The sequence below is a fragment of the Chryseobacterium sp. JK1 genome (assembly GCF_050632815.1).
Classification (GTDB): domain Bacteria; phylum Bacteroidota; class Bacteroidia; order Flavobacteriales; family Weeksellaceae; genus Chryseobacterium.
On record NZ_JBODRU010000001.1, the window covers coordinates 2391524 to 2449194 of the forward strand.

50 protein-coding genes and 1 pseudogene (2 of these 51 running past the window's edge) are annotated in these 57671 nt (G+C 35.9%); 22 read left to right on the top strand and 29 right to left on the bottom strand.

All coding sequences use genetic code 11. From position 1 onward, the window contains the following. From ACQ76T_RS10910 to ACQ76T_RS10920, 3 genes are all read right to left on the bottom strand, one after another. Positions 1–136: the beginning of a fibronectin type III domain-containing protein gene (locus ACQ76T_RS10910; RefSeq protein ID WP_431343319.1), read on the bottom strand. It extends 7046 nt beyond the left edge of the window; the window shows 136 of its 7182 coding nt (coding positions 1–136); the start codon lies at positions 134–136; the stop codon falls past the left edge of the window. A gap of 19 nt (positions 137–155) precedes the next feature. Then, entirely contained in the window at positions 156–1331 is a 1176-nt protein-coding gene (locus ACQ76T_RS10915; RefSeq protein ID WP_431343320.1) for a hypothetical protein, read from the bottom strand. Between the two features lie 696 nt (positions 1332–2027). Further along, complete coding sequence (locus ACQ76T_RS10920) at positions 2028–2885, bottom strand: LysR family transcriptional regulator (RefSeq protein WP_431343321.1); 858 nt, start codon at positions 2883–2885, stop codon at positions 2028–2030. A gap of 98 nt (positions 2886–2983) precedes the next feature. Here ACQ76T_RS10920 and ACQ76T_RS10925 point away from each other — a divergent pair, with 98 nt between their 5' ends. Further along, on the top strand, positions 2984–3955 hold the full coding sequence (locus ACQ76T_RS10925) for an alpha/beta fold hydrolase (RefSeq protein WP_431343322.1): 972 nt from the start codon (positions 2984–2986) through the stop codon (positions 3953–3955). Positions 3956–4310: 355 nt separating this feature from the next. After that, positions 4311–4796: a hypothetical protein gene (locus ACQ76T_RS10930; RefSeq protein ID WP_431343323.1), complete on the top strand. Its 486-nt coding sequence runs from the start codon at positions 4311–4313 to the stop codon at positions 4794–4796. A gap of 125 nt (positions 4797–4921) precedes the next feature. Here the strand turns inward: ACQ76T_RS10930 and ACQ76T_RS10935 are convergent, their stop codons facing one another. Next, on the bottom strand, positions 4922–6430 hold the full coding sequence (locus ACQ76T_RS10935) for an adenosine kinase (RefSeq protein ID WP_431343324.1): 1509 nt from the start codon (positions 6428–6430) through the stop codon (positions 4922–4924). A 419-nt stretch (positions 6431–6849) separates the two neighbouring features. On the opposite strand from ACQ76T_RS10935, the gene ACQ76T_RS10940 reads away from it, so the two are divergent. From ACQ76T_RS10940 to ACQ76T_RS10960, 5 genes and pseudogenes are all read left to right on the top strand, one after another. Next, on the top strand, positions 6850–7002 hold the full coding sequence (locus ACQ76T_RS10940) for a hypothetical protein (protein WP_431343325.1): 153 nt from the start codon (positions 6850–6852) through the stop codon (positions 7000–7002). A 199-nt stretch (positions 7003–7201) separates the two neighbouring features. Then, positions 7202–10156, top strand: coding sequence for a SusC/RagA family TonB-linked outer membrane protein (locus ACQ76T_RS10945; protein ID WP_431343326.1), 2955 nt, complete (start codon positions 7202–7204; stop codon positions 10154–10156). A 9-nt stretch (positions 10157–10165) separates the two neighbouring features. Continuing rightward, positions 10166–11629 (top strand): RagB/SusD family nutrient uptake outer membrane protein, encoded by a 1464-nt coding sequence (locus ACQ76T_RS10950; RefSeq protein WP_431343327.1) that lies wholly within the window; start codon positions 10166–10168, stop codon positions 11627–11629. A 253-nt stretch (positions 11630–11882) separates the two neighbouring features. Then, a pseudogene (bla, locus tag ACQ76T_RS10955) lies at positions 11883–12773 on the top strand (class A beta-lactamase). Positions 12774–12776: 3 nt separating this feature from the next. Further along, positions 12777–13814, top strand: coding sequence for a serine hydrolase domain-containing protein (locus ACQ76T_RS10960; protein ID WP_431343328.1), 1038 nt, complete (start codon positions 12777–12779; stop codon positions 13812–13814). Positions 13815–13892: 78 nt separating this feature from the next. Here ACQ76T_RS10960 and ACQ76T_RS10965 read toward each other — a convergent pair whose 3' ends face one another. Next, positions 13893–15005 (bottom strand): acyltransferase family protein, encoded by a 1113-nt coding sequence (locus ACQ76T_RS10965; RefSeq protein WP_431343329.1) that lies wholly within the window; start codon positions 15003–15005, stop codon positions 13893–13895. Positions 15006–15188: 183 nt separating this feature from the next. On the opposite strand from ACQ76T_RS10965, the gene ACQ76T_RS10970 reads away from it, so the two are divergent. The 5 genes from ACQ76T_RS10970 (at position 15189) to ACQ76T_RS10990 (ending at position 19431) form a co-directional block, all read left to right on the top strand. Continuing rightward, positions 15189–16253 carry a sensor histidine kinase gene (locus tag ACQ76T_RS10970; protein WP_431343330.1) on the top strand — a complete coding sequence of 355 codons (1065 nt, stop codon included), beginning with the start codon at positions 15189–15191 and terminating at the stop codon, positions 16251–16253. Further along, entirely contained in the window at positions 16246–16941 is a 696-nt protein-coding gene (locus tag ACQ76T_RS10975) for a LytR/AlgR family response regulator transcription factor (protein WP_431343331.1), read from the top strand. The genes ACQ76T_RS10970 and ACQ76T_RS10975 overlap by 8 nt, the downstream gene beginning before the upstream one ends. Before the next feature lie 372 nt (positions 16942–17313). Continuing rightward, positions 17314–17862 (top strand): hypothetical protein, encoded by a 549-nt coding sequence (locus ACQ76T_RS10980; protein WP_431343332.1) that lies wholly within the window; start codon positions 17314–17316, stop codon positions 17860–17862. An 80-nt stretch (positions 17863–17942) separates the two neighbouring features. Continuing rightward, complete coding sequence (locus ACQ76T_RS10985; protein WP_431343333.1) at positions 17943–18638, top strand: ABC transporter ATP-binding protein; 696 nt, start codon at positions 17943–17945, stop codon at positions 18636–18638. Between the two features lie 352 nt (positions 18639–18990). Next, positions 18991–19431: a hypothetical protein gene (locus ACQ76T_RS10990; protein ID WP_431343334.1), complete on the top strand. Its 441-nt coding sequence runs from the start codon at positions 18991–18993 to the stop codon at positions 19429–19431. A 135-nt stretch (positions 19432–19566) separates the two neighbouring features. Here ACQ76T_RS10990 and ACQ76T_RS10995 read toward each other — a convergent pair whose 3' ends face one another. The 3 genes from ACQ76T_RS10995 to ACQ76T_RS11005 form a co-directional block, all read right to left on the bottom strand. Then, positions 19567–20367 (bottom strand): patatin-like phospholipase family protein, encoded by an 801-nt coding sequence (locus tag ACQ76T_RS10995; RefSeq protein WP_431343335.1) that lies wholly within the window; start codon positions 20365–20367, stop codon positions 19567–19569. Positions 20368–20622: 255 nt separating this feature from the next. Continuing rightward, positions 20623–22011 carry a dihydrolipoyl dehydrogenase gene (lpdA, locus tag ACQ76T_RS11000; RefSeq protein WP_431343336.1) on the bottom strand — a complete coding sequence of 463 codons (1389 nt, stop codon included), beginning with the start codon at positions 22009–22011 and terminating at the stop codon, positions 20623–20625. Positions 22012–22239: 228 nt separating this feature from the next. Continuing rightward, the gene (locus ACQ76T_RS11005; protein WP_431343337.1) at positions 22240–22503 is read right to left on the bottom strand and encodes a hypothetical protein; all 264 of its coding nucleotides are present in this window, start codon (positions 22501–22503) and stop codon (positions 22240–22242) included. Between the two features lie 231 nt (positions 22504–22734). Here ACQ76T_RS11005 and ACQ76T_RS11010 point away from each other — a divergent pair, with 231 nt between their 5' ends. After that, a complete protein-coding gene (locus tag ACQ76T_RS11010; RefSeq protein ID WP_431343338.1) occupies positions 22735–23109 on the top strand; it encodes a hypothetical protein in 375 nt (124 codons plus the stop codon). A 53-nt stretch (positions 23110–23162) separates the two neighbouring features. Here ACQ76T_RS11010 and ACQ76T_RS11015 read toward each other — a convergent pair whose 3' ends face one another. The 13 genes from ACQ76T_RS11015 to ACQ76T_RS11075 form a co-directional block, all read right to left on the bottom strand. Further along, the gene (locus tag ACQ76T_RS11015) at positions 23163–25820 is read right to left on the bottom strand and encodes a glycoside hydrolase family 3 N-terminal domain-containing protein (protein ID WP_431343339.1); all 2658 of its coding nucleotides are present in this window, start codon (positions 25818–25820) and stop codon (positions 23163–23165) included. Beyond that, positions 25820–27262 (bottom strand): alpha-L-fucosidase, encoded by a 1443-nt coding sequence (locus ACQ76T_RS11020; RefSeq protein ID WP_431343340.1) that lies wholly within the window; start codon positions 27260–27262, stop codon positions 25820–25822. Before ACQ76T_RS11020 ends, ACQ76T_RS11015 begins: the two co-directional genes overlap by 1 nt. A 50-nt stretch (positions 27263–27312) precedes the next feature. After that, positions 27313–28212: a TIGR01777 family oxidoreductase gene (locus ACQ76T_RS11025; RefSeq protein ID WP_431343341.1), complete on the bottom strand. Its 900-nt coding sequence runs from the start codon at positions 28210–28212 to the stop codon at positions 27313–27315. An 81-nt stretch (positions 28213–28293) separates the two neighbouring features. Beyond that, a complete protein-coding gene (locus ACQ76T_RS11030) occupies positions 28294–28998 on the bottom strand; it encodes a YqjF family protein (RefSeq protein WP_431343342.1) in 705 nt (234 codons plus the stop codon). 49 nt (positions 28999–29047) lie between these two features. Beyond that, positions 29048–29521, bottom strand: coding sequence for an SRPBCC family protein (locus ACQ76T_RS11035; RefSeq protein WP_431343343.1), 474 nt, complete (start codon positions 29519–29521; stop codon positions 29048–29050). A gap of 104 nt (positions 29522–29625) precedes the next feature. Beyond that, complete coding sequence (locus tag ACQ76T_RS11040) at positions 29626–29997, bottom strand: hypothetical protein (protein WP_431343344.1); 372 nt, start codon at positions 29995–29997, stop codon at positions 29626–29628. Between the two features lie 130 nt (positions 29998–30127). Further along, the gene (locus tag ACQ76T_RS11045; RefSeq protein ID WP_431343345.1) at positions 30128–30538 is read right to left on the bottom strand and encodes a hypothetical protein; all 411 of its coding nucleotides are present in this window, start codon (positions 30536–30538) and stop codon (positions 30128–30130) included. A gap of 7 nt (positions 30539–30545) precedes the next feature. Beyond that, positions 30546–30890, bottom strand: a complete 345-nt coding sequence (locus ACQ76T_RS11050; RefSeq protein WP_431343346.1) for a hypothetical protein — start codon at positions 30888–30890, stop codon at positions 30546–30548. Between the two features lie 71 nt (positions 30891–30961). Next, complete coding sequence (locus ACQ76T_RS11055; RefSeq protein ID WP_431343347.1) at positions 30962–31465, bottom strand: GbsR/MarR family transcriptional regulator; 504 nt, start codon at positions 31463–31465, stop codon at positions 30962–30964. Positions 31466–31617: 152 nt separating this feature from the next. Next, positions 31618–36132, bottom strand: a complete 4515-nt coding sequence (locus ACQ76T_RS11060) for a TonB-dependent receptor plug domain-containing protein (RefSeq protein ID WP_431343348.1) — start codon at positions 36130–36132, stop codon at positions 31618–31620. A 3-nt stretch (positions 36133–36135) separates the two neighbouring features. Then, positions 36136–38910 carry a hypothetical protein gene (locus ACQ76T_RS11065; protein WP_431343349.1) on the bottom strand — a complete coding sequence of 925 codons (2775 nt, stop codon included), beginning with the start codon at positions 38908–38910 and terminating at the stop codon, positions 36136–36138. 64 nt (positions 38911–38974) lie between these two features. Further along, positions 38975–41371 (bottom strand): YfbK domain-containing protein, encoded by a 2397-nt coding sequence (locus ACQ76T_RS11070; protein WP_431343350.1) that lies wholly within the window; start codon positions 41369–41371, stop codon positions 38975–38977. Between the two features lie 12 nt (positions 41372–41383). Continuing rightward, positions 41384–41902, bottom strand: a complete 519-nt coding sequence (locus ACQ76T_RS11075) for an RNA polymerase sigma factor (protein ID WP_431343351.1) — start codon at positions 41900–41902, stop codon at positions 41384–41386. Between the two features lie 298 nt (positions 41903–42200). Here ACQ76T_RS11075 and ACQ76T_RS11080 point away from each other — a divergent pair, with 298 nt between their 5' ends. Together ACQ76T_RS11080 and ACQ76T_RS11085 are read left to right on the top strand one after the other, a co-directional pair. Then, positions 42201–43403, top strand: a complete 1203-nt coding sequence (locus ACQ76T_RS11080) for an aminopeptidase C (protein ID WP_431343352.1) — start codon at positions 42201–42203, stop codon at positions 43401–43403. Positions 43404–43589: 186 nt separating this feature from the next. Continuing rightward, positions 43590–43748: a bacteriocin-like protein gene (locus tag ACQ76T_RS11085; protein WP_431343353.1), complete on the top strand. Its 159-nt coding sequence runs from the start codon at positions 43590–43592 to the stop codon at positions 43746–43748. 386 nt (positions 43749–44134) lie between these two features. Here ACQ76T_RS11085 and ACQ76T_RS11090 read toward each other — a convergent pair whose 3' ends face one another. Next, the gene (locus ACQ76T_RS11090) at positions 44135–45196 is read right to left on the bottom strand and encodes an NADH:flavin oxidoreductase (protein ID WP_431343354.1); all 1062 of its coding nucleotides are present in this window, start codon (positions 45194–45196) and stop codon (positions 44135–44137) included. A gap of 165 nt (positions 45197–45361) precedes the next feature. Between ACQ76T_RS11090 and ACQ76T_RS11095 the strand changes: the two genes are divergently transcribed. Then, complete coding sequence (locus ACQ76T_RS11095) at positions 45362–45754, top strand: winged helix-turn-helix transcriptional regulator (protein ID WP_431343355.1); 393 nt, start codon at positions 45362–45364, stop codon at positions 45752–45754. A 42-nt stretch (positions 45755–45796) separates the two neighbouring features. Here ACQ76T_RS11095 and ACQ76T_RS11100 read toward each other — a convergent pair whose 3' ends face one another. Beyond that, the gene (locus ACQ76T_RS11100; protein WP_431343356.1) at positions 45797–46081 is read right to left on the bottom strand and encodes a hypothetical protein; all 285 of its coding nucleotides are present in this window, start codon (positions 46079–46081) and stop codon (positions 45797–45799) included. 111 nt (positions 46082–46192) lie between these two features. Here ACQ76T_RS11100 and ACQ76T_RS11105 point away from each other — a divergent pair, with 111 nt between their 5' ends. After that, positions 46193–46609: a carboxymuconolactone decarboxylase family protein gene (locus ACQ76T_RS11105; protein WP_431343357.1), complete on the top strand. Its 417-nt coding sequence runs from the start codon at positions 46193–46195 to the stop codon at positions 46607–46609. A 56-nt stretch (positions 46610–46665) separates the two neighbouring features. Here the strand turns inward: ACQ76T_RS11105 and ACQ76T_RS11110 are convergent, their stop codons facing one another. Beyond that, positions 46666–49098: an alpha-ketoacid dehydrogenase subunit alpha/beta gene (locus tag ACQ76T_RS11110; RefSeq protein WP_431343358.1), complete on the bottom strand. Its 2433-nt coding sequence runs from the start codon at positions 49096–49098 to the stop codon at positions 46666–46668. Between the two features lie 136 nt (positions 49099–49234). Between ACQ76T_RS11110 and ACQ76T_RS11115 the strand changes: the two genes are divergently transcribed. Then, on the top strand, positions 49235–49528 hold the full coding sequence (locus ACQ76T_RS11115; protein WP_431343359.1) for a hypothetical protein: 294 nt from the start codon (positions 49235–49237) through the stop codon (positions 49526–49528). 1 nt (position 49529) lies between these two features. On the opposite strand, the gene ACQ76T_RS11120 is transcribed toward ACQ76T_RS11115, so the two are convergent. The 5 genes from ACQ76T_RS11120 to queA all read right to left on the bottom strand — a co-directional run bounded on the left by ACQ76T_RS11120 (position 49530) and on the right by queA (position 54792). Then, the gene (locus tag ACQ76T_RS11120; RefSeq protein WP_431343360.1) at positions 49530–50507 is read right to left on the bottom strand and encodes a polyprenyl synthetase family protein; all 978 of its coding nucleotides are present in this window, start codon (positions 50505–50507) and stop codon (positions 49530–49532) included. A gap of 73 nt (positions 50508–50580) precedes the next feature. Beyond that, entirely contained in the window at positions 50581–51459 is an 879-nt protein-coding gene (locus ACQ76T_RS11125) for a hypothetical protein (RefSeq protein ID WP_431343361.1), read from the bottom strand. A 160-nt stretch (positions 51460–51619) separates the two neighbouring features. Beyond that, positions 51620–52570 (bottom strand): sterol desaturase family protein, encoded by a 951-nt coding sequence (locus tag ACQ76T_RS11130; protein WP_431343362.1) that lies wholly within the window; start codon positions 52568–52570, stop codon positions 51620–51622. A 62-nt stretch (positions 52571–52632) separates the two neighbouring features. Continuing rightward, positions 52633–53667: a 23S rRNA (adenine(2503)-C(2))-methyltransferase RlmN gene (gene rlmN / locus ACQ76T_RS11135; RefSeq protein WP_431343363.1), complete on the bottom strand. Its 1035-nt coding sequence runs from the start codon at positions 53665–53667 to the stop codon at positions 52633–52635. 75 nt (positions 53668–53742) lie between these two features. Further along, positions 53743–54792 (bottom strand): tRNA preQ1(34) S-adenosylmethionine ribosyltransferase-isomerase QueA, encoded by a 1050-nt coding sequence (gene queA, locus ACQ76T_RS11140; protein WP_431343364.1) that lies wholly within the window; start codon positions 54790–54792, stop codon positions 53743–53745. A gap of 175 nt (positions 54793–54967) precedes the next feature. On the opposite strand from queA, the gene ACQ76T_RS11145 reads away from it, so the two are divergent. From ACQ76T_RS11145 to ACQ76T_RS11160, 4 genes are all read left to right on the top strand, one after another. Then, positions 54968–55105 carry a hypothetical protein gene (locus ACQ76T_RS11145; protein ID WP_431343365.1) on the top strand — a complete coding sequence of 46 codons (138 nt, stop codon included), beginning with the start codon at positions 54968–54970 and terminating at the stop codon, positions 55103–55105. A gap of 151 nt (positions 55106–55256) precedes the next feature. After that, positions 55257–55949, top strand: a complete 693-nt coding sequence (locus ACQ76T_RS11150) for an AIM24 family protein (protein ID WP_431343366.1) — start codon at positions 55257–55259, stop codon at positions 55947–55949. Positions 55950–56004: 55 nt separating this feature from the next. Beyond that, a complete protein-coding gene (locus tag ACQ76T_RS11155; RefSeq protein WP_431343367.1) occupies positions 56005–57540 on the top strand; it encodes a hypothetical protein in 1536 nt (511 codons plus the stop codon). 68 nt (positions 57541–57608) lie between these two features. Further along, positions 57609–57671, top strand: partial view of a serine hydrolase domain-containing protein gene (locus ACQ76T_RS11160; protein WP_431343368.1) — the beginning only. The gene runs 1011 nt beyond the window's last position; the window shows 63 of its 1074 coding nt (coding positions 1–63); its start codon is at positions 57609–57611; its stop codon lies beyond the right edge, outside the window.

Consider the following 57671-nt stretch of genomic DNA (forward strand, 5'->3'; position numbering starts at 1 on the left):
CGGTAGCCAAAACAGCAGTTCCATTTCCTGCTCCCGGGTCAGTGTCCCAAAAATACTCGGCCTGGCTTACGTACGTTTGTGCCCAGCACAACGTGACCATAAACAAAGCGATTATACTATAAATATATTTATTCATCTTATTGTATGATTAAGAATTATTTAGAGAAACCCGATCCAATGACGTTCAAAGTACCATTATTGATGGTTCTCGGAGTTACCAGATAGTTGATCTGAGGTTTGGCTCCACTGTCTGCAGGCCAGTAATTCGCCCAGCTGTTGGAACCTCCATAATGTCCGGCATCATTTCTGGTTAAATCTAAATCTGTATACATTACATCAGGATTTCCTGCGTTTACATTCATCCCTGTTACGGTGTATGCTGTGTTATCAAAATTCATATTCACTGATCCGGAGTTGTTATTTTGGATAATTGTTCCTTCGGTTACAAACGGATTGGTAAATACATTGTAGTTTGCCGTTACGGTTGCGATATTATTGTTTTTAATACAGACATTCGTGGCTCCTACCACAAAAGAAGCTGCATTATTCATCATGGAAATATTTCCGGTGTTTCCGGTACTTAAGTTGATAAAAAATGGAGCGATATCTCCCCCATTCGGATCGTAGATGGTGTTATTAATGATCTCGTTATTACCTCCTGTTTTAATAGCATAAACAAATACTCCACGGCAAAAATTATTATAAAGTTTAAAATTATAATTGGATTGTGAATGAGTTATCCCGAAACTTGCTGCATTCCCATACACTTCTACATCCGAGGGAGCGAGACTGGTATCCGCAGTGGTAGAGTTGACAGAAATCGACTGTGCTTTATTTGCCGTAACTCTTCCGTGAGAAAAATTAATTTCCCCGGATACTACAGAACCAGAAATATTGGTAGTAGTGTTGGCCTGGTTGGTAATAACCTTATTTAAATAACAATTGTAAAGGTTTATCGTAGTTCTTCCCCCTGTTGTAGGCCCACTGGCCACTACGTTATAAATAGTAAAATTTCCTGAGCTCAGATTACTGATCGTTACTACCCTTCCGGCAGCCGGATTGATGGTAACTGTTCCCTGAATAAAATATTTATTATAACTGGTTTCAGAAACAAAAGTTAAAGATTTGTTGATGGTAATATTTTCTACATAAGCAGTCCCGTTCGTTTTGGGCTGAATAATAATCCGGTCTCCATCGGACGCTGCGGTAATCGCTGCACTTACTGTAGAATAAGCTCCACCTGCTCCGGCATTTCTCACATAAAGATCGGCTGCAAAAGCCATCGTGTTGAATAAACCTGTTAAGACAATGATAAGTAATTTTTTTGTCATAATAGTGTAAAAATTAAATGGTTTTAATACTGAGTATACTTTGATTTTTTGAGTTACTGTGCTTCAATTCAATAGTATCCGAGCTCCATCAAAAATGATCAGAATATGGAAATTCTGTTCAAAATCGATTGAGTTCGTGCAAAACAAGAGATATCATCAATGAATAAACATTGATGTTAAAAGTATTTTCATGAATCCTATAGTGTTGTAGCATGGTAACTGAGACAACAGCATATTTTCGTCTATATTGCTAAAGTATATTTTCTATATTCTTAATAAAGAGCCGAATACTTATCATTTCATTATTAGATATGTCTTCGCCTGATGACAGAAAATAATTCTAGAAGCCCTATTCGTTAATACGATATGGGGTTTTCAATAATTCTGAAAAGTTTACTATTGTAGATTAATTGTTGGAAACAATTAGTTTTGTTGAATGGACAAAGTGTTTTTTTTTCTCATGGTTGAATTAGTTTTCAATGTTAGTTTTTGGTTTTTAGTTTTTTGGTGAAAACAATATTATCATCAATAATGATTTTATATTGCAGAATGCAAAAGTATGTCTTTCTGATGGATTCATCAAATTGTTCATCAAAAAATAATATTATATTTATTTCTGATTCATCTGTTTTGTTTGCAATAAATCAGTCTGATACAGGTTTAAAAACCATTTGGGAACAATTATGAAATCAGCAATTACAGATACATATTAATAAAAGATTGTAAAGCTCTCGACCTTGGCCCGTCTTTTCTAAATACAAGTACGGTATTCATGGTTCCTAACTGCCTGTTGAGTCTGTAATTTTTAATTTTTCTTCCTGTATAATGTTCTTCGAGAATCTCTTCCGGCAACATACTGATTCCCCATCCTGCTTCAACAAAATTGATAATCCCTTCAATAGAATTCACCACCGTACTTTTGTAATTGAGAATGCCTTTATGACTCAGCCAGGATTCTAATCTTTCTCTAAAAATACAGCCTTCGTCAAAAACGACAATCTTTAATGGCTCTTTTTCAAGCAATGTCTGAAGCTGTGGTCCCTTTGATGATGTTAAAATAACAAGCTGCTCTTCTTTAATAGAGATCTTTTCAAGTCCATTGATGTTAATAGGAGCAGAAACAAAGGCTGCATCCAGACTATAATTTAAGACATCAAGTATAAGTGAGTTTCTGGTATCTGATTTAAATTCCAGTTCAACATCCGGGTATTTCTCTTCAAAAACACGATATATTTCCGGAGCTTTTAAAGCCATAGTTGTTTCTATACATCCAATTTTAAGAGAACCTCTGATATGTTCTGTACTTTGAATTGTACGTTTTGCTTCCTCCATCAAATGCTGGATCTGTTTACAGTATTCCATAAGAATCATGCCTTCAGCAGTAAGCTCTACTTTGCGGGAGGTACGTGAAAAAAGTTTTGTATTAAACTCTTCTTCAAGACTTTTTATCCGTGCAGTAACGTTGGACTGAACGGTAAACGTGACGGTAGCTGCTTTTGTAAAACTTCCCGTATCTGCAACGGCTTCAAAAATTTTCAAATCGTTTAGATTCATTTTCATTAATCATTAAAAGTGATTACAATGATTACAATTAATCGTTTTTAATAATCAAATATCCGTATTAATTTTGACATCACAAAAAATAAATAAAAATGATAATCAGACAAATCATTACCATGCTGTCAATTGGTTTACTATCCAACCAAATGATGCATGCACAACTTAATCAAAAATTAACTTTAAATCCTCATGTTATGGAAAACCAGACCATTCACTATCGCAACACAAAAGTAGAAGGGCTCAATGTATTTTATAGAGAAGCAGGTCCTAGTGATGCTCCTACCCTGCTTCTCCTGCATGGATATCCGACTTCGTCTCATATGTTCAGAAATCTCATTCCCTTATTAAGTAAAAAATACCATGTCATAGCTCCGGATCTTCCTGGTTTTGGCTATTCGGATGCACCTGACCACCAACAGTTTTCTTATACATTTGATCACCTCACCAATGTCGTTCAGGGTTTTATTGATCAGTTGGAAATAAAACGTTTCGCGGTCTATATATTTGATTACGGCGCACCAGTAGGATTACGTCTCGCTATGAATAATCCTGAAAAGATTACCGGCATTATCTCTCAAAATGGGAATGCCTATAAAGAAGGACTTAGCAATGAATGGGATCCTATACAAAAATATTGGAACGACACTTCAGAAGCAAACAGACTGGCATTAAAAGGTTTTGTTTCTAAGGAAGCTACAACTTTTCAGTATTATCATGGAGTTTCTGATCCTTCTTTAATTGCTCCCGAAACCTATACTCTTGATCAAAAATTTCTAGACAGACCCGGTAATATTGAAATACAGCTGGACCTGGTAAAAGACTACAGAACGAATGTAGCGCTATATCCTCAATTTCATACATATTTTAGAAAATATCAGCCCAAATTACTACTCGTATGGGGAAACAAAGATCCCTATTTTCTTCCTGAAGGAGCCAAAGCTTATCTGAAAGATCTTCCAAACGCCAAACTTAAGTTCTACGATACCGGTCATTTCGCACTGGAAACGCATGCCACAGAAATAGGAGCTGAAATATTTGAATTTATGGGAACCCTACCCAAGTAATTCTCATAAAAAACAAATGAATGTTTAATGTTGAAAGTAATGATCATATCTGGATAAAGAATCAACTTTATCAGGCAAAGTTATACTTTCCATGTATCATAGAATCCGGGCCACTATCAAAGATATTGGTCCGGATTCTAAATTCTAAATATATGATTATCATCACTCTACAAAATATTTTTTCTTTGAATCTTTCATTGCTGCAATTTTTATCCGTTCGATCCTTTTTTTTCGGTCATCATGATTCATTACCTGCAAAGGCCCTATATAATCATTGCTAAAAGATGAAATTACACAATAGCTTTCTGATCTGACCATTTTTAGTTATTTTTACCTCATAATATGTAAATAATATATGAAAAAAATCGTATTTGCAGGAATAATTACCCTAGGAGGATTTTTAACAGCAAAAGCACAGTGTACCACTATAACCAAACTTACAGAAAATTTTGATAGCTGGAAGGAGATTAATAAATGCTGGACTGCTCAGGCAGGGAAAGCAATGCTTTATGCAGGTGACAAAAAAATCATATTTTACTCGATGAATGATCCAAGAGAAAATATGTATTTGGTAACTCCAAAAGTGAAAGCGGGGAACTATACATTAACTCTTGATGCTTCAGACAACGGAGGAGAAACTACATTGGAGCTTTTCTCAGTAGATAACGCATCTGATACTAAATCTTATGCTTCTATTGCTAAAGCTTCGAAGATAACAGGTGCTAAAAAAACATATAACATATCTCTTAAAAAAGATACCCATCTAGGTTTCAAGGTTTTGTTGAATGGAGTTCATCAGGCCGTGTATCTGGATAACTTGTCTTTACAGCCTAAAAAATAATTCGTTTATCCTGAACCAGTTTAAACAGAATTATCAATAAATATAAAAGAGCATCATTAGTTTTAATGACGCTCTTTTTATATGATAAGGAAGTTAAAAACCTGTTCTAAAGGTAAAAATCTGAATTATTTTAATGTAGAATTCGTTTGTTGAACAAAATCATTCCATTCTTTATTCAGATGTATCAGAGCTTTTTTCTTTTCAGTTTCGCTTAGAGAAGAATAATTAACAGAGTTGAAAACAAGCTTCTTCAATGCTTTCACATCCAATTCCCAATATACAAAAGCCACCCAGAAATCATAGCTAAGGCCTTCGTATCCATATACTGATGGATCATCACTATTGATAGAACACTGTATTCCGTTGCTTAACAGAACTCTTGCAGGATGATTTCTCAAATCACTCACATATCCCAGAACCTGATTACTGATGGGGCTTACTTCCGCCAATTTGTTCTGCTTCCTGATCAGTTCCATTGTTTTTGGAAAGTAGATTAAATTCAGCCCGTGGCCAATTCTTTGGTTGTTTAATAATCCTATATCCAGAATATTTTTATTAAAAACAGAAGTACTTTCTCCGGCATGAAGAAAAAGAGGCATTCCTACTCCGTACTTTTTCGTCAGCTCATTTAAAGTTCCCCAGTTTTTCTGAAATGAATTGATTCTATTCCCTGCAGCCTCATCCGCAACAAGATCAAAACCTGAAATAACATCCGGAAACTCTTTCTTCAATTCAAAAGCTGTTATAAGCTGTTCTTCTATTTTTGGGGAATCTAAAAATTTAAAACTGGAATAAATCAGCTTCATCGTAAACTCCGGATATGACTGATGCATTTCTTTAACAACATCCTGCAAATCTGTAACAGAAGTTTTTAAAGGATATTTGCCATGCTGAAAATCATAAAGCTCTTCAAAAATAAATCGGATTTCCACGTTTTGCACCTTGTCTTTTGCCAGGTCCTGAAAACCTTTCAGGTAATATTGTTTAAAGAACGGACGGTAGGACAGCAAAAGGCTTATGCGTTTAAAACGTTTTTCAAATTCAATCCAATAATCCGAATAATCACAAAGCTGATCGCGTTTGAGAATCAGAAGTTCCTGCAGTTCTTTTTCAAATTCAGGATGGGAAGATAATTTGTCTTTCAGATTTACGAATCCTTTTGGAACTTCTCTCTCTTTGAAAAAGCCCAATTGTCCGAAAATAAAGTCCTTGTTATCCTCCTGATCATAAACATAACATTCTTTATATCCTTTCGCTGTAGAAATAACCCACTTTACATCGGTTATCCCTCCGCTATGAGTGTGAAGCAGACTTCCTTTGGGCATTGCCTGTATAACCTCAAATAACTTACTGCTTTCGATGAGTGATTTTAATTGGGTAAAAGAGTGATTATATAAAGGGATTTTCTGTTTTTCAGTTTCAGCAAGAAATTGCTTTCTTATCTGCTGTAATTTGTTATCCAATGTTTTTTCAGCATCAGACAGCTTAAGATCAGCATCAAAAGCAACGGCTTCATTTTCCTTTTCTGCCTGCAGCCAATTTTGCTGGTAGGTAGATTTTTCAACAGTTTTATTTTGAGCCCAAAACCAGGGAGATCCCAAAAGTAAAACATAAGTAAGGTATTTTTTCATCATATATGGGTTGTATTTGTATCAGCGATTAAGCATAATCGCTGTAAGAGTAGTTCACAGAAGCAAAAAATGTGCAAAAGAAAACTATTTCAAAAATAGATTATTTTTTTCGTGTAAAAGAACTTCGAATGATACAATCATTTTGCGCGGCAAAGTAATGAAAAAGTCTACAAAAACAATAGACTTTTAATGTTAATTTTTATTTATTGTTAAAATGATCATTAAAAAAATATTTCAAATATTTAATTTTAAAACAATAAACAACTGATTAATAAATAATTACACCATAAAACTTATCTTAAAATCAAATACCCTACTAAATTAGTAGACTTATATGATTTATCTCATATGTTATATTAATAGCGTTTTGTGAATTATTAAATACTTTTGACACAGTTAAAAAAAACATAAAATTTATTCTCATGAATAAGAACTACTTTGATTCTTACCTATGCATCATCATGGCTCCGGTATCTGCTCAGAAAGAAATTTCCGCAGACTGCGACCTTTCACTACACCACTCTATTTCTCAAAATATGTGTTTTGATATGATGTGCAGCATGATGATGTTCTAACCTTCGAAAGAAAGACATCCATTGCTGTAGGAATTAAAGCCAATAAGCTTACAACTTGTTGAATCCGGGAGAGTCTCCTGTACAATTTTAAACATTCCATCTTACGATAACCTCCCCGAAAAAGGAGGCAGAGATTTGCTATTCCTGTGCAGAAAGATCAGCAGTAATCCACCTTTAATTTTAAACCTAGATTAATATAATGAAAAAGAAACAATGCAAACTTGGTGTATTGGCCCTACTGCTATTTGCGGAATATGGGTTTGCACAGAGTAAAGACAGTCTTTCCAACGAAACCTCCATCAAAGAAGTGGTGGTGGTAGCTTTCGGAAAGCAGAAAAAAGAAGAAATAACAGGTTCTGTACAATCTTTAAAAGCCAAAGATCTGTCCAGCCTTCAAAACGGAAATGTACTGCAGGGAATTGGCGGTAAAGTAGCGGGAGTACAGGTAATCTCATCGGGTCAGCCGGGTTCACAGCCCACGATCAGAATGAGAGGAATTGGTTCCATTAATGCGTCCAGCGATCCGCTGATTGTATTGGATGGCATCCCTTACAGCGGAAACCTCAACAGTATTGCAGCGTCAGATATTGAAAGTATATCTTTCTTGGAAGATGCTTCCTCCAATGCTCTATATGGTTCCAGAGGAGCTAACGGAGTCATCATTGTGAATACTAAACGAGGTAAGAATAAAGGGTTAAGCATTGATGCTGATATCAGAACCGGAGTTAACTTCAGATCTATAGAAGATTATTCGGTTTATACGTCTCCACAAGATTATTATACCGCTTATTACAACAGAGCCAGAATTGGAGAAATAGCGCGACTAAAACAACCGGGGGCCGTTCCTTCAGGAGCCAGTCCTCATGATGTAGGTCTTACCGCTTTGAATAAACTGGGATATGATGCTTACAATGTTCCTTTCAGTAAGTTGATTGGAAAAGACGGTACTTTCAACAAGGACGCGCAATTATTGTATCAGGACGACTGGAAAAAATTGCTTTTCAGACCGGCTTTGAGACGGGAAGCCACCGTTGGGATCAATGCTAATAGTGATCAGGTAAAATCTTACACTTCCTTAAATTATCTGGATGATAAAGGGTATCTCATCTCTTCAGGATTTGAACGGTTTGGAATCAGGTCCAATGTAGACTACTCTATTACTTCAAAATTAAAATTAACAAGTGCCCTGTCCTATACTTACAGCAAGCAGGACTTCGGAGAAACAGGTGGCTTTTCCAATCCTTTTCAGTTTGCGAGAAATATAGCACCTTTCTATCCTGTGTTCTTAAGAGATAACAATTACCAAAGGCTTTACGATATTCATGGAGACGCATTATACGATTATGGAGACGGGCAAGGTCCTAACGGAAGCACAAGATCCTATGCCGTTTTTGAAAATCCTGTAGGAAATCTTCAGAAAAATAAATCTCAGACGGTTAATAACATCACCAATATCAATCTCGGATTAAATTATGAGATCATCAAAGGGCTGGATTTTACCTATAATTTTGGAGCGTATCTTGAAAATGTAAAAAATCTTCAATTTGGAAATACAGAGGGAGGAACATCCTCATCGGTAGGAGGTACAATATCGCAAGGTTCTACATTCAGATATACTTTGAATCACCAGCAATTGCTTACCTATCAGAAGAAACTGAACAAACATAATTTCAATATTCTTGTAGGACATGAACTCAATAAAATAAAGAATGAAGGCTTTTCCGGTTCAAAACAACAGCTTTTGCTGCCGAACTCAGCCTCTTTTGACAATGCTGTAAAAATAACAGAATTGTCAGGAAACGGTTATACCTATGCTGTGGAAGGCTACTTCTCAAGATTGCTTTATAATTATGACGGAAAATACTTTTTCAACGCCAATATAAGAAGAGATGGTTCTTCTGTTTTTTCTCCGGAAAGCAGATGGGGAAATTTTTATGGATTGGGACTGGCATGGAATGTTGCAAAAGAAAATTTTCTGAAGGATAACACAGTCATCAATTCTCTGAAATTAAAAGCTTCTTATGGGCAGCAAGGAAATGACAATATCCTTTTGGATGGGTCCAACAGAGATTACTATGCGTATCAGGACATCTACGGTATCAATAATTTCGGAGATGGAAAACCCGTTTTATCACTGAAAAAACAGGGAAATAAAGATCTTAAATGGGAAACCTCCAAAAATCTGAATGCAGGGTTTGAACTTTCTATTTTAAAGAACAGAATAACGCTGAATGCCGATTATTTTGAACGAAAAGTATCGGATATGATCTATGCTCTGCCATTACCTCCATCCAATGCCGGTTCCTACGTGAAATACGGAAATATAGGTGATATGACCAACCGCGGAGTACAGGCTAGTATTAACGTAGATATTTTCCGTACAGAAGATTTCCAGTGGAATGTGTACGCCAATGCTACTCATTATAAAAATACCATTACAAAATTACCCGCCGAACAAAGAAATACAGGACTTGTAACAGGACTATTTATTCTGACTGAAGGAGGAGACCGATACACTTACTATCTTAAAGAGTTTGCCGGTGTGAATCCTGAAAATGGGGATGCTTTATGGTATCGCACCACCATAAATCCTACAACCCAAAAGGAAGAGAAAACCATTACCAACAACTATAAGGAAGCGACAGATTATAATACCGGAAAATCCGCCATTCCAAAAGTATATGGAGGATTTGGAACTGACGTAACTTTTAAACGTTTTAACCTAGCTGTGAATTTCGCCTACCAGTTTGGTGGATATGGGTATGATGATATCTACAGAAGTCTGTTCCATTCAGATACCTACGGTTCCAATTATTCTACTGATCTGAGCAAAACCTGGACTCCGGAAAATCCGAATGCAGAACTGCCACGAGTAGATCTTACTTCCACCAATCAGAATGGAAATTCTACACTGTATCTTATAAAATCAGACTATATAAGCCTTCAGGATGTGAGTTTATCTTATCAACTGCCGGATGCATTTGCCAGACAAGCAGGGCTATCCGGATTAAAATTATATGTTACAGGAAACAACCTTTACTTATGGTCCAAAAGAAAAGGATACGACCCGAGAGCGTCTTTAACAGGAGTATCTGATCCTTACAGATATTCTCTGCTATCCAGCGTTTCTCTAGGTTTTAAACTAACATTTTAAAAGAAAACAATGAAAAAAATAAAATACTTTATAGCACTCGCCGGTATTAGCCTCCTAGCCCAAAGCTGTGCCAATGATCTGAATACTTTGCCGGAAGGAAATATATCCGGAGAACAGCTGAATGAAGACCAGTCTAAGCCAGAAAAAATTCTGGGTGGAATTTACCTTGATCTAAGAAGCAACGGAGCCGGAGGAACAACAGTACACTCTGATTTCGGGATTATGGGAATAAAGGCTGGAGCAGACCTGATGTCCAACGATGTTATACAATCTACCAATCAGCACCTGGGAATGTTTTATAACTATGAAGCGACCAATGCCAGTAACATTGCCTCAGAGATTGTATGGACTACTTTCTATGCAAGAATATTTGTGATCAATAAACTGCTTGACGATCTCAAAAATGACACAAGCACTAAAAACAGAGCGATCAAGGGGCAATTACTTGCTTTAAGAGCTTATTCGTACTTCCATCTGATCCGCTTTTATGCAAATGATTATAAAAATCATCAGTCAGATCCGGGTCTTCCATTGGTGCTTACGAGCAGTAATCCCAATCAGGGACTTCCAAGATCAACAGTAGCTGAAGTCTATGCTCAAATCACAAAGGATATTGAAGAATCTATAACTCTCCTTGACAGTTTTGCACGCCCGTCAAGAGCTCAGATTGATCAGCGAACGGCAAAAGCAATTGCAGCAGAGGTGTTTTTACAAACAGGAGATTATACAAAAGCAGGAAAATATGCTCAGGAAAGTAAACAGGGTATCGCTCTGATGACGGAAAATGATTACACAACAACCGGGTTTTCGAATATCAATAATCCTGAGGTCATCTGGGGATTCCATAATACGACTGCCACAATGACGATCGGAAATTATTATGCCTCATTCTTTTCTATGTTTGATAATACCAATGAAGGATATGCAGGTGCCGCTCAAATCCGTAAGCTGATAGATAAACGTCTTTATGAAGCCATTCCGGATACGGATTACCGTAAAAAAGTTTTCAATGGCAGCCAGAATGCTCAGTATACCTTCAACAGTAAAACAAAAAACTACCCAGCCTATGTAAGCTGGAAGTTTAAAGATCCAACGCTTTTTGAAGGAGACTATATCTATATCCGAGCTTCTTCACTGTATTATGTAGAAGCGGAGGCTCTTGCAAGACAGGGACGAGAAGCAGAAGCAAGACAGGTTCTGTTTGATATTACTTCTAAAAGGAATGCGGCTTATACCCTATCTACAAAATCTGGCAATGATCTGCTCAATGAGATTATCCTTCAGAAAAGAATAGAACTTTGGGGTGAAGGCTACGCCTGGTTTGATATGAAGAGATTAAATGTCCCGTTGGAAAGAGTGTATACAGGAACCAATCATACTTTTGGAAGGTTTAACCTGACGCCGGATAAATTCAAATTTCAGATCCCGAATAAAGAAATTAACAACAACCCGCAAATTAAACAAAATGAATAGATAAGTAAACACATTGCTGTAAAGCACAACAATTTTAATATATTCTGAAGATCGAGGCTGGCTCAAAATGAGCCAGCCTCGATTCTTTTATTAGAAGTAAGTTAATAGCATGGTGTTTTCAACCTTTACAGATTGAAAACGTGTTATAAAAACAGATCTCTGTCTTTTCAATAATTTTATACCTATCCGTTAAAAAAATATATCTTAAAAACTTATATTTGAAAACAATAAACGCACACCCACCAGACTCAAAATGAAAAATAATTTTATTTTCACACTATTTGCCTTATTATTAAGCTCACCTTTTTTCTCTCAAACCAAAAATCCAAAAGAACTAAGAGAAACAATAAACACTATCATTTCAACTAAGAAAGCAAATGTAGGAGTATCCATTGTTGACCTTTCCAAAAAAACCGCAGTACAGATAAATGGAGATCAACCTTATCCCATGCTGAGTACTGTAAAATTTCCCATTGCGTTAACTATTCTTCGCAAAATAGAAAAGGGGGAACTGTCTATGCAACAGAAATTATTCATTAAAAAGGAAGAACTTTTAGACAATACCTGGAGCCCTTTCAAAGAAAAATATCCCGACGGAAATATAGAGATCACTCTTGAAGATGCCATGAAGTGGATGGTTTCGCACAATGATAATAATTTAACAGATATTCTTCTGAGACTGATTGGCGGTACAGAACCTGTTCAAAAAATGCTTCAAAGTAAGAACTTCATTATTCAAAATAACTAAGAAGATATGCATAAAGACTGGGAAGCTCAGTTTATCAATACCATAACGCCCAACGAAGCCATCAGACAGCTTCAGAGCTTTTATACTGGTAAAATCCTGAACAAAGAACATACGCAATGGCTTTATACCGCAATGCTCAATAATGTTTCAGGAGCCAAAAGGTTAAAAGGCAAGCTTCCCCATACCGTAAAGATAGCCCATAGAACGGGAACATCTTTTACTAATAAAGCAGGAATGACAGGAGCCATCAATGATTTCGGAATCATTGAACTTCCCGGTAAAAAGAGAATATATATTGCTGTTTTTGTTCATGACACTTTCGAAAAATTTGAAAATGCGGAAGGAATTATCGCAGATATTGCCAAAGCCACATATGATTACTACAACAAAGAATAAACAATGATTTCTAAAAAAACATTTCTAACCTGCACACTTTCTGCTTTTCTATCTTTTACTGTAAACGCCCAGAAAACAAATAATTATACTCATGCTATAGACAGCATTATGGCTGCAACTTCCCCGCTTACATTCAATGGTGTTGTTTTGGTTTCTAAAAAAGGAAAAATACAATACCTGAAGGCAAAAGGATATAAAGATTTTGAAAAAAAGATCCTTTTGAAAACAGACGATCAGTTTGAAATAATGTCCAATTCTAAACAAATAACCGCGGTTTTGGTATTACAGGCTGCAGAACAGGGAAAGCTGGATCTTCATATTCCGATCAAAAAATATCTTCCCTCTCTTACACAGCCGTGGGCAGATTCTGTAACCATCCATCATCTTCTGAACCATACGCATGGTATTACGGATATCGAAAAACCAACACTTTTCAAAGTTGGATCACAGTTTAAGTATGGAAATCTGTCTTATGCACTTTTAGGAGATATTCTTAAAAGTGCAACCGGAAGAAGTTTTACAGAACTGGCTGAGGTACTTTTCAAAAAACTGAAGATGAACCGTACTTTTGTTTACAATCCTCAAAACAACCAGTCACTGGTATCGGGTTTCGAAAGTGAAAATAATCAGTTTGAAAAGGTAAAAGAATCTTTTATTACCGATAAAACAGTACCTTCTGCGGGGATTGTTTCAACGGTTGAAGATCTTGCAAAATGGGATCAGGCACTTTTTAAAGGAAATCTTCTTTCGCCACAGTTTAAGAAACAGATGCTCTTCCCTTCCACAACGTCTCAGCATAATGTTTTCGGGAAAGAAAGTATGGGGTTTGGGTATAATGTAAGAATCATTAAAGAAGCAGGACTTACCTATTATGGAGTAACCGGTCTTGGAGATGGTTTTACCTGTCTGAATGTTTACTTCCCTTCTACAGATACCTCATTGATTATTCTTGAAAACCAAATGCCTAAAAACAGGGTGAACTGGAGTTTTCAGGAAGCAGCCATTAAAAATGTAGTATTGAAAAATATGACTTCAAAATAATGTCTGGTAATTTCATTATAAAAAGTAAGTGGTCTCAAAAGTCAAAAAATCGATTCTTGAGACAACTTTATTTATTTATTATTTTCTTTTTAAAACTTTCGCCTTAAGAACTGAAAAAGGGTTTTCTATTAAAAACCGGTATAATAGTCCTCCCAAAATACAGGCCATTAAACATATAATAAGACAGATATTATCTGACGTCTCGCCATCAAAATAATGGATTAGAGTCTGTACCATATGAATAATTCCTTTATGAGAAAGATAAACGGCATAGGATAAAGCGGCCAGCTGCGCCGTAAGATAAGATCTAGACCGATACAGAAATGATGATGATGAAACAGCGGAAATCACGATCACACCATAGCTTACTGCAACCGCTGTAAAGCCTAAAATAGAAGCTATTTCCGAAACCTGATCGCTACAAAGCCAAAACGAAATTCCCAACATAATCATTCCCAAAAGAAAAAGTTTATTCCCATTGTGATGTACTACACGCTTAAACGGTGCTGAATATTGCATGAGATAACCCGCAAGAACTCCAATCCCCAATCCATCGAGTCTGGTATGAGTAGGATAATAAATCTTCATATACCACAAAAGCCAAAAATCCGAAGACTCTTTATTTGTAGGAATAATATATTCATTCCACATCACAACTCTGGAAATAATGGAAAAAAGAACGACGCAAACAATCAGAACCACCAGATACTTCAACAACTTGATCCGGGCCAGAACAATAAGGATTACCGGAAGAACCAAATAAAACTGTTCTTCAATACATAAAGACCACGCGTGAGAAAAAGTACCTCTTTTAATAACATCCAATCCATAATTCTGCGTAAAAGTCATAAACTTCCATAAGGGAGATAAAGCTTCTCTTTCTCTGAAAAAAGGGAATATAAAATACAGAAAAAGGGTAAAAAAGTAAGCCGGAATTATCCTGAAAAAGCGCTTGTTATAAAATACTTTTAAATGAATTTGTCCCTTTTCTTCAAGCTCTTGAAACAACTGCCCCGAAATCAGAAACCCACTTAATACAAAAAACAGGTCTACTCCTGTCCACCCAAATTTACCAATAGTATCAATCCATTCCGGATGACTGAAGGCGCGGTAATGATACATGAGTACCAACACAATGGCAACGGCTCTCAGATGATCCAGCCCATACAGCCTTTTTGAAGATTCTGTCATTATTTTTTCTACAAATATTGACAAATGATAGAATATCTTTCCGCCACAATATTTGGACAACCGAAATCTGAATGTTAAATGCAATATTTGCTGCCTGAAATGTGAAATGTGTTATTTAGACTTATTTGAATGCTTTTCACATGAGTTTCACGTGTTATCCCTTATATTTTTATATTTTTGATCATGACGAAAAACGGAAAGAACAATCCTATCAACCCAAGCTTTTACTTTCAGCTATTGTTCTGGCCTGCTCTGTTTTTATTTGGAATAGGGAGAATCTATGGCGAATATAGCGAAGGGCCGCTAAAAGAACTGGTGATTTATAATTTCTGTCACTGGATTTTTCAGATCATGGGAGCCAATTTTATCTACTATATTCTGATTCGTCATTTTTCTGACCGAAAAAGATATTTTGAATTTTCATTATATCTTATAGCCAGCCTTTATATCATTTCTGTGATCAACAGAATTTTTATTGTTTATATGGCCGAACCTTTTTTTGTAACAGAAGATCAAGACAGCTTTTTCAGTATTTTTACGGACATTAAGTACCTTCTCCTTCATTATACTTTTCCTGTTATCAGCGGTGCTTTTATATTCATTTCCATCATGTTTATCATACGTTATAAAGATGAAAAAGAAAATAGTGTCCGATTACAAAAGGAGAAAACCGAGCTTGAACTACAATCTCTAAAGGCTCAGCTTCATCCCCACTTTTTGTTTAATACCCTGAATAATATCTATTCTCTTTCTATCAGCAATTCCAATCAAACGTCCCAATCCATCAGCCAGCTTTCAGACATTCTGGATTATATTCTCTATAAAGGTCAGAAAAAATGGGTTTCTGTTACCGATGAGCTTTCCATTATCAATGATTATATTGCATTGGAAAGCCTTCGCTATCATTCTGAAAGATTAAAAGTAAATAAGACAGTTACTATCAATTCTGCCAATACGATTCCACCACTTCTCTATCTTACTTTGGTTGAAAATGCCTTTAAACACGGGGCTGGAAAAACTTCAGAACCTACAGAAATAACCATTCAGGTGGAAACTGATGAAAAATATTCTGTTTTTAGAATAGAAAATACAGTCTCTCCCAATCAGACAGTTAATGAAAAAGCCATTGGCCTTCAAAATATACAGAAACAGCTTCAGCATCATTATCCTGGAAACTTCACATGTAACATTTCACAGGAAAATCTTATTTTTAAAGTAGAACTCATTACTCCTTCACAACATGATTAACTGTATCATCGTAGACGACGAACCTTTGGCAGCTTCATTGCTGGAAAACCATATCTCTAAGATTGATGGTCTGTATCTTTCCGCGAAAGCAACAAATGCACTGGAAGCTTACAAGATGATTCAAAGCCAGCCGGTAGATCTTATGTTTCTCGATATTCAGATGCCTCATCTGAACGGGATCGATTTTCTGAAATCTATTCCCAACAAACCCAAAACCATTTTTACAACCGCATACCGGGATTTTGCCCTGGAAGGTTTTGAACTGGAAGCAGTAGACTATCTTTTGAAACCCATTACTTTTGAACGCTTTTTCAAGGCTGTAGAACGTCTTCTGAGAACTACTGCCCATGCGAAAGAAGATTTTATCATCATTAAAACAGAGGGTACGAACAGAAAGCTCCTTCTTTCCGAAATCATCTATTTTGAAAGTCAGGGGAATGATGTAAAAATAGTACTGAATACCGCAGAAAATATAATCTCAAAGCACAAAATTTCAGATCTCGAAAAGATCCTGAGCAATAAAGGATTCACCCGAATTCACAGATCATTCATTATCAACACTGAATTCGTCACTGCTTTCGGCAACCATGAAGTGATTCTTGGAAAATACGAGATCCCTGTAGGAAGAAGTTATAAGCAGGAATACAATTCATTTACGTCCATTATTCTAAAAAATAAACTGCTGTAACACTTTTTGTAAACACGTTACCCTCCTTAAGAATAGAATTCTCATTCTTCCGCCTTTATTTTAACATTTATTTAAAATAAATTTTAATTCAAAACAAAGTGAAAATATTTTAAGCCTGTTTTTCAGAACATTATCTATCATTTTTTTTCATTTTTTTTAACTCTTTTTATCAAAAGCTTTTTTCCGCACAACATAATAACCTTATGATTAACAAATTGTTATATCATTGAAAAACCTAGTGATATTACTCGCTTAAGCCCTATACATATTAAAAAAAAATGTTATTTTTGTCACAATCATTATAATTGCTTTTTAGCTTTTTTATTAGTAAGTTTATATGCACCAAATTTATAAAACATTAAAATTCACCATATGAGAAAAATAATTCTACTTATTATATTTATGTTCAGTATTTCGGTTTTCTCACAGATCAAAGTATTGAAAAATGAAAGTTTGGTGGAAATCGGTAAAGACAACTCCGTTGGTTTGTATAAGAAGGATGATAAATTCACCATCAATTATCAGGATTTGAACACCAGTAATCTGAACACCATCAGATCTTTTTCATTCCAAAACCTAAATGGTGATGTGACAGGATTGTACAAACTCATCATAGATGGTTTTACCAACGTACCAGATGAAAATATCATTCTGGAACTTCCCAACGATATTATTGAACTTCATTATGAGAGAAACTACGGCCAACAGACTGTACAGTTTATCCAGATTATTAATAAAAACAGAAAATACGTAGGAAAGTCCCAGTTTTTAACCCAAAAACAGGTAGAAAAAGTGTTTGGGAGAACCAATGGAAAACTCGCTATGTATGAAAAGCCTGCCACTATCAACAATAATGTACCCAACAAATCGGCTAACAATACGGGCAGTGGTTCTGGAAATGGAAAAAAACCGAAAAAATAATTATATTTTACAAATAATACGAAACTCATTCTAACGGATGAGTTTTTTTATTTTATTTTTGCAAAAAGACATTAAAAATTATGCCGCTTCAGATAATCAATCTAACCAAAAAATTTGGTGAACAAACTGCTCTCAACAACATCAACATATCTATTGACAAAAATGAGATCATCGGTCTGCTGGGTCCCAACGGAGCCGGGAAATCTACCCTGATGAAATCTATTGTAGGAGCGTTAAAAATAGATCAGGGAGAGATCATCTTTAACGGATTACATATTTCCGACCACGAAATTGAGAGCAAAAAAAACATAGGTTTCCTACCTGAAAACAACCCGCTTTATCTGGAAATGTATGTAAAGGAATATCTTCAGTTTGTTGCCAATATTCATAAAATTTCAGAATCCAGAGTAGATGAGGTCATAGAATTGGTAGGAATTACCCCCGAAAAATCAAAAAAAATTGGTCAGTTGTCTAAAGGGTACAAACAACGTGTAGGGCTTGCACAGGCTATTATTCACCAGCCAGATCTATTGATTCTGGATGAACCTACCAATGGTTTGGATCCCAATCAGATCATCGAAATCAGAAATGTAGTTAAGGAAATTGGTCAGCAAAAAACAGTTTTACTGTCTACCCATATCATGCAGGAAGTGGAAGCGCTTTGTTCCAGAGTGATTCTTATTCATAAAGGAAATATTCTGCAGGACTGCCCTATTGATGAATTTAAAGGCAAATTTGAAAGTCTGGAAGATGCTTTTGCAAGCTATACAGCATGACAAAATAATCAATATTCTGCAGAATAATAAAGGCAGTCTTCTATCTCTTTATTATTCTACCCGTATTCAATTAAAAATTCAGGTAATTATATACAATTTTATACTAATACGGTTATCTTATTATTATGACTCTGTCATTCTGAATGTAACGAAGTGAAATGAAGAATCTAAGCCATATTATGAGATTCTTCCTTCGTCAGAATGACAGTAATGTAAAATTGTATATAGTCACTAAAATTTATTTCCAGAAAATCAGTATAAGAAGAAATATCAGTTATAAAATTTCGAAGGCTCATTTTTATAATGGCGTTATATTTGATAAAGTTTGCTTGTTAACCAATAACAACTCAATATGGTAAAGCATATATTATTAGGAGCCTTCTGCCTTGCTCAGTTTTCTTTTGCTTATGCTAAAGAAGTGCCTTATGTTTCAGAAAATAATAGTTTTAGAACCTCTTCTACTCTTCAACAGATCCCAAAAACAGTCATTATTAAAACCAAAAAGTTTAAGATAAGACTTGATAAGCAGCCCAACGGTAAGTATCTGTATCAATCCTGGAGCGCCAATGCCAACATTACCACCAAACCTAATATGATTATCAGTGACGGTGAATTGGTTCCGGATGGAAGCGGAGGTAACTATTATATTCTGTTTAATAATCAAGGGCATACCTACCAGGTCTGGAGAAATTATCTTACAGATTCTGCGAAAAAAGCACCTTATACCCTGGTGGTAAATGATCCTAACGATCATGAAATTGTAAATCAGGATGGATATGTAGTGAAGAAATAGCCTTATGCTATCTTACTTTTATAAAAAAACAAGGGTCATCTTACTTTTAAGATGGCCTTTCTAATATTCTATACGGCTTATAGTGTGTTGTTGAGCAAGAATTATAAAAAGTAAAAAAATAATGAGAAGATATATTTATGTCCCCGACTGTTTCAGCTCAGTAAGAAAACTACTGGATTCATAGCTGTCTTTTGCCGCTTTATAGCCTATATTAAAAATTTGCTCCAAACGGTCTTTCCCTCTTTCAAAAGTTCCGTAGGTAGCCAGTTTTTGAGAGGAAATAAACCAGTCGCAATACTCAAATTTCACTTTTTCTATTCTGTAGGAAAGAAGATCATAGGAACGGGAAACAATAGCTTTGATAGAATTCAGATCTTTGATTTTAGCATCGCTTGGCGGTGATACAAACACCCCGATAAGCTTATCACAATCTTCCCGGATAATGTCCGCAGGAAAATTGTTCAGAACTCCCCCATCACAGTACATTTCATCTCCAATAATATAAGGAGTAGTGATCCCTGGGATGGAACAGGAGGCAATAATAGCATCCACAATCTCAAAATTTTTATCAAAAATTTTCTGAGTTCCGGAGACTAATTCTGTGGCTACAATTTTTACTTCCATATCTAAATCACCAAGTTTCATCTCATGAAAAATAGGTTTTAGATAGTTTCTGAAAATGATGGAAGAAACCAGCCCCGGCTGGTTAAAGGTAAAATGCTTCCAGTTGAAAAAATAGACTGAATTGAAAAAGTCCAGAATTTCTTCCGGGGTTTTCCCTATTGCGTGCAGACACCCTACAATAGATCCAGCGCTGCAGCAGGAAAGGATATCGGTATCTATGTTTTTTTCTTTCAGGAATTTTAATACTCCCGCATGGGCGATCCCTTTGGTACCACCTCCTGATAAAACAAGACCTACTTTCTCAAAATTCATTGAATAAAATTAAGAAAACACGATGAGATAAATGACTTAATTTTTATAAATATGCTGATTTTAAAATTATTTTAATGAAAACCCATTGTATACTAGCTAAAATTTAATCAAAACACTTTAAGGAAAACAGATAATAAGCAATAAACCTCACAGTTTTTTGAAACCTGTGAGGTTTAATTTACGCATATTTCTTCTCTACATCAAAAAAGCCTGGATTTCTCCAGGCTTTTATTATATAGATTCATGTATTTCAGATTAAATATGAATCACTTCACCGTACGCAGCAGCAGCAGCTTCCATAATGGCTTCTGATACTGTCGGGTGTGGGTGGATAGACTTGATGATCTCATGACCTGTAGTTTCAAGTTTTCTTGCTACAACAGCCTCAGCAACCATATCCGTTACACCTTCTCCGATCATGTGACATCCTAACCACTCACCATATTTAGCATCGAAAATTACTTTGATGAAACCATCTGTATTTCCATTTGCAGTCGCTTTACCACTTGCAGAAAGAGGGAATTTACCAACTTTGATTTCATATCCTTTTTCTTTAGCCTGCTTTTCTGTAAGACCTACAGATGCTACTTCAGGGTGGCAGTAAGTACATCCAGGGATATTGCCATAGTCGATTTTCTCAACATGCATTCCTTTGATTTTCTCAACACAAGTGATTCCTTCAGCAGAAGCAACGTGAGCCAATGCCTGAGTTGGGATGATATCACCAATTGCATAGTATCCCGGTACAGAAGTTTCGTACCATTCGTTTACCAATACTCTTCCTTTATCTGTCTGGATTCCCACTTCTTCTAAACCGATGTTTTCGATGTTGGCAGCAATACCTACAGCAGATAATAAGATATCAGCTTCAAGGATAATGTTTCCATTCGCTGTTTTTACAGTAGCTTTTACGCCTTCACCTGTAGTATCAACGCTTTCTACAGAAGCATTGGTCATAATTTCAATTCCTGTCTTTTTCAGAGATTTCTCTAAGTGTTTAGAAATTTCTTCATCCTCTACAGGAACAATGTTTGGCATAAATTCAACAACAGTTACTTTAGTTCCCATTGTGTTATAGAAATCAGCAAATTCTACTCCGATAGCTCCAGAACCTACTACGATCATAGATTTTGGCTGTTCAGGAAGAGATAATGCCTGTCTGTATCCGATTACTTTTTTACCATCCTGAGGTAAGTTTGGCAATTCTCTTGAACGAGCTCCAGTTGCGATAATAATATGAGTACCTGTATATTCAGTTACTTTACCTTCTTTATCTGTAACAGAAACTTTTTTTCCTTTCTGTACTTTTGCAGTACCTAGAATTACGTCAATCTTATTCTTTTTCATCAAGAACTCGATTCCTTTGCTCATTTTGCTGGCAACACCACGGCTTCTCTGGATTACATTCGGAAATTCAAAGCTTGCTTCCACTTTGTTCAAACCATAATCTTCAGCATGGTTGATATAATGAAAAACCTGAGCCGATTTTAATAAAGCTTTAGTTGGAATACATCCCCAGTTCAAGCAGATTCCTCCTAAGTTTTCTTTCTCGATAATTGCAGTTTTGAAACCCAACTGTGCTGCTCTGATCGCGGTAACATATCCACCAGGACCACTTCCAATGACAATAATATCGTAATTCATTACTTTAAAAATTTTTATGCGAATTTAAGGAAAAATATTGGATGTTTCATGTTTATGAAACCCGATCTTAAAATGCATTAATAAGGCTGTTTTTATTCAATTTTAAACAAAGAAAAAGGACACAAAACGTATCCTTTTTCAATATTTTTCAATTTATATTAAAAACATTACAAAACCCACTCTGTAAAAACAGGCTTTTTTGATTTTAAAAACAGCAAGAAATATCAATTATTTCGCTTGTCTAAGTAATCGCTTTTCAGTTGCAAATCTTTCATTTAAGGCTTTCATCTGATCTCTCTTCATCTGTTTAGTGGCAAGCGGGTGATTTAGAATGAGTTTTTTCTCCGTATTATATTTTTTGGTAAGCTCCTGCATTTTAATATTCACCATCTCGCTTTTTGAAGGATGTGGTGGAACTGGCGGATGTTTCTGTGCTGAAACATTCATGGCTAAACCTAATACGAATAGGGTTGAAATTAAATACTGTCTCATGATATTTATATTTTGCAAATGAATTTCATTAAGCGATAAAGGCTGATGAAAAACATTCAGGTTCATAGGATATTGTACATATATCGTACCAACATTTTCTTAAAAAATGTATAAAGTTTCTTTTATTTCCTCTGCAGAGAATAACTTCCGACGAACAATTTTAACAATTAAAATTCTGATTATGAATGTTTTTTCATAAATTTATTTAATATTTTACATTTGATAACACCCATGAAGAAAAACTTACTAAGCAAAGACCGCATTTGGCTAAAAGATCCTGAACCTCATGATTTCCCGGCAGCTCAGGATTATCTCGAGCTTCTCTTTGAACCGGAACAGGCACTAAAACTGGTGGAAAAACTAAAAAAAGCAACCACTATCAACAAAAAATCTAAAGATATTCTGAGAGCCAGCAAGCTCGCATTACTTCCTGAGACCAACATTCATGTAAAAGAAAATCTAAAAAAAGTAGAGAAAAATAAAAAACTCTCCCCCATTTTACTGGTAAGAGGTCAAAATGAATTGATCATTGCTGACGGTTATCACCGTTTATGCTGCAGCTATTACCTAACTGAAGATCTAGAAGTTCCCTGCAGATTGGTATAAGCCTTTTATCTCCAAAAAGTATCTCGCCCATCATCAATATTGTACATTATATTTTATAAGATCTCGATATTTTGTTTTAAAGGCAGGTTTTTAGAAGAATTTCCTACCATAATTCTGTACGTTCCTTTTTCTACGGTCCATTCCATTTTTTCATTCAAAAACTGTAATTGTTTTACCGGAATCTCTATCGTTACCAGCTTTGATTCACCGGGCTTTAGTTCTACTTTCTGAAATCCTTTTAATTCAATGATCGGCCTCGAAACCGTAGACAGCAAATCTTTCGTATACAGCTGAACGACTTCACTTCCAGACCGGGAACCTGTATTGGTTACATTTACTTTGGCTACAATTGTTTCATTCTCGGAATATTGAGCTTTATTCAGCTGCAAACCTGAGATTTCAAAAGAGGTATAGCTTAACCCAAAACCAAATGGATACAAAGGTTCGCCACTCAAATCATGGTAATCATTTCCTCTACCTGTAGGGTGATGATTATAGCTCAGCGGCAACTGCCCTTCTTCAATAGGAAAAGTGATAGGTAATTTACCTGATGGATTTTCGGCTCCGAAAAGAACTTTCGCAACGGCATTTCCTCCTTCTTCTCCAGGATACCAGATATCCAGAATTGCTCCTACCTTATCTTTCCACGATGTTGTTTTTATCGCAGACCCTCCAACAAGAACTACAGTGGTTAGCTTTTTCAACTTTGAAACTTCGTGTATAAATGATTCCTGATTTCCCGGGAGACTTAATGAGGATCGATCCTGAAATTCTCCTTCATGAATTCCAGCTGCTACAATAATATAGTCTGCATTTTGGGCCAGCTGTAAGGCTTCATTATACTCTTTTTGGTAAGGATGTAAGCTATAATTCCAGATCAAATCAATATTGGCTTCTCCCCGATTCTCACGAAATTCTATCGTAAGGTCATATTTTTTTCCTTTTATAAAATCTATATCGATGGTTTTGGTGGAATAGCTCAGTTTTTCCCATTGATCAATCATTAACTTTCCGTCCAGATATAATCTGAAACCATCATTACCCCGAAGTCCCAATTGATATTTACCCGATTCCGGAGCTTCCAGTTTTCCGGTCCATCGGATACTGTAGTTATCAGGCTGAAGTTTTTCAGGATCGGGAGAATATAATGTCCATTTGAAATTGATCTGCCCATCCTGTCTTTCGAACGCTGGATTTCCTTTCAGATCAGAATTGGAGAAATAGACTCCTTTTAACCCTTTCTTATTTTCAAAAGATATAAATTCATTAGAAACCGGGATAAAATCTTGTATGTTCCAGTCGATTCCTTTTGAATAAAGGATTTCCATATTTTTGTTTTTAGTGAAATTTTTAATTCCGTCTATAATACTTACTTTTTGATTTCCCGGACCCGAATATCCACCCAGTCGCGCATCCGATGCATCTGAACCAACCACTAGAATTTTTTTCACATTTCCCGGAATGGGAAGCGTTCCTCCATTGTTCTGGAGCAAAACGAAAGATTCAGCAGCCACTTTCTCTGCTAAAGGCTTATGGTTAAGCTTTTTTAATTCTTCAATTTGTTTAAGAGATACATATGGGTTTTCAAATAATCCGAGCTCAAACTTAGCTTTCAAAACTCTGGAAACAGCGTCATCAATTCTTTCTTTGGAGATTCTTCCATCCAAAAACGGAGGGATGAATAACTGATAATGTTTATATTCTGTCTGAAAAATCACATCCAGCCCGGCATTTATAGCCTGTGCAGAGGCATCATCGTAATCTTTTGCTGTAAAATGCAGCACATTTGCCCCTCCTACCGCACTTGCATCACTGATCACAAAACCCTGAAAATTCCATTCTTTTTTCAATTTTTCGGTCAGCAGCCAATGGTTCGCTGTAGCGGGCCTTCCATCAAGCAAATTATATGAAGTCATCACCGATCTGCTTTTTCCTTTGGTAAAGGCATTGTAAAAAGGAACCAAATGAGTTTCTTCCAGGTATCTTTTACTCCAATGAATTGGGTACGAATCTCTTCCTCCTTCTCCTACATTGGCCAAAAAGTGCTTGGGTGTGGTAATAATTCCCAGATTTTCAAAGGAACTTACAAAGCTTACTCCCATTACAGAAGTCAAAAAAGGATCTTCACCGTAGGTTTCCTCTGTTCTTCCCCATCTTACATCATTGGCCAAATTGACAACAGGAGTCAGAATTTGACGGATTCCTCTCAATTTCGACTCTTTAGCAATTGCTATTGAAACATTACTCATCAGCTGAGGATTGAAAGTCGCGGCCAGTCCGATCGCCTGTGGAAAAGCAGTGGCTCCCTCGCGTACCAATCCGTGTAAGGCTTCATCAAAGGGAATGATGGGAATCCCCAACCTGGATTCTTCAATAAAATATTTCTGAATCGCATTGATTTTTTTCACCAGCTTTTCAGCACCTTCGTTAGCGTTGTATTTCAATAATTGTCCGGCAGCTCCTCCTCCTAAATTCCCGGCACTCACCTGTAATCCAAAAATCCCGTGAGAATACTGCCCTTTCGGTGCATTATCCAAATCTCCGGGGATCATAAAGCATTGCCAGAATTTTTCCTCGGGCGTCATTCTTTTCAGTAAATCCTGAACTCTGGCTTCAACAGGTTGTCTGGAATCTTTATACAAAGGTTTTTGGGCTGCTATAAAAACAGAACTCAGTAATGAGATTCCCACTATAGTATATCTCAACTTCATTATTGGGTAATTTGAATTACGGTTGCATATTTTAACTGATTTCTTTCTTTAGGCAGGTTTATTTCAATAGATCTATCGGATATTTTCCATTGAATTTTACCCGATAATCCCAATATTTTTAATGATTTTGGCTTAAAATTCTCAGGAACTGCAAAATGTAAAACGGATGGGGAAGTATAATCAGCTTTTTCATCCAAATGAAAAATATTAACGGTTTTCCCATCTTTACTTTGGGTATAATAAAAATTCCCTTCGTGGTAAGGAGCTACAGCTCTTGTGGCAAAAACTGCTGATTGATTTTTCTCCATCCATCCGGAAATTTCCTTTAAACGTTCGTAAACGATAGCATCATAATCTCCAGTAGGTCCTGGAGCAATATTCATCAGATAATTTCCGCCTCTTGAAATAATTTTAACCAAGGTTTCAATGATCTTTTGAGAGCCTTTATAATTGTCATGTGGAACGTAAGAAAAAGAATCTCCCATCGTGATACAGCTTTCCCACGGAATGGAAAGAGCATGTTCAGGAACGGCTTGCTCGGGCGTCACATAATTTTCCCATTTTCCCGGTACGGTGCGGTCTACAATGATAATCCCAGGTTGATTTTTCCTCGCCATAGCACCAATTTTGTTCATATCAATATCCTGTTCGACTTTGATGGTCCTTTGCCATTCCACTTTTGGATCTATGGTATGAAAAGGGCGAACCCAACCTCCATCCAGCCAAAGAATATCTACTTTTCCATAGTTGGAAGTGAGTTCATTCAGCTGATTGAATGTAAATTTTTTAAAGTTGTCCCATCTTTCGGGATATTTTTTCGGATCATAGTTGACATTTCGATCTTTCGGAGGGAAATAAGACCACCAATAATTGTCGGAATGCCAATCGGGTTTTGAGAAATAGGCACCAATTTTAAATCCTTCTTTTCTAAAAGTATTGAAAATCTCTTTTGTCACATCTGACTTCTGGTTTTGTGAGAAAGGGGTTTTTGCAGAGGTAATCTTGTAATCAGTCTGTTTGGTATCAAACATGGCGAAACCATCATGATGTTTGGTGGTAAAAACCACATATTTCATTCCCGCTTTTTTTACCGCGTCGGCCCATTTTTGTGGATTGAACTGGGTAGGATTGAAAGTCGTTTGAAGATTTTCATAATTTTTTACATATTCGTAGTAAGACTCCCCATGTTCAGGTTTTCTTTGCGTCCACGATTCATCTTCAGGACACAAGCTCCAGCTTTCCACAATCCCCCACTGGCTGTAGGTTCCCCAATGCATAAAAAGTCCGAATTTCAAATCTTGCCACTGTTCCAGATTTTGTACAACAAGTGGATCTGAAGGTCTCTGATAGCCTTCGGATACGTTATGAGCCTGTGAAAATAAAAATGAACCGGTGAGTAGTGATGATAAGAGCAGAATTTTTGCTTTGGGCCTGATTAGCATATGGAAATAGTTTTTGCTAATTTACTTATCCTCTCCCTAATCTACAAACATTAAGATTTCAACAATTGAGCAAGTGCCAGATCGAAATTCGGAAAAGCAAATTGAAATCCACTTTTTATAAGATTTTCAGGATAAACATTACGGCTTTTTAAAAGCAGTTCTGTTTCTGTTTTCAGGAATATGGATGCTATTTCTAACTGCCATACCGGAGCATTTAATCCCAATGGATTCTTGAGCTTTTTCCTTAATGTTCTCATCATGGTTTCATTTGATATAGGCTCAGGAGACGTTATATTGATGGGTCCTAAAATTTCTTCATTTTGAATGATCCAGTCTACAGCTTTGCAAAAATCATCAATATGTATCCAGCTTACCATTTGATTTCCTCTTCCCTGTTTTCCCCCCAAACCAAGTCTGGTAATTGTTTTCAGCTTTGGAAAGGCGCCGCCATTATGACCAAGTACTATTGAAGTACGAAGTGCTACTTTTCTTATTTTTTCATTGTTAATTGCAAAAAACTCTTTTTCCCAACTTTTACAGATATTCATAGAAAAATCGTCTCCTATAATTCCGTTCTCTTCGGTATTTACCTGTGTCTCTGAATGGACGTAAATAGTGGCAGAACTGGCATTCAACCATATTCTTGGAGGATTCAGACATTGGTCTAATGCTTTTTGTAAAACATGTGTACTTTCAATTCTTGAGGTATAGATTTCCCGCTTATTTTTATCATGATAACGGCAATCAACAGATTTTCCGGTAAGATTGATTAAAACATTGGTATTTTCAAGTACATTTTTCCAATCTCCTATATCTTTTGCATTCCAGTATATTTCGTTGGAACGTTTAGGTTTTCTGGTTAAAATATAAACCTGATCTCCTTTTTCCGTAAAATATTTTTCTAGATTTTCACCAAGAAATCCGGTACCTCCGGCTATTATTATTTTCATTGTTTGAATTTTAAAATTGAAGAATTGAATCGTGTATTTTTTTACCTGAATTTACTACGACAGTATCTGATGGTATTGTTTTTACATCACATTACTTTTGACTTTCACCTGAACTCCGGAGCCTTCTGCCAGCATTACTGAAATTGGGTTCTGGTGGTTCAAACACTCAAAATCGTTTCCGTAGATCTTCTCAAAATCAATTTCCAGCTGATGTTCTTTTACTGAATAAAAGTCCCATTTTGGGTGGCAGACTTCATATTCTGACGTCCTATTTTCTTTTTTGGTAAATCCCCAATAATGTTCTGTGATAAATTCAAATTCAGAGCCCTCTTGCATAGGCTGGGCGGTTGAATCGGCTTTGATCTGTATAGAGTGCCAGTTTTTGTCTTTCCATGAATATTTGATCAATAGTTCACCTTCTTTTTCATGAATCCAATTCTTCATCGGCAGGGTATGATAGTTTTCTTTGTAAACAGAATTGGCAATAAAGCTGAGCGCGGGTTTTGGAACAATTTCCTTAATAAAGACCACGCCTCTCTTCCAGATCCCATTTTCTTTTTTCTTCACATAAAACCTTAAGTTCACTTCTTCGAAATCGCGATGAAAAGGAACGGGAATTCCCATTAGTTTTGTATTTAAAAACATGAATCCCACCAGGCTTACATAGCATTTCCCTTGATAAAAATCGAGTTCGGTCCCTTTAGGAAGATATTTCAACAGTATCTGAGGATCAATTTCGTAATTGATAATGGCTAGTTTCCGCCACTCTGCTTTTAGAAAGTTCATAATTGCGTGTTTTTAATGATTAAAGAAAGATCAGCTGTTATTTCTGACTTCAAGTTGCTATTTTATAGATTTTGGAAGCTTCTGCTGTACTTTTTATTAAAGCGTTTCTTTCCAACAGGAATTTTTCAAGATAATGGGTAAGGAAAATCTTATTAAAGAAGCTTCCTATTATTCCCAAAGGAGATTCAAACTCAAAGATGTCTATCATTAATGTATTGTCGTTGATCATTTTAAAAATATGTTGATGTTTCATAGATTTGAAGGCTCCTTTCTGCATTTCATCTGTAAATTGATGGGGTTTCTCCATACTGGTGATTTTTGTAGTAAGATTCTGATATACTCCAAGGTGTCTTGCTCTCCAGGTTACCGTTTCGTTCACTTCAATCAATCCGGTTGTGCGTCCGGCAATTGCTTTTTCGTTAGTTTTTGCGGTTGATTTCTGATGCAGATCAATATTACGGGCCAAATCAAAAACATAATGAATATCAGCATTGATAAGGGTTACTAAATAAATTTTTGACATTTTTTATAAGTTTTGGAAGCCTGGAGCTTAAATAGGTTTTGGAGTAAAGATGCCCCATATGAGGTAGTTATTGTCGTAAATAAGAGTAGGATTTTTGAACTTTTTCATTGGTTTATTTTTAACGATTCATATAGATTATGACTTTCGATTACATACAATAAACCCATAAAAGGACTATAGAAAAACGCCATTATTACAATACATCCGGGTATCTCCATTATTTTATGATCAATTCCTATTATTTGAAGTAGGAGTAAAGAAATCCACACGGGCATTATTGTCATTCCATAGATCAGAAAAAGCGGTGATATTTTTATTTTAAGACAAATTTTGATGATAAAACTGATCAGTTGAGGAATTCCTACAATAAAGTAAAACATCATCCATCCTTCCATGCCGCTCAGGATAGCCCCAAGAGGCCATAGTATCAAAAAGAACAACTGAATATAAAAGTCATATTTTACAAATGTTTTCATGGCATTACAATTTAATGTGAACCTCTTTTTCTGAAATAAAGAATCAGAAATAGGTGAATGATAAAATTTTTCATAATTACTATTTATTTAAAGCTTTCAGGAATTTTTGAAAGATTATTTCAAATAAAAATTAATTTCTTTCAAGACCGCTTATCTGATCGCTTTCTATTTTTTCTTTTCTCAACGCATGTTTACGTCCTTTCAAGAATAATAATAGATTGAGAAGCATCATTACGCCCAAATAAATGGAAAACCCACCTATTTTTTTACTGAGTGCAACCACTAGTCTTTCTACGGTTTCAATTTGAAAAAATTCAATGATGCAAAGTGCAAAACCTAGATTTAGAAGGTAAAAACCTATTTTAAAAAGAGAGTTGGTTGCCATGGCAATATCTTTTTTCTGATGAAAAATATCGACCATGAATGTTTTTGAGTTTTTAAATAGAAACTGAGAAACCAATATGGTAAGGCTAATTACGATTGGCAGGTAGATCATGTACGCTGAAAAGTTATACGTTGTGGTTAAAACTGTAGTTGCCATAATATGGTTATTTTAGTGTTAATTTATTTCTTAGAAAGTAAAGAATGAAAATGTTCAAGTAATGTAATCCGCAGAGAATTAAAATGATACTTCCAATTCTTATGGCTGTAACCGTTATCATATCTTCAACGCTGTTGATTGTGATCCAGGAGGTAATGCTTATCGCGATATACCCTAAGTTCACCAAATAATAGCAGCCAAGAAGTATCCTGTTAATCGTCAGACAAAGATCATCATCATGAAGTAAATATTTCAGATAAGCTTTTCCCTCATGATAGCATCTTCTTCCTACATCGATTGTGATATATGAACTGATGCTGAGAAAAATCACGTATGATATGATATTAAACATTTTATAAATTTTATACTTTCAGTAATTTTTGAAAACAATACTGAAATAAAAAAGGATTTTCATCCTCTTTTCTATTTCAGCAGATTGGTAATCTTCCCTACCAGCCAGTGATCATCACTTTTTATCGCCAGATCCATAATATTGTTGATTTTTCCTGTTACAGAACTGAAATCATCCATCAGTTTAATAAATTCTTTTGCTTCTGCTGAGTCTTTATCCTCAATATTTTTGAGTTCTTCCAGGAAAGAAATTACAGGTTCAATTTCTCTTTTTCTTCGTTCCTTGGTAATTTGTTTGAAGAGATACCAAACATCTTTTTCAGCCACAAAATACTCTTTCCTATCTCCTTTTATAAGTTCTTTCTTTACAATTCCCCAGTCAATAAGTCCTCTGAGATTCATATTGGCATTTCCTCTTGAAATCTCCAGCTGCTGCATCACCTCATCGGTAGAGAGGGGCTTATCGCTCGCCAAAAGCAGTGCATGCACCTGTGCCATGGTACGGTTGATCCCCCAATTGGTGGCAAAGGTACCCCACGTCTGAATATATTTTTCTTTTGCTTCTGAAAGCTGCATCTTGTATCTCTTTAAAGTTTCTTTTACAAATGTAATTATATTTTTTGAATTTTCAATAATTTTTGAAAATTAATTTGTAAAATAAAACAGACACCCCGAAGAGTGCCTGTTTTAGATAGTTTTAATTCATATGCGACTTAATTAAGCATTCATTAAGGTTCAATTTTTGCTGTGATTCCCTGATTCCAATATTTTGATTCCGGCATGTAATACAGATATACGTTGCTTGATTTTCCAGTATAGGTTCCAGCAAATTCCACCTTCAGATCCAAATTGATGGTTTTTGTTTCTTCTGCTTCCAAGTGCTCCCAATATAAGACAAGATAATTGTCAAAGATCTCGTAATAGGAAACCTGTTTTTTGTCGATCATATCTTTAAGCAAAGCATTTTGAAGCGTCAATCCTGCTGGAATACCAATTTTTGCGACTGTCATGGGTAAGTTACCATTGATTTTATTTTTAACTTTTACCGTCATTCTATTGGTCTCTCCTACTTTTGAAGATTCGGAGGCAAGTTTTGTTTCCAACAATAAAGGAATGTCTTTACTTTCGGGAGCCTGCAAGGTATAATACTCGTAATCTAACTTATAGGGAAGCCCTTTTTGATTGGAATACTGTATGCCGATCTGGTTTTCTCCTGCTTTAAATGCCGAAGAAAGACTTGCGGAAGGCGAAACACTGGCTTTATTGATCGTAATCAACGGTTTATCATTACCATACAGTTTTTCATTTTTTGAAAAGAATTCAGACAATGCTTCAATTGCGAGGCTGGTGGCCTGTGTTGAACCAAATCCATAATATCCGTTGTGTGCGATCAATTTATCTGCTACAGCTGCAATTTTTATTTGACTGTTTTTTTCATTTTTCTGAAGCGCCATAAGATACAACGAAAGAATTTCTGCGCTGGCTGAAGTTCCTCCCGAATAAGTAAAAGTAGCATTAGTTATCAGTTTTTCCGTTTCATATTGTTTGTTCAAAATAGCCATCAGATCATCATATTCCTTATGTTTGTTGAGTTGGGCAGATGCGTTGGCAAGCAAAGCCAGCTGATAGGAATCTTTGGTGGCCAAAGCTTTGTTCAGCATTATTTTATAAGAATCTTCAATCTCGTTTTTAAACCCAAGTTTTGATAAAGCATACAGAATATACATATTTCTGGACCATGAAAATTCATTCATTGGCATATTAACCTCATAGCTGTTTCTTACTTCAAACAATCCGACAGCACTCTTTTTTGATAAAATAAAGGCAGATAATTTTTGAATAAGCTGCGGATCTGCCATTACATATTTCTGCAAACCTTTAAACTCCAGCAATGCAAATGCAGACAATGCGACATCAGATTCTGAACTATTGAAATATCCAAACCCTCCATCGTTATTTTTATAGCTTAACATTTTCTGGAATCCTTTTTTCAGATTTCTGATGACCAGATTTTCTGTGGAAGAATCTATTTTATGAGTAGCTTTTAGGAAATCCAAAATAAATATATTTGGATAAACAGTTGCCGAAAGCTGTTCAAAACATCCATAAGGTTCTCTTTTCAAACGCTCCAGATCTTCAAACATCTGCAGAGCGGCATTCTGAAATACATAATAAGAGGAAAAAAAGCTTCCGTTGATATATTCAGGAATATTGATTTTGAGATCTTCCGTTGTATTGTTAATAAGAGAATATTTGTGCGGAAATCCTTTTTCTTCAACTTTAAAAGGCAAAATAACCGTTTCTCTGAAATCTCCTGACCTTATGATCAATTGAAGATTAGATTTTACCACTTCATCGGTTTGTATGGTTACAAAAAACCTTCCTGATTCCAATGGTTTTAAGGTGATCAGGCTGTCTGCTTTTATCAGTTTTACATCATTAGGAACCACCACATCCATCGTCATTTTTCTGGTCTCCTTAGAATTGTTCTTAATGACAACAGGAATCATCATCTGATCTGTTCTGGTAAGATATTGCGGAATTTTAGCATCTATTGAAATCAGACTTTGTGCAGCGTATGTCGTTTCATCTCTTCCTAAAAGTCCCGCATCAGAAATTCCTTCTGTGATGATCCTGAATGTTGTGTTGGCATCGGAATTATAAAACTCAACTTTTGCTTTTCCGTTTTTATCGGTTTCTACCACGGGATTCCAATAAATAGCTTCTCTGTAATCAAAACGATGAGAGGTGCTAGTGCTGGTATATTCCGGGTAAGCAAACTGACGAGTTTCGTTGTAGGACACAAAATTTCCGGAAGGAATCCTTTCTACTGCAAAATAGGTTTTTGGAGTAATATCAAACTGGATCTTTGAGGTATCGTTTTTAAAAGAATTCATGATTATCACTCCATTGACGCCTCTACAACCATAAATAGATGTTGCAGCCGCATCTTTAAGAACGGTAACACTGCTGATATCATTCGGATTTATGGTGGCATTAAAGTTTTCCACCGGAATTCCGTCTACAATGAATAGTGGATTCCTGTTCCCTACAGAAGATTCTCCTCGGATTCTTACCTGAGTATTCGTTCCTGCTTCTCTGGTAGGAGTGATGATAAGTCCTGCTACTTTTCCATTCAATAATGACGTCATATCAGGGTTCTGAATTTCTACACTAGAATTTATAGTAACCACCGAAGTTGATTTATAATCTTTCTTTGTCATAGAATACCCCATAACGATTACCTCTTCAACACTTTGAGACCCTACAGTATCATATTTTGCATTTCCGAGTTTGTTCAAGTGCGAGATATTCGGTCTGTTTTCTATTTTTGCTGCTTCTTTTAACTCTGCTTCTTTCACAATTTCTTCTACATCTATATTGCTGAGAGTTTGTTTCGTTAAAGGATTAACGTCCAAATTGTACGATAAAATTTTAATCTTTACATTCTGTTTAGGCTCAAAAGATTTGGCAATGATTTTATAATCTACACCTCCCTCTAAGTCTGAAAAATAAAATTTTCCATTTTCAGAAGTCGCCTGTCTAAGAATTTTAATACCATCTGTAAGAAAGACCTCAGCTTTTATCGCCTTCTTGTCTTCATCTTCTATAATGCCATACACTGTATTTTTCTTTTCCGGAAGATATTTGTATTTGTTGGTTCTAAGGACATCCGGATTCAGTTCAAAATATCTATAGCCATTGGTCAGCATGACAAGATCAAGACTTTTATCTGCTTTTTCTTCTTTTGGATCGAAATAAAACTGTGGTTTTTCAATTTTGCCTTTTAATTCAGAATCCATCAGCAACCATGAAATGATGTGGTTTTGCTTGTCATCGGCATATGTCCATAATTTATCATCTACAACGCTTACTCCGAGATTGGCGGTAACAGGCTTGTTGTTTTCATCGGTGGTTTCAATATCCAAAACCACTTTTTCTCTGGGTAAATAATATTGTTTTACAGGCTTAATTTTTACGGTAAGCTGATTGGTTTTATTGGTAAAAACAATACGTTCCGCAATAGGACGATGAGTATCCGAAACGGTGAATCTGCAGATCCCGACCGGAAAATCTTTTTCAGAAAGTTCTAAGTGATTGCTCCCTTTTGTTAATGATAAAACTTTAGTGTAGACTTCCTTTTCGCGAAAGCTTCCTTTTAATGTAACCGTTCTTTCCTGAGTAGAAACGATGGTTAAGAAGAGCTTTTTATTTTCTTTCTTAATATTGAAAATCACTCCGTCATTCTGAGCTTCAGGAAGAGGATAAATTTGGGTGATGTTTTCAGGGTTTATCACTTTTGCATAATAATGTTCCCCTTGTTTTGGGGTGAACAGAAAGCTTCCCATTCCAAAATTATAAGACTGGACTTCCTGTATTTTTTCATGTTTCTGATTGTAAATTCCCAAAACGGCATCTACAGGTTTTTGAAATTCATCGACCACCTTAAAAGCCATATTCTGTTCAATTCCATTGATAAGAGTTCCGCCTTCAGGCATTAATTTAACATCCAAATTATTCAGAACAATAGGGATATTTCTTGAAATGGACTCAGTAAAGCCATCAAAATTGACTTTTATATTCAACAGAGCATCTGCATTTTTTAATGTATCCGGAAGTTTAAATTTCAGGGCTTTTTTCCCTTCTTTATCTGTGGTCAGTTTGCCCTTTGAAACAGTTTCGCCATTATGCATCACCATATAATCTGCTTCATAGAAAGGTATTGGAAGGTTGCTGAGACTTCTCATAGAAAAATCGGCAATTACCTCATCTCCCTGGCCATATCCTTTTTTAGGAAAATCAAGCTTCATCAAAATTCTTGGTGATACTATTTTCTGGAGATTAATTTCCTTTTCAAAGGTGTTTTTTCCTTCTTCATTCTGCATCCAGTTGGTGTAAGCCCGAAGCTTGTAAATTCCTCCTTTCATGTCGTCCGCGAAATAAAAATATCCCTGAGCATAGCCATTGGTAATCTCATATTTTTGTTTTCTGAATACACTTCCATTAGGTTCAAGAATTTCCAGATTAACGACTCTGCTATCTTCGGCGGGAAGATTATCTTTACCTTTTACTACATAAATTTTAAAGTACATTCCTTCCCCCGGTTTATAAAAAACATGGTTGGTCTGGATGTACGTTTTTTCTTTTTCAAAATTCTGAAATGATTGCTGCTGCGCCTGTAGAAAAATACTTGAAAGCAGGATATTCAACAGAATGATATATGATTTAAATTTGAGATTCATAAGTTAAAATTTGAATGAAACAATACAGCCTAATGTTTTAAAAGAAGGAAGATTGAAAAAATCCAACCCTCGACCATTGTCCGTATCATAAAAGCTCTGGTTAGGATCTACGCCATTATTAGCCTGCCACAGCAGAATATTATTCACATAAAAAGTAATTTTCACAAACTGCTTACCGAAGTTCACTGGGAAATTGGCAGACAGGGAAATAGTATTAATTCTTACATAATCTGCCTTTTGAATATACTGTTCTGCAACACCCGTAAAACCATATCTCGACCATCGGTTCTCCTGAACATTCTTGTTAGGATCATAAAAATCGACGGGAATCTGATTGTTATTTCCGTTGGCCTGTACGCCCTGAAAAACATAATTTTTGATATTTCTCTCTTCTCCAGATCCGTAAGAACGGCCGTAATAATCAAGTACAGCCTGAGTTCCGTTCCAAAGCTGGCCACCTTTTTTCCATTCCCAGTTGATATCCAAAGAAAGGTTTTTATAGTTGATACTATGATTGAATTTCATCACAAAATCGGGAGTAGGATCTGCGATAATTTTCATCCCTGCAGCTTTTTTGGGATATCCGAATTCATCAATGATAAGCTGCCCTTCTTTATTCCGTTCAAAATAGCTTCCCATAACGGCTCCGAGAACCTGGCCTTCTGAGAGTGTTTTATAAATATCTTTAAAGCCGGAAACCGCCAGATTCTGATATTCCGGAGTAACTCTGTCCACAATATCTCTGTATTTGAACCATGAAATTTTGTTGCTGGTATAAAAATTCTTTCCAAGATAAAGACGGTCATACTCAAAGCTGAATTCCATACCGTGGTAAGTATGATCGGCCATATTTTTCAGCTTCAACTGGCCAGCTTCAAATACGGGAAATACATCATCCGTTATTTTTTTGCTGAAATACTCTCCTTCAAAACTAACCTTATATCCTATATTCAATCTTCCACCGGCTTTCCATTCTTTGGTATTGATATTGGAAAGTCCTCTGAAGCTTTCAACTTCCTGAATTGGAAAATACTGATAAGAATTTTCTGCATTCAGTAAAGTAGTGGCATAGGAAGCATATGACCTTGTAATTTCAGGCTCTGAACTCAATTGGGTATAGCTTCCGAGGATTTTAAAATCATAATTTTGCCAGTTGAAAATGTTTTTAAAATTCAAATAACCGCCAGCTTTTGGAAGCCAGTAATTGTTTTTAAGGGAAGTATTGGAAATATAGAATGAGTTTCCAAGGTTAAAATCTGCATCAAAATCAGAATGATAATCACTAATATGCATGTTATAATTAAAAATATAATCCTGCGAAGTTCTCTGATAAAGATATTTTTTGTTTGTAAAGCTATTGTATACATCAGATTTCCTGTCATTTAAAATAAAATTCAGACTAAAATCATTCTTAAAATCATAGCCTCCCAATGAATAACTTCCCATGATGTTGGAATGATACAGCCTGTTATTTTGTGCCCTTTCATTCCATATCCCGTTACTGAAACCATGAGTAGACGGCTGATACTGATCCCTGTTTCCTATGGTGTTGTTTTCATAGGACTGGTTGAGATTCAGTTTAAAATCACCCCATGTTTTATTGGCGTTAAAACTATACTGCCGCTGATTGTTCTGATAACGGTACTTGCTGTCCTGAGTAAAAAGATATACAGGATTATCTGCATATTTGCTGTAGCTTCTCTGTGAGCCGTTATTTAAAAAAATCTGCTGATCGTTTGAAAAGGAAACAGGCGTCAACAGTGAATTTTGGTAAACACGATTGAAGAGTCCTATCCTATTGGTATTAGTAGCTTTATTGTCCTGATAATTAAAAGCAAAATCAAAAGTATATCCCTGAAAAGTTTTACTCAGTTTAGCTTTAAAAGTATTGATAATATCATACTGGTCTATAAAATACATCTGGTTTTTCTGTTGTCCCAGATTCAGTGAAAGACGGATTTTTTCTACAGAATCTTCTTTTACGATAGCATTTACACTAAGCTGGCTATTGTATCCTACCGTTGTTTTGAAAAGATTATTGTTATATCTCTTGGCATTTCGAAGGCCATCTGCCCATGGAACCAACCTTCCATTCTGATCGTATTCATAAGGTGAGCCATCAAATCCCAAAGAGGAAATATCCGGTCCGAAACTGAACATTTCATTGGTCTCCGGGCCTTGCCAAATTAAAGTCCCATTTTCTGATCTGCCCTGTACATATCGATCCTGAGTTTCAGGAATGCTGTTTCTGCTTTTAATATCAAAAGAGGTGATAAAGTTGCCATTTAAAGTAAATGTTCTATGCTTCAGCTTTTTTAATGTAAAAATTCCGTCATTCCTGTCTTTAAGCTTTCTTATTTTATCAAAATATTGATCAGATCCGTTGCTTAGAATCGTTGTCGCTTTTTCTATGCTAAAGTCGTCTTTACTTTTTTGTGAAGTCAGGCTGTCATAAACTTTACTGTGAATATTTTCTACATATTTATTCTCTGTTTGCCTTTCCAGAATGTCTTTTAATTCTCTCAGCTGATAGGTTGTTATCACATGGCTGTTTTTACCCTTATTCCATACGAGAGTGTCAAAAGGTTTGGCGGCAATGATGGCAAATCCTTTTTCATCAGTCAATTCATAGACTCCACTATTTTTATTATGGATCTTTAAGAAATTCTCTGATTTATTTTTTGAGTTTAAAAATTTTCCCGAGTAATATAATTGTGAGTTTTGGGCGTGAAATACAGTAATAGTAAATGGAAGCAGCAGCAAATAATTCTTTTTCATTGGTGATTAGTATGCTTAAAAATATGAAAAAAGAAATTTCCGGGGAAATTTCTTTTTTTAAGATTTATTTTTGAATAGCTTTATAACTCTCTATCAACCTGATAAATTCTGTCCGGTATCCTTCTTCATCTCCCCCTTTGCTCTGTTTGGCAAGGTTCTCAACATCGGAAAGATCTTTTTTTGTAATCAATTCTGAATTTCTGAGCACCAAGCCGAACCACGCTACGGAAGAAGCAAATTTAAAATCCTTACTTGCCGAAGATATTCTGTTATCAGCATTTTTAACAATCTGACTTATTTCACGGCTGGTATCTCCATCAGGTTTTTTATATCTGAATTTTATTGTCGCCAATTCATCTTCAGCCTCTTTTGGTGAATGAGTTTGCGTATATTTCAAATTGCTTTCTTTGGGAGTAAAACTTGATTGTACATCTGCAGGAATAACTTCATACAAAGCGGTAACTGTATGTCCGCTTCCAAGTTCTCCAGCATCTATTTTATCATTCACAAAGTCCTCATTTCTCAGTTTTCTATTCTCATAACCAATCAAACGGTATGATTTTACATATTCGGGATTAAATTCAATCTGAATTTTCACATCTTTGGCAATTGCATACATATTTCCTGCAAATTCTTTTCCCAAAAATTTATTGGCTTCTTGCATATTATCAATATAAGCATAATTCCCATTTCCTTTGTCAGCAAGGGTTTCCAAAGTATTATCTTTATAATTGCCCATTCCAAAACCTAAACAAGTAAGAAAAACTCCAGATTTTCTTTTATCTTCGATCAATGTTTTAAGATCTGAGGTGGAAGATATCCCTACATTAAAATCTCCATCTGTGGCAATGATGACACGATTGTTTCCATCTTTCGCAAAATTTTCCTGTGCCAGTTTATAGGCTAACTCAATTCCTGCTCCTCCTGCTGTACTTCCTCCCGCCTGAAGATGATCCAACGCCTCAATAATTTTATCTTTTTCCCCTGCTGATGTAGGTGGCAGTACCATTCCTGCACTTCCTGCATACACTACAATTCCTATCTTATCTTTTGGTCTGAGTTTATTCAATAGTACTTTAAATGATGATTTCAGTAATGGTAATTTATTTTCCTCATCCATTGATCCTGAAACATCAATAAGAAACACAAAATTGGACGCAGGAAGCTTATCCATAGGAATGTTTTTCCCCTGAAGCCCTATTTTAAGTAATTTATGCTTAGGATTCCATGGAGAATCACTGTATTCTGTATTAATTGAGAAGGGATCTCCATTTTTAGGTTGGGGATAATCATACTTAAAATAATTAACCATTTCTTCGATTCTGACAGAGTTTTTATCGACTACCTGACCATTATTAATCATTCTTCTTACATTGGAATATGCTGCATTATCAATATCAATAGAAAAGGTAGATAATGGTTGACTTTGCGTCAACTCAAAAGGATTTTCAACAAAAGCATCATAGCCCTCATTATTTTGAGTCACTGGTGAAATTTGCTGTTGTTTGTTGATTTTATCCTGTAGCTTTTTAGCTTTCTTTCTTTCTCTTCGCGAAAGCTCCTTAGTAGTTACTATAATCACTCCATTTGAAGCCTTACTTCCATAAATTGCTGTAGCAGAATTTCCTTTCAAAACGTTCATGCTTGCAATTGTATTGGGATCTAATTTTCTGAAATCTTCATCTTTTGTTACCATTCCGTTCACAACATACAAAGCTTTGTTTTCCGACTTTATAGAAGCTGCTCCTCTGATTACCAACTGATTATTATTAATATATCCCGAAGCAACATTAACTCCCTGATTTCCTGTCCCATTGATCTGAATTCCCTGAACTTTTCCCTGCAATGAAAAATAAGCAGCAGGTTGTGGTGGTAAGTTGCTGACAGAAGTACTTGTAACGGTACTGGAGGCTGTCACACTCTTTCTTCTAACCACTTTTGAATATCCCGTCACTACAACCTCTTCAATCTGTTTTGTTTGTAAGGTATCATTATATATTTGAGGCAGAGATGAAACTATTCTATCGGGAGCTTGTATTGGTGGTAAATTGCAGGTAATTGGAGACTTGTACGCATCTATAACTACAACGGGTGGTGCCTGATGTGCCAACGGAACAGGTAATGATTCTTCTTTTCTGATATTCTCTTTTATTATACGGTCTATTTTGGCAATATCTGCTTGGTTAATAGGACCTCTTAAGGTTTTGTTTTCTGTTATTAAAGGTTTTAAAGGTTCTGCATTTTCTTTTTTATTCATAAAATAAAATACACCCATCCCGATTACCAGACTGGCAGCTATACCATATGGCAGCCAAAGAGGAATGATTCTCTTTTTTTCTTCTTTTTTATCTAATTTCTCTTCAACTTTTCCCCATACTTTTTCAAAACCAGGAAAAACTGTTGGTTCTTCTGAAAGCTTAGAGGCTTCATTGAATTGTTGATCTATATGATTATTTTCCATTGTTGTAAAAGTTTAGATATGTTGATTCACTAGAAGTTCCTGCAATTTTTTTCTTGCAAAATTGAGCTGGGATTTTGATGTCCCTTCACTAATAGAAAGCATAGCCGCTATTTCTTTATGAGGATACCCTTCAATCGCAAAAAGATTAAAAATGGCTCTGCAGCCTTCAGGGAGAAAGTTCAGCAGGTTCATCATATCTTTTTCAAATGAGAGATTTTCTACGCTGGCAGCGGAAGATGGAATGTCATTTTCTTCTAAAGAAATAAAAGAGGTCTTTTTACTTCTCAGCTTCTGTAAGCATTCATTCACCGTAATTTTTTTGGCCCACGCTTCAAAAGTTTCAAGGGTTTGTAGCTGATTGATTTTCGTGAAGATTTTGTAGAACGTATCTGCCAATACTTCTTCAATATCTTCATCATTTTTCAAATAGCGTCTGCAGACTGAGTAAAGCCTGCCCGCCATTTTCTCGTAAATCACCCGCTGTGCTTTGCGGTTGCTACGCTGGCATTCTAATAATAATTCTCTTTCCATAGTCAGGAGTTATATTATAGTAGATGCGGCTTTTTTTATAAAGGTTGGAAACATGATCAACTTTTTCAAATAATATATCATATAAATCAACAAAGAAAGCAAATGGAGAACAGAAAGCAAAGAAGCTTGTATCATCTTATATGGTATAATGTTACGACTGATCATTCATTGTATGATTCTTTTAATCAGGGATATTTTCTTTTTTTATTGAAAAAAAATTCATTTCAAATTTAACTTTTCCTCTTGTAACATATCTCTACTATTAACGACTATTAATTCAAATAATCTTTTTATAGTAATGAAAAACGCGAAAATTGCATCATTACTTTTTGTTTTGTCTGCAGGAAGTATGATGTTTGCCCAAGATGACTTGATCAACAAGTTAAAAAACAACCACTCACAAAATGCTAATTTTCAGTTCACAACGTTAAAAGACGTTGGTGCAACTTCTGTAAAGAACCAAGGTTCATCAGGAACTTGCTGGAGCTATTCAGGAAACTCTTTCCTTGAGTCTGAAATGCAGAGGATGGGCAAAAAGCCTGTAGATCTTGCTGAGATCTTCACGGCAAGAAATTCTTACCATGATAAGGCGAAATTATACGTTTTGAATAATGGAGCAATCAGCTGGGGTGATGGAGGAGAGCTTCATGATGTAATTAATATGTACAAAAAGTACGGAGCTGTTCCACAAGATGTGTACACAGGATTAAAATCCGGACAGACTACGAACAACTTCAAAGAAATGCAAGGGAAACTGAAACCGGTTCTTGATAGTTTAGTTCAGGCTTCTTCAAAAGGGAAACTGACCGATAACTGGATGGATTCTGTAGATGCTATTCTTGATGAATATTTAGGAAAAGTACCTGCTAATTTCACTTATGAAGGGAAAAACTACACTCCAAAAACATTTGCTAAGGAAGTTGTAGGAATCAACCCTGAAGATTATGTGGAACTATCTTCGTACAAAGATTATCCTTATTATCAAAAATTTGTAGTTCCAATTCCTGATAACTGGAGCCACGATTCTGACTGGAATGTTCCAATGAAAGATCTTACGGCTATTGTAGATAATGCTGTAACTAAAGGATATTCTGTAGGTTGGGCAACTGATGTTTCTGAGCCTTATTTCTCTTATAAAAACGGGGTGGCTTATGTTCCGGATATGGACCTAGACCAAATCAATGCTGAGAATAAGCAAACTTTATTCACTGAGCCTAAGAAAGATAAAACGATTACTGAAGATATGCGTCAGAAAGCTCTTAACAATCTTTCTACAACGGATGATCACGGTATGCACATTGTAGGTTTGGCAAAAGATCAAACGGGTAAGGAGTATTATATGGTGAAAAATTCATGGGGTGTAACCAATGATTTCGCAGGATACCTTTATGTAACAAGACCTTACGTTGAGTACAAATCTACGGCGATCCTTGTTCACAAAAATGCTATTCCAAAAAATATTTTGAAGCAATTGAAACCAACTAAAAATATTGGTTTGTAAAAAAGATCACTTCTGTTGTCTTACTGATGGCAGTCTAGATATTTAAATCTGTTAAACCCCGCTCCCGAAAATTTCGGGAGCGGGGTTGTTTTATAAGAGAAGAAAGAAAAGATATCTTACATAATAGGGCAAACAATTGAAACATTAAAAAATATTATATTTGTTTACATCAACAAATTATTATGTATGAAAAATCTAAGAAAATTAGCAAAACGTGATTTAAAAAAAATCAATGGAGGAAATGCCCCTAACTGTCCGGAAGGAACTACAGCCTGTTATATTCCAGGAAGTAATGGAATCCCTCCGCGTTGGAGATGTGTACCAGATACCATAGAGTGTCCATAAGATAACCTGGCCCATTTCTGAATTCGGAAGTGGGCTTTATTTTAAATTGATATTTTTCATATTGATAATCATCCATATAAAGCGTCGCCATTATTCTTGCTGTCTATTTTTATTCTGTAATTTATGAGAGGTTTTTCAATATCAATATAAGTCATTCTGCCTTCTCTTCTTTCCAATAAATAAAGTCTAAAGCTGATCAAAAAATGACGGGCTTCCAGAAAATCTGAAAGCCCGTCGTTTAATAAATAGGTGAAAATTAAATATAAAATAAAGTGAATTATGATAATTTAATACCAGAAATGAATGATGGATTTTGCCTTACCAGCCATAAAATATGCTGTTAAAAAAAATGGACGGCGAAGCAAATTCTCTACTCATTATTGATATTAAAATAATACGCCCATACTTTCTGCTGAAAAGTCAAGAAGCGCTTCTGTATTTCCTTCTTTGATCTTTTGTACCCACTGATAATCCTGCAAAATCGCACGGCCAACAGCCACAAGATCAAACTCTTCATTATCAAGTCTTCTGATCAATTCTGTTAAATCTGTTTTTTCCGTTCCCTGACCTGCAAAAGCATTAAGGAAATCTCCATTCAATCCAACAGATCCAACGGTAATGGTTGGCTGTCCGGTGATTTTTTTAGCCCATCCTGCAAAGTTTAAGTCAGAACCTTCAAATTCAGGTTCCCAGAAACGACGCTGTGAACAGTGGAAAATATCTACCCCCGCTTCTTTTAATGGTAACAACCAATCTTCCATTTCATTAGGAGTGAATGCCAGTCTGGTTTTGTAATCCTGCTGTTTCCATTGGGAAAGACGGATAATAATCGTGAAGTCCTCTCCTACTGCTGCTCTGATCGCTTTTACTACTTCTACCGCAAATCGGCTTCTTTCTTTTAAGGTTTTACCACCATATTCATCCGTTCTTGTATTGGTTACTTCCCAGAAAAACTGGTCGATAAGGTACCCGTGAGCTCCGTGAATTTCAAGACAGTCGAAGCCCAGGTCTTTTGCTGATTTTGCAGATGCTGCAAACTGTGCAATCGTATCCTGAATATCTTCAATAGTCATTGTGGAAGCCTTTTCCATAGGAACCAAAGGATATTCTTCCGACATCCTAGTATCACCTACGTGCCAGATCTGAGGTCCCATTTTACCACCATTGTGGTGAACTGCATCAATTACATTCTTCCAGCCGTTTAAAGCTTCAGTTCCATAGAAATCAGGAATATTTTGTAAGTTTTTTGAGCCCGGTCTGTTGATAACTGTTCCTTCTGAAAGGATCAATCCCACTTCTGAGGCTGCTCTTCTGCTGTAATAGTCAGCAATATTCTGTGTTGGTACTCCATTATCAGACTGTGATCTGGTCATAGGAGCCATTACGATTCTATTCTTAAGCTCTAAATTCTTATATTGAAAAGGTTTAAATAATGATGATGTACTCATATTTAATATTGTATTTTATAATTGTTACACAAAGTAACTAATAATAGTTCACTTTTGTATCTTTTATTAAAAAAATAGTGGTAACTTCGCAGTAACTTACATTAGTAACATGAAAGTAACATATGAGATTCCGGTTTCATATCCACTGTAACAAAAATTCTCTTTATGAAACAGAACGAATTAATGCAATACAGCTGCCCGTTAGGTAAAGCAATGGCCGCACTGGGGAGCAAATGGAAGCCCATCATTGTATTGGTGATTAAAGACCGAAAATTACGTTTTGGAGAGCTTGCTGTACGCATTAATGTGATCTCCAGAAAGGTATTGACCGACCAGTTGAGAGAAATGGAAACCGATGGTCTGGTGATTCGTGAAGAGTTTAAAGAACTTCCTCCAAGGGTAGAATATTCTCTTACAGAAAAAGGATTGGCTTTGTTACCGATTTTGTACCAATTGGAAGAATGGGAAACGAAATATCACGTTTACGATCCTGATAAGGCAAAGGATTGTAAGACTCTTTTAGAAGAGAAGAAAATGAAAAAGGCTGTCAATGTTTGATAGCTTTTTGCTTTTAAAACAATTCTGAAAATCACTTATTAATTATCTGGCTTTAGTTTTAATAAATAAGGATAAAATAAAAAATGTAATTAAAAACATAAAAAACTGAATCAATAAAACAGGCCATATACTGGGATCAGCATATCTGTATCCAAAACTTAAAATAGATACAGGAAATGTTACTAATAAAGCATATAAAGTCCATTCACCATATAATGGATCGCTTCCGTAAGCAGAACATACAGCCAGTGTTCCGGTTCCTACATATAGTATTGAAATAATGAGTGCCCATTTTCGGGACTTCAAAAATGAAGTTATTTCTTTCACTTTTTTTATTTAATATAATTAAGCACTTTCAAAAAGGTAAGTATATCACCAAAATGTAAGTATATAGGTTCAAAACCATTTCTGATGCAAATTTGCAGAAAAATATTCATTATGAATTACAAAGAAATTGCAAAAGAAACCATTGGAAATCTGTACAGAGCCCACAACAGCATCCGAAAATCAGGAATTGATCAAAAATTGATTGCGTTAGTAGAACTCCGGGTATCTCAAATTAATGGCTGTGCTTATTGTTGCAGCTATCATGCTAAAGAATTGTCTGATTTCGGCTTTGAACAGGACGTCATTAACAGGCTTCCAGGCTGGAACCATACCAATGTATTCAATAATCAGCAAAAGCTTGTTTTAGAGTGGGCAGAAGCTGTTATTTTCAACAAAGATAATTGGCAAGACATTAAAGCAAAACTTAAAGAGCAATTCTCAGAGCGGGAAATTGTAGAACTTACGGCAAGTATTACCTTGATGAATACTTTGAATACATTGAGGATTACTTTGGCTGATAAAGATTAAAAAAGGTCGGGCTTTCAGAAATCTGAAAGCCCGACCTTTTTTATCGTAAATCCCAATTAGAATATCGCTGGATATTTCTGAGGATTTGTTTCATTAAACATTGCGTAGATTTTTTCTACCATATCGTCCGTAGACGGCTTGCTGAAATAGTCACCATCACTTGCATACGCTGGCCTGTGATCATTTGCAGAAATCGTCAACGGATCTGAATCCAGATATCTGAATGCTTTCTGTTTTTCAAGGATCTGCTGTAGGATAAATCCTGTTGTTCCTCCTTCTACATCTTCATCAATCACGACTAATCTGTTGGTTTTCTTAACGCTTTCAGCAATTTCGTGAGATAAATCGAAAGGAATTAAAGACTGAACATCAATCACTTCCGCGGAAATACCTAATTTCTCCAATTCGTTGGCTGCTTCCGTTACAATTCTCCATGTGGAACCGTAGGTTACCAAAGTAACATCTTTTCCTTCTTTCGTTACTTCAATTTTACCTACAGGAACGGTGAATTCTCCTAAGTTATCAGGTTGTTTTTCTTTCAGTCTGTATCCGTTCAGGCATTCTACGATGATCGCCGGTTCGTCAGCCTGAAGCATTGTATTGTAGAATCCTGCGGCTTTTGTTAAGTTTCTTGGTACTAATACCAAAATACCTTTTGAAAGGTTAAGAATCCCCGCCATTGGAGAGCCAGAGTGCCAGATACCTTCTAATCTGTGACCTCTTGTTCTGATGATCAATGGAGATTTCTGACCTCCTTTGGTTCTGTAATGAACTGTTGCCAAATCATCACTCATTCCCTGTAAACAGTAAAGAACATAGTCCAGATACTGAATTTCAGCAATGGGTCTCAATCCTCTCATGGCCATACCAATTCCCTGTCCAAGGATCGTTGCTTCACGAATTCCTGTATCAGCAATACGCAATGCACCGTATTTTTCCTGCATTCCTTCCAATCCCTGGTTTACGTCACCGATGTTTCCGGTATCTTCTCCAAAGATTAGAGTTTCAGGATATTTTTCGAAAATTTTATCAAAGTTATTTCTGATCACTACTCTACCGTCAACATCTTCAGAACTGTCGGAATAAACCGGCTTGATTTCTTTGATGTTTTCAGCTTTCCACTCAGATTGAGAGTATAAGTGAGAAGAATAGTTGTCTTTTTCAACAGCCGAAGCTTCGTTGTACTTCTGCATCAACTGGTTTCTCTCTGCAGAGTTGGTTCCTCTTGTCGCCAGTAAAGATTTTCTCACCAAATGGAAGATATCTTTTTTAGCTTTTGAAACCAATTTATTAAACTGAGCGATATACGTTTCTACTTCAGCATTCTGACCTTTAAGGTTTTCTACTAATGGTAAAATAGACTGAATAAGTTCTGTAATAGCCTTCTGATAGTTTTCCCAAGCCAATTTCTGACCTGTCTTAGCTGCTTTTTTGGCTTCTTCGTCAATAGCATCTAATTCTTCAGCAGTAGCAATTACTTCTTCTTTTCCATCAATTTCGATAGAATAATTCAAAATCCACTCTTTGAATTTTACCAATCCGTCGAACTCAGCTTCCCAAGCTAAACGCTCTTCGTTTTTATATCTTTCGTGAGATCCTGAAGTTGAGTGTCCCTGTGGCTGCGTTACATCCACCACATGCACTACAACAGGTACACTTTCTGTTCTTGCAAAATGTTCTGCTTTTGCATAGGCATCCAATAATGCAGGATAATCCCATGCTTTCACCTGAATAATCTCACAGCCCTGGTTTTCTCCTTCTTTTCTTTGGAAACCGCTCAACATCTCAGTGATATCTCCTTTAGCTCTTTGGTTTTTTGTAGGAACCGAAATTCCATATCCGTCATCCCAGATTGAAACAATCATAGGAACCTGAAGCGCGCAGGCAGCATTTAATGTTTCCCAGAAATGACCTTCTGCTGTAGAAGCATCTCCAATGGTTCCGAAAGCAATTTCATTACCTTCTCTTGAGAATTTCTCAGAACCCTCAAATTGTACGCTTTTATAGATCGTAGAAGCCTGAGCCAATCCCAATAATCTTGGCATCTGCCCTGCTGTAGGAGAAATATCAGAAGAAATATTTTTCTGTGCTGTCAAATCTTTCCAGCTTCCGTCTTCATTTAAACTTCTTGTTGCAAAGTGCCCGTTCATTTGTCTTCCCGCAGAGGCAGGCTCTCTTTCCACACTGGTATCTGCATACATCTGTGCAAAGAAACTTTCTACTGTAAGAGCATCTATTGCCAATGCAAAAGTCTGGTCTCTGTAGTATCCTGAACGGAAGTCTCCATTTCTGAAAACTTTCGCCATGGCCAGCTGAGGAAGTTCCTTACCATCCCCAAAAATTCCGAATTTAGCTTTCCCCGTAAGTACTTCTCTTCTTCCAAGATAAGACATTTCACGAGAGATCCTTCCTAACCTGTAATCTTCAAGTATCTGATTTTTAAAATCTTGAAAGGATATTTGCTGTGTTTCAATATAGGTTGTTTGCATAGCTAAGTAAAAAAGTTTTTATTCTTCAAGTATTTTGCTAATATACAATTTTTAAATTAATTTTAATTTTTAATAATTTTTTTTAAAAATTTGATAATAAATAAAATTGTGCTTTACTTTGATAAAATTTGTAAAGATGGAAAAAAAATCACCCCATATTTTGAATGCTTCGAGCAATCTTTTAGGGTTTTCATTGATTATTATCACATCTTTGAAAATCGCCAGAATAAGTCAGAGTACGTATCTGGATGAATTTGCAGGGTTTGCCTGTATGCTTTTTGCCTGCAGCTGTTTTTTTTCGTTCCTGGCGATCAGAACGGAAAATAGGAAGCGGGAATACACGTTTGAGACTATTGCGGATTATTTATTTTTAATCGCTTTATTTTGTATAGTTCTAGCCGTTATAATTGTAACCCTAAAAATAATTTAATTTAAAATTTTCGTTCAATTACATAATCAAGCATAATATGCAACGATTTTCTGGCTTCAGAATCGGGGAATTCATTAAGAATATCCTTCGCCTTTTGCTGGAAGTCTTTCATCACAGTAATTGCATATTCCAATCCTCCTGAGTTTTTAACAAATTCAATCAGTTCTTTTACTCTTTTAGGATTGTTGTTGTAACGTTTAATCGTATCGAAATAATATTTTCTGTCCTTTTCTTCGGCTATTTTCAGCGTATGAATTAAAGGAAGGGTCATTTTTTGTTCTTTAATGTCAATTCCGACTGGTTTCCCAATCACATTGGAACTCAAATAATCGAAAAGGTCATCTTTGATCTGGAAAGCCATTCCTGTATATGTACCGAAATCCTGCATTTTTTTCGCAAGTGCTTCATCGGCATTGTTAGAAAGTACGCCAATTTCACAGCATGCCGCAATTAACGTTGCTGTTTTCTGACGGATAATTTCATAATATACATCTTCGGTAATATCCAGTTTTCTTGCTTTTTCAAGTTGAAGAAGCTCTCCCTCAGACATTTCGCGGATGGTTCTGGAAATTACTCCCAGTAAATCATAATCTTTATGATCTGTAGATAATAATACTGATTTTGACAAAAGGTAATCCCCTACCAAAACAGCAATCTTATTCTTCCATAAAGCATTGATCGAGAAAAAATTACGACGTTTAAAACTTTCATCTACCACATCATCATGTACCAAAGTAGCCGTATGAATAAGTTCTATCATAGAGGCTCCTCGGTATGTTTTTTCTGTCACACTGCCTACCAGCTTAGCACAAAGAAACACAAACATAGGACGCATCTGTTTCCCTTTTGTGGTAACAATAAAACGGGTTACTTTATCTAATAAAGCTACTTTACTCTGCATTGATTCATAAAACTTCTGTTCAAAAAGCTTCATTTCATCATTGATCGGTCGTTTAATCTCTTCTACTGTATTTGCCACAATCTGCGAATGCTGGGTGAATAATTATTAATTCTCACAAAGATAATTTTTTTCGCTCAATTTTAAGATAAAATTAATCTTTGAGTTGCTCTTTTGGAATAAAATAGAATGACGGTTTTGTACTTCCCAACGGAGATTTGAACTTTTCACCTGAGATATACATCCCGCTTTCATCTACTGCAATTCCCTCAATCTGACCTATTGACAAAGCACTTCCAAGATAATATCGCTTGGGAGCTTCCTTAAAAAACACTCCGGGTTCTGTTTCTGTAAAAACATTTAAAAACACTTCTGTCTTTTTGGTATATCCTACCAGATACAATTTATTTTGAAAATACGAAGCATCGGTAACAACAAAATCGGTTTTATAGGTTTCTGTTTTTACGGCATCCTGCTTTTCATAGATTTCGGGATTAATGGTATAATGAGTGGTTGCTTTTGAGGTCCATTCTTTGGTAAAGAGGTGAATTTTTCCGTGGGCAAAAACCATCGCTTCTGCATCAAAATCAGTATGTAAATATCCCGAAATATAATCTTCCTGTTCCGGGTACTGAAATTGAATTCTGCTGATCTGATCATTTTTGAGACTGTCATTAGAAACAGGGACCTTATAGATTTCAAGATCTTTTCTTCGCCCGTTATTATTTCCAAAATCTCCTATATAGAAGTTGGCTCCGTCATTGGTGAGGGCTTCCCAGTCTTTGTTCTGTCCCTTAACTTTTAAAGTACGGAGAATTTCTCCCGTTGTTCTGTTAATTTCAAACAATTCGGGATTATTTCCACTATCGTTGAAGGTATAAAGCTTTCCGTTCAGAAAATTAAGCCCGGAAGTTTCTTTTATTCTGTCATCCAGATAGCTTACTCTGTATTTTTTTATTTTCAGATAGTCCAGGCGTTGTGAGAATGCCGACTGAGCAAGTATTAAAGTAATAATCAGAACGAATTTTTTCATACAACAAAAATAAGATTTTCTTCTGAGTTCAAAGATTGGAAGGATTTCGGATATAAAAATAATACTGCTGATATACTGATCATTTCTATTTATTTACAATAGAAAAACGGGCCAAAATAGCCCGTTTTTCCCTTAGATTTCTATTGATAATAACCAGAAGTTAAGCCGTTTTCTGCTCTTTCTGATTTTGCTGTTGGTCTTTCTTTTTAGCCTGTTTTGCAAAATACTCTTTTTGATATTGCCTTACCGTTTTTCCTGTTCCGTCATGTCTCCATCCTGGTGAATTGAAAATATAGTTGACTCTGTCTGTAAATTTTAACCCAGGCTGTTTAAGATCTTTCCAGATTTTTCGCCACTCATAAAATAAAACAGTATCGGGTCTGTTATCCGGCATTTTAGGGTAAATACCATATTTCACCGGAATATTCGGGTCTTCTTTCTGAAAAGTGCCAAATATTTTATCCCAAATGATGAGACACATTCCCATATTTTTATCAAGATATTTCACATTACAGGCATGATGTACACGATGATGAGAAGGTGTTACCAAAATATATTCCAAGAATCCCATAGTCTTCACGGTTTGCGTGTGTACCCAAGTTCCATAAACCTGTCCGATTGCATAAGCCACCATGATGTGCCAAGGATTAAATCCTAAAAAAGCCAGTGGTGAAAAATATAAATATCTGTAAAGCGGTTGTAATACCGGGCTTCTGAAGCCTGTTGTAAGATTAAAGTATTCTGAACTGTGGTGGGTAATATGAACTGCCCAAAAAGCTCTGGAACGATGATCTACATAATGCAGTACGTAGTAGGCAAAATCTGTGATGATAAAACAGGCCAGTAAATACCAAACACTAAGATCCCATGAAAAAAGTCTGTGATTATAAAAGAAGAACATCACTCCCATCGCAAACGCTTTCATGATCAAATCAAGGCCAAAATTCATCAGTGCCAGATAAACATTGGTAGCCAGATCCTTGCCGCTATATAGTTTAGCTTCTGAAACATGGCTATAAATCATTTCGGCTAAAATAACTGCAGCATGTAATGGAACAGCCCAAGCATACACGTGTTCTAGCCCATCCTCGCTCATTAGAAAATCCATCATCACAAAATAATTTTTGCAAAGGTATGGTTTTAAGAGAACTTTAAGAGTTTTTTAAGGAAATTTTAATCTGCGTTTTTGTTGGCAAGTTGTCCGCAGGCTGCATCAATATCACCTCCACGGCTTCTTCTTACCATTACTGTAATTCCTGCATTTTCAAGCTGGCGAATATAGTTTTCTTCCGCCTGTTTGTTGCATTGGTCATATTTTCCGTCTCCGATTGGGTTGTATTGAATAAGGTTTACTTTAGAAGGAACCTGTTTACAGTATTTGATTAGCGCTTTGATATCTTCATCTCCGTCATTGATTCCTTTCCAAACACAGTATTCGAAAGTGATTACAGAACCCGTTTTCTGATACCAGTACTGAAGCGCTTCCATAATATCTGTTAGCGGAAATTTATCCGAGAAAGGCATGATTTCATTACGCTTGGATTCGATCGCAGAGTGAAGGGACAATGCCAGTTTCACACGCAGCTCATCATCTGCAAGCATTTTGATCATTTTAGGAATACCGGATGTAGAAACGGTAATTCTTCTTGGAGACATTCCCAAACCTTCCGGCTGGGTAATTTTACGGATCGCTTCCACTACGTTTTTGTAGTTCATCATAGGTTCTCCCATTCCCATGAATACGATATTGGTAAGCGGTCTTTCAAAGTACATTTTACTTTGGCTGTCAATGAGGGCAACCTGATCAACAATTTCGGCAACTTCAAGGTTTCTCATTCTTTTCAGTTTTGCCGTTGCACAGAATTCGCAGTTCAATGAGCAGCCTACCTGTGAAGAAACACAGGCTGTTGTTCTTGTTTCTGTTGGAATAAGAACAGATTCCACCATCAGCCCGTCATGAAGTTTCACTCCGTTTTTGATGGTTCCGTCGGAGCTTTTCTGAAGCAGATCTACGGAAACAGGATTTATGGTATACTCCTCTGAAATTCTTTCACGAAGAGATTTCGAAAGATTCGTCATTTCATCAATCGAATGGAGGTTTTTACTCCATAGCCAGTCATAGACCTGTTTCGCACGAAACGGCTTTTCTCCTAAAGATACAAAATAGTCTTTAAGCTGGTCTAGTGATAATATACGGATATCTTTCATTTCAGGGGTATATTGCAGATCTTAGGTTACAGGTTGCAGATAGTATAACCTGCAACCTATTACCTGATATCTTTTTTATAGGATTAACATTGCGTCACCGTAAGAATAGAATTTATACTTTTCTTTTACAGCTTCTTCATAAGCGTGCATTACGAAATCTCTTCCGGCAAATGCAGCAATCATCATAATCAACGTAGACTTCGGTGTGTGGAAGTTCGTAATCATTGAGTTAGCTACTCCGAAATCGTGAGGCGGATAAATAAATTTGTTTGTCCAACCATTGAATGCAGAGATTTTTTTGTTTGAAGAAACAGAAGTCTCTAATGCTCTCATTGTAGTAGTCCCTACTGCACATACTCTTCTGTGAGTATCTACCGCTTTGTTGATGATAGCAGCATTTTTCTCATCGATGATGATCTCTTCAGACTCCATTTTGTGCTTAGAAAGATCTTCTACTTCAATAGGGTTGAAAGTTCCCAAACCTACGTGAAGCGTTACTTCAGCAAAATTGATTCCTTTAATTTCCAATCTCTTCATCAAGTGCTTAGAGAAGTGAAGACCTGCTGTAGGTGCTGCTACCGCTCCTTCTACTTTAGCGTAGATTGTTTGGTATCTTTCTGCATCTTCAGGCTCTACCGCTCTTTTGATGTATTTTGGAAGTGGAGTTTCTCCTAATTCTTTTAATTTAGATCTGAATTCTTCGTAAGAACCATCGAATAAAAATCTTAATGTTCTTCCTCTTGAAGTTGTGTTATCGATAACTTCAGCTACCAAAGACTCATCTTCTGTAAAGAATAATTTGTTACCAATTCTGATTTTTCTTGCCGGATCTACCAATACATCCCAAACTCTGGTTTCTTTATCAAGCTCTCTTAACAAGAAAACTTCAATTTTAGCACCTGTTTTTTCTTTGTTTCCGTAAAGACGTGCAGGGAAAACTTTAGTATTGTTGAAAATGAATAAATCCTCTTCATCAAAATAATCCACTACATCTTTGAATAATTTGTGCTCAATAGTCTGTGTTTTTCTATCAAGTACCATTAATCTAGCTTCGTCTCTGTGCTCTGATGGGTGTTCTGCTAATAATTCCGCAGGAAGATCAAAATTAAAATCTGATGTTTTCATTTTTTAAATTACGGTTTAAAAATTACTGAAATTACATGGTGTAATTTTCGGAGTGCAAATATACGATATTGAACACCCCTTTGTCAAGTATTATTTTCAATCAAATGTAAAACCGTGATTTTATGGGACATTTCAAAGTCGAAAAACCTTATTTCCAGAGGGTTTAAAATTAAACATGGAAACGATCAATATAATCTATTTCATTCATAATCTGTATTCTAACGGTCATACAACTTTCACATTCAAATGGTACGAACGAATTGATGAAGATGAATCTATAGGGTTTGATTTTCACTTAAAAACTGAAAAATAGTAAAAAGCAACCGAAGTGTTCAACGCTAATATTACGCATTCTGAAGAGTATAAATTCGTAGATCTGAATCCCAAAAGTAACAAAAGGGAATGTAAACCCGACAAACTAGAATAGTAATAGTCAAAAATTAACCCCCATTAAAAATATAATCATGAGTAAATATTCAATAGAAGCATTCATTAACGAAACAAAAGAAAACCCGCAGCAAAGGGATTATTTTGAACTGGAAACCAAACACCTTTTAGAAATTAATCTTAATAACCAATCGGTATGGACCAAAAAAGGAAGTATGGTAAGCTATGTAGGTAATATTAATTTCGAAAGACAGGGAATGCTGGCAGGCGGAATTGGAAATCTTCTAAAAAAAGCGATCAGCGGTGAAGGCAGCAAACTGATGAAAGCGGAAGGAACGGGAAAACTGTATGTAGCAGATTCAGGAAAGAAGGTCCGTATTCTTTATTTGAATAATGAATCGGTATGTGTGAACGGAAATGATGTTTTGGCGCATGAACAGAGTGTAAACAGTGATATTACAATGCTTAAAAGTATTGCAGGAATGATGTCCGGCGGTCTTTTTCAGGTAAAGCTTTCAGGAACCGGCCATATTGCTATCACAACGCATGGCGATCCTCTAACTCTGATTGTAACTCCAGACACTCCGGTGTATACAGATCCGAATGCTACCGTGGCCTGGTCTGGAAACCTCAGCCCGGAACTGAAAACCAACATTTCTTTCAAAAGCCTTATGGGCAGAGGAAGCGGTGAAGAATTCCAAATGAAATTTTCGGGGCATGGATGGGTTCTTATTCAGCCTTACGAAGAAGTTTACTATATGGAAAAATAAATAAGCAAAGCCAAGAGGTCATTTTATATTTTAATCATAACAAAAGCAATTTCAAATGAATACCCTAATCAAGTTATTCCTGGCAATCATTATATTTCCCAATCTTCTGATCGCTCAGACTTCAAAAAAAAAGTACGAATACAATATAGACCTTCTTCATATGTCCAATGATGAAGTTAGGGTTTCTTTTGCTCCCCCTAAAAACAATCTTAAACAAGGTAAATTTATTATTCCCAAGTTGGTACCGGGATTTTATGAGGCGATGGATTTCGGACAGTATGTTTCCAATCTTGTTGCCACGGATAAAAAAGGAAAAAAGATAACCACTGAACGTCTGGATAAAAACAGCTGGATGATTCATGATCTGAAGAATGTAAGCTCCATATCCTATAAGGTAGCGGGTGGATGGAATTCTTTAAAACAAGATACTCAAGGAGCTAAATCTCCCGGAAGTATGTTTAAAAAAGACAGCGTTTCTGTGATCAATTATAATTCGTTAGTGGGATATTTTGAAGAAATAAAAGACACTCCCTATCAAATTACGATTACAAAAAATAAAGATTTTTATGCTTCTTCTGCTTTAGATTATCAACAGAAAGACAAAAAAACTGATGTGGTATGGGCTAAAGATTACCGACAGTTGGTAGATTCTCCTGTTCTATACTGTGTTCCCGATACAACATGGCTGAAGATTGGTAAAACCGAAGTTCTTGTATCATTTTACAATAAAAAAGAAAGACATTATTCTAAAAAGATTGCGCAGGAGATCGAGAATATCCTGAAAAACCAGGAGGCCTATCTGGGGGGAACTTTGCCTGTCAATAAATATGCTTTTCTAATCTATGTTGAATCATCCAACCAAAGAGGATACATGGGAGACGGCCTGGAACATTCTCAATCTACTGTTTGCCTGTACTACACCGGAAATATGAATTTTCTCACTGATGCTTTAAGAAGAGTTGCCTCTCATGAATTTTTTCATATCATCACTCCTCTGAATATCCATTCTGAGCAAATTCAGCATTATGATTTCTTAAATCCTACTCTATCTAAACATTTATGGCTGTATGAAGGAATGACAGAATATGCAACCATCCATATGCCTATAAAACAAAAAATGATCAGCCTGGAAGATTTTGAAAAAAGTATTGAAGAAAAGATACAGGGTATGAAAGAATTTGACAACAAACTATCTTTCACAGAAATCAGTAAAAACGCAATGGAAAGACAGGATCAGTACATGAATTTCTATCAGAAAGGAGCGTTATTGGGATTATGTTTAGACATTAGATTAAGAGAACTTTCCGGCGGAAAAATGGGCACTCAGGATCTTATGCAGATGTTGATGAAAAAATATGGAGAGGGTAAATATTTCAATGATGATGATTTGTTTGATGAAATTACTAAACTGACTTACCCGGAAATCCGTACATTTTTCCATGATTTTGTAGAAGGCGGCCAACCTATTCCATTGAAAGAATATCTGGAAAAAGCAGGGTTTAATTATGATGAAGCGACCGGAAAAGTAACCCCTATTCCTAATCCTGACCCTAAACAACTGGCTTTAAGAAAAGCATGGATCAATCAGTAAATTTCCTCATCTTTATCAAAGTGTAGTTCCATTATTATTTAACTCCTTTCTTTACAGAAACTTTTATTATGAAAAAAAAACTGTCCGGATTGTTATTGATCATGATCCAGTTTGCTTATCCACAGGCACAA

Excerpts from the sequence above, each read along its gene's own strand:
- ACQ76T_RS10915 (WP_431343320.1), bottom strand. The coding sequence starts at position 1,331 with ATGACAAAAAAATTACTTATCATTGTCTTAACAGGTTTATTCAACACG.
- ACQ76T_RS10920 (WP_431343321.1), bottom strand. The coding sequence starts at position 2,885 with ATGAATCTAAACGATTTGAAAATTTTTGAAGCCGTTGCAGATACGGGA.
- ACQ76T_RS10925 (WP_431343322.1), top strand. The coding sequence starts at position 2,984 with ATGATAATCAGACAAATCATTACCATGCTGTCAATTGGTTTACTATCC.
- ACQ76T_RS10930 (WP_431343323.1), top strand. The coding sequence starts at position 4,311 with ATGAAAAAAATCGTATTTGCAGGAATAATTACCCTAGGAGGATTTTTA.
- ACQ76T_RS10935 (WP_431343324.1), bottom strand. The coding sequence starts at position 6,430 with ATGATGAAAAAATACCTTACTTATGTTTTACTTTTGGGATCTCCCTGG.
- ACQ76T_RS10940 (WP_431343325.1), top strand. The coding sequence starts at position 6,850 with ATGAATAAGAACTACTTTGATTCTTACCTATGCATCATCATGGCTCCG.
- ACQ76T_RS10945 (WP_431343326.1), top strand. The coding sequence starts at position 7,202 with ATGAAAAAGAAACAATGCAAACTTGGTGTATTGGCCCTACTGCTATTT.
- ACQ76T_RS10950 (WP_431343327.1), top strand. The coding sequence starts at position 10,166 with ATGAAAAAAATAAAATACTTTATAGCACTCGCCGGTATTAGCCTCCTA.
- ACQ76T_RS10960 (WP_431343328.1), top strand. The coding sequence starts at position 12,777 with ATGATTTCTAAAAAAACATTTCTAACCTGCACACTTTCTGCTTTTCTA.
- ACQ76T_RS10965 (WP_431343329.1), bottom strand. The coding sequence starts at position 15,005 with ATGACAGAATCTTCAAAAAGGCTGTATGGGCTGGATCATCTGAGAGCC.
- ACQ76T_RS10970 (WP_431343330.1), top strand. The coding sequence starts at position 15,189 with ATGACGAAAAACGGAAAGAACAATCCTATCAACCCAAGCTTTTACTTT.
- ACQ76T_RS10975 (WP_431343331.1), top strand. The coding sequence starts at position 16,246 with ATGATTAACTGTATCATCGTAGACGACGAACCTTTGGCAGCTTCATTG.
- ACQ76T_RS10980 (WP_431343332.1), top strand. The coding sequence starts at position 17,314 with ATGAGAAAAATAATTCTACTTATTATATTTATGTTCAGTATTTCGGTT.
- ACQ76T_RS10985 (WP_431343333.1), top strand. The coding sequence starts at position 17,943 with ATGCCGCTTCAGATAATCAATCTAACCAAAAAATTTGGTGAACAAACT.
- ACQ76T_RS10990 (WP_431343334.1), top strand. The coding sequence starts at position 18,991 with ATGGTAAAGCATATATTATTAGGAGCCTTCTGCCTTGCTCAGTTTTCT.
- ACQ76T_RS10995 (WP_431343335.1), bottom strand. The coding sequence starts at position 20,367 with ATGAATTTTGAGAAAGTAGGTCTTGTTTTATCAGGAGGTGGTACCAAA.
- lpdA (WP_431343336.1), bottom strand. The coding sequence starts at position 22,011 with ATGAATTACGATATTATTGTCATTGGAAGTGGTCCTGGTGGATATGTT.
- ACQ76T_RS11005 (WP_431343337.1), bottom strand. The coding sequence starts at position 22,503 with ATGAGACAGTATTTAATTTCAACCCTATTCGTATTAGGTTTAGCCATG.
- ACQ76T_RS11010 (WP_431343338.1), top strand. The coding sequence starts at position 22,735 with ATGAAGAAAAACTTACTAAGCAAAGACCGCATTTGGCTAAAAGATCCT.
- ACQ76T_RS11015 (WP_431343339.1), bottom strand. The coding sequence starts at position 25,820 with ATGAAGTTGAGATATACTATAGTGGGAATCTCATTACTGAGTTCTGTT.
- ACQ76T_RS11020 (WP_431343340.1), bottom strand. The coding sequence starts at position 27,262 with ATGCTAATCAGGCCCAAAGCAAAAATTCTGCTCTTATCATCACTACTC.
- ACQ76T_RS11025 (WP_431343341.1), bottom strand. The coding sequence starts at position 28,212 with ATGAAAATAATAATAGCCGGAGGTACCGGATTTCTTGGTGAAAATCTA.
- ACQ76T_RS11030 (WP_431343342.1), bottom strand. The coding sequence starts at position 28,998 with ATGAACTTTCTAAAAGCAGAGTGGCGGAAACTAGCCATTATCAATTAC.
- ACQ76T_RS11035 (WP_431343343.1), bottom strand. The coding sequence starts at position 29,521 with ATGTCAAAAATTTATTTAGTAACCCTTATCAATGCTGATATTCATTAT.
- ACQ76T_RS11040 (WP_431343344.1), bottom strand. The coding sequence starts at position 29,997 with ATGAAAACATTTGTAAAATATGACTTTTATATTCAGTTGTTCTTTTTG.
- ACQ76T_RS11045 (WP_431343345.1), bottom strand. The coding sequence starts at position 30,538 with ATGGCAACTACAGTTTTAACCACAACGTATAACTTTTCAGCGTACATG.
- ACQ76T_RS11050 (WP_431343346.1), bottom strand. The coding sequence starts at position 30,890 with ATGTTTAATATCATATCATACGTGATTTTTCTCAGCATCAGTTCATAT.
- ACQ76T_RS11055 (WP_431343347.1), bottom strand. The coding sequence starts at position 31,465 with ATGCAGCTTTCAGAAGCAAAAGAAAAATATATTCAGACGTGGGGTACC.
- ACQ76T_RS11060 (WP_431343348.1), bottom strand. The coding sequence starts at position 36,132 with ATGAATCTCAAATTTAAATCATATATCATTCTGTTGAATATCCTGCTT.
- ACQ76T_RS11065 (WP_431343349.1), bottom strand. The coding sequence starts at position 38,910 with ATGAAAAAGAATTATTTGCTGCTGCTTCCATTTACTATTACTGTATTT.
- ACQ76T_RS11070 (WP_431343350.1), bottom strand. The coding sequence starts at position 41,371 with ATGGAAAATAATCATATAGATCAACAATTCAATGAAGCCTCTAAGCTT.
- ACQ76T_RS11075 (WP_431343351.1), bottom strand. The coding sequence starts at position 41,902 with ATGGAAAGAGAATTATTATTAGAATGCCAGCGTAGCAACCGCAAAGCA.
- ACQ76T_RS11080 (WP_431343352.1), top strand. The coding sequence starts at position 42,201 with ATGAAAAACGCGAAAATTGCATCATTACTTTTTGTTTTGTCTGCAGGA.
- ACQ76T_RS11085 (WP_431343353.1), top strand. The coding sequence starts at position 43,590 with ATGAAAAATCTAAGAAAATTAGCAAAACGTGATTTAAAAAAAATCAAT.
- ACQ76T_RS11090 (WP_431343354.1), bottom strand. The coding sequence starts at position 45,196 with ATGAGTACATCATCATTATTTAAACCTTTTCAATATAAGAATTTAGAG.
- ACQ76T_RS11095 (WP_431343355.1), top strand. The coding sequence starts at position 45,362 with ATGAAACAGAACGAATTAATGCAATACAGCTGCCCGTTAGGTAAAGCA.
- ACQ76T_RS11105 (WP_431343357.1), top strand. The coding sequence starts at position 46,193 with ATGAATTACAAAGAAATTGCAAAAGAAACCATTGGAAATCTGTACAGA.
- ACQ76T_RS11110 (WP_431343358.1), bottom strand. The coding sequence starts at position 49,098 with ATGCAAACAACCTATATTGAAACACAGCAAATATCCTTTCAAGATTTT.
- ACQ76T_RS11115 (WP_431343359.1), top strand. The coding sequence starts at position 49,235 with ATGGAAAAAAAATCACCCCATATTTTGAATGCTTCGAGCAATCTTTTA.
- ACQ76T_RS11125 (WP_431343361.1), bottom strand. The coding sequence starts at position 51,459 with ATGAAAAAATTCGTTCTGATTATTACTTTAATACTTGCTCAGTCGGCA.
- ACQ76T_RS11130 (WP_431343362.1), bottom strand. The coding sequence starts at position 52,570 with ATGATGGATTTTCTAATGAGCGAGGATGGGCTAGAACACGTGTATGCT.
- rlmN (WP_431343363.1), bottom strand. The coding sequence starts at position 53,667 with ATGAAAGATATCCGTATATTATCACTAGACCAGCTTAAAGACTATTTT.
- queA (WP_431343364.1), bottom strand. The coding sequence starts at position 54,792 with ATGAAAACATCAGATTTTAATTTTGATCTTCCTGCGGAATTATTAGCA.
- ACQ76T_RS11145 (WP_431343365.1), top strand. The coding sequence starts at position 54,968 with ATGGAAACGATCAATATAATCTATTTCATTCATAATCTGTATTCTAAC.
- ACQ76T_RS11150 (WP_431343366.1), top strand. The coding sequence starts at position 55,257 with ATGAGTAAATATTCAATAGAAGCATTCATTAACGAAACAAAAGAAAAC.
- ACQ76T_RS11155 (WP_431343367.1), top strand. The coding sequence starts at position 56,005 with ATGAATACCCTAATCAAGTTATTCCTGGCAATCATTATATTTCCCAAT.